Here is a 57671-nt window from a genome sequence, read left to right as displayed (position 1 = left end):
CTCCAGCCTGATAGTTGACCGCGCTATGTGCAGGCGTGCCTTTGGTGGTGAGAGCAAACAGCCGCTGTGGATTTTCGCTGGCAAGGAAGGCGGCATAGTCGGCATGGCGCTTGATGCAGGCAAACTCATGATAGTCCAACCCGGCACGACGCAGGCGTTTGTCGTCCCACGGGAAGCCCATAGGTTCGATCAGATGCAGTTGGAAACCGGTATTGGCGCACAGGCGAATGATGTTGCCGGTGTTCGGTGGAATTTCAGGTTCAAATAAAACGATATTCAACATGTAATAAGCCCCTCATGACGAGGGGCGCAGAATAGCAAAATCTTTGGGTGCTGGCGATTAACGCTGATGCAGCGGCAACCACAACACCAGGCGCAGGCCACCCAGCGGGCTGTCTTCCGCTTTCACCCAGCCACGATGCTGATTGACGGCGGATTCAACAATGGCCAAGCCCAGCCCGGTACCACCGGATTGGCGATCGCGTGCTTCATCGGTGCGATAGAACGGCCGGAAAATCTGTTCACGATCTTCTGGGCTGACGCCTGGGCCGTCATCGTCCACGACTATGGTGATACCCTGATTATCAGCGCTGAATGCCACCGCGATGCGCGTGTTGGAGTAGCGTAGGGCATTACGCACAATGTTCTCCAGCGCGCTGTCCAGGGCCCCTGCGTTGCCGTAAATCGTCCATGGGCCTGGGGGTGCGGTGACCTCCAACTGCTTGCCCATCTGTTCGGCTTCGAAACTGGCGTTGTTCAGCACGTCTGCCCACAGATCGTTGGCCTTCAGCAGTTCGCGCACCAGTTCACTTTGCTGTTGGCCACGGGAGAGTACCAGCAGATCGTTAATCATCGAGTCCAGCCGTTGGGCTTCGGTTTCGATACGTGCCAGTTCATGGCCTTCCCCATGCCGGCGGCGCATCAGGGCGGTTGCCAGTTGCAGGCGCGTTAACGGAGTACGCAGTTCGTGGGAGATATCGGAAATCAGCCGTTGCTGGGCCGTCATCATCCTTTCGAGTGCGCTGACCATCTGGTTGAAACTGGCACCGGTGGCGAGGAATTCCTGCGGCCCAGCCTCCAACTCAGGGTGCTGTTTGAGGTTGCCTCGCGCGACATCATCGGCGGCGTTTTTCAGCTTACGCGCCGGCTTGGCCAGGCTCCAGGCCAGCCACAGCAGCAGCGGGGCGCTAATCAGCATGGTGACGATCAGCAGCAGCAGCGGCCGGTCGAACATCAGGTTGATAAAATCGGATTGCGGGCTGTTGGCCGGGCGGATCAGGTACAACTGATAATTATCTTCGCCATCACGTACCGAGAATGGGCCAACCAGTTCGACGCGGCCATATTTTTTCTTTTTCGGCTGATCGGAGTTGTCCGATTGGCCGATAAAGTTGCGCACGATCTGCATTTCGTTGCGCTGTGCGCCGATCACCCGCCCTTCACTGGTCACCAGCAACAGGCGCTGACCCGGAGGTGCCCATTTTTCGATGGCGCGAAACAGGCGGCGCCACCACATCAGATCGTTGGCCGGATCGTTTTGCAGTTCGGCCTCGACGTGCTGTTCCAGCATCAACCCCTGCCGCTGCTCGCTGTCCAGCAGCGTGGTCATTTGGCGGGAGTCGAGTTTGGGCACCATCAGCACCAACATCAGCACCAGGGCCAATGTGAACCAGAAAATGGCGAAGATGCGTGCCGTCAAGCTGTTGATCATGTTGCAGACACCATCAGGTAGCCCCGTCCGCGCAGGGTTTTGAACCAAGGATGCCCATCTTTGCGGTCCGGCAGTTTGCGCCGCAGGTTGGAGATATGCATATCAATGGCGCGATCAAACGGCGTCAGACGTTTGCCCAGCACTTCCTGGCTGAGGAGTTCGCGAGAAACCACCTGGCCCAGATGCTGTGCCAGCAGATATAACAGGGTAAATTCGGTACCCGTCAGATCCAGCACCTGCCCATCGAAGCTGGCTTCCTGGCGGCCAGGGTTCAATTGCAGGCCGTCAACGTCCAGCGTCGGTGCGCTGGTATCCACGTTCTGCTGCTGCTCGCTCCAGTTGGAACGACGCAGGATGGCCCGAATGCGCGCAACCAGTTCGCGATCGTTAAAGGGTTTTGCCAGATAGTCATCCGCACCCAGTTCCAGACCAAGCACCCGGTCCAGTTCGCTGCCACGGGCAGTCAGCATGATCACCGGAGTCTGGTGGTGCTGGCGCAATTCTTTCAACGTGTCGATACCGTTCTTCTTCGGCATCATGATATCGAGCAATAGCAGATCGATGGAGCTGTCCAGTAACGACAACGCCTGTTCACCGTCGTGGGCCACAACGATGTTAAAGCCTTCCATTTCAAGCAGTTCTTTCAGCAGCGAGGTGAGCTCGCGGTCGTCGTCAACTAACAGAATTTTATTCATATGTGATTTACCTCCTGACGCAAAATACGTCATCAACTGTTGCCATTCCATGACTTTACGTAGTTTTACATGCACTGACGCATGTTTGCAGGTGCAGCGATACACTGCTCCTCGTTGATTCGCAAAGTGAGAAAGCTCGAGGAGTAAAAATGGTTAAGGTGGCCGCAGTAGTTATGGCATCAGTTTTGGCATTAGGTTCTACCGCTGCCTTTGCTGCTGATACTACACCGGAAACTGTCCAACCTCCTGCTAATGATGCACTGTTGAGAGCACTTGGTCAGAATCACATGTTCGACGGCGTTCGCTTGAGCGAACAGCAACGTCAGCAAATGCGCGATTTGATGCGCCAGGCTCGCTACGATCTGCCTGGTGTTAATGTAGACGAAGTGGAAACCATGCATAAACTGGTTACCGCAGATAAATTTGATGAAGCCGCCGTGCAGGCCCAGGCGGAAAAAATGGCTCAGGAACAGGTTAAGCGCCAGGTCGAAATGGCCCGGGTACGCAACCAAATGTATAACCTGCTGACGCCAGAGCAAAAAAGTGTTTTAGACCAGAAACATCAGCAGCGTGTGCAGCAGATGAAGCAACAGATTTCTGGTTTGCAGCAAACTTCTGCCCAGAAGTTGAGTATGACCGAGTAATTCCCTGTTTTTTCCTTGCCATAGACACCATCCCTGTCTTCCCCCTCATGATGAGGGGGTTTTTTTTGATCCCCATAAAAATAATTTAATTAAAAACAATAAGTTAATTTTAGCGCAAAAGATTTCTGTATTTTCAAAACAACGCGATCTCCCCTCACCCCAACCCTCTCCCACGGTACGATCTTGATACCCCATGAACACTTGCCTGGGGAGAGAGAGCCAGTCCAGAGCCGCAGTCAGGCGCAGGAGGTAATTTGTAGCACGGCCTGTCCCCTCTTCCCGTTGAAAGGGCTAGGATTAGGGGCGTCTCTGTACGTAATGTGGTGGTTCTTTTGTTTACCTGACCAGCCTCTTGCAATGAGGCCGGGGCTTTTTTACCTGACATTCCGTTATACTGAAGCCCTTAAACGTTGGTTGAGGTTTTTATGGAACAGCAATACGCGCGGTTGGTTCAGTCCGCGGCTTTCGCCGCCACCGGGATGGCCTCCGTTCTGCTGATAATCAAGATCGTTGCCTGGTATCTTACTGGCTCAGTCAGCCTGCTGGCGTCGTTGGTGGACTCGTTGGTGGATATTGCCGCTTCGCTGACCAACCTGCTGGTGGTGCGTTACTCGCTACAACCCGCTGATGAAGAACACACCTTTGGTCATGGCAAGGCCGAGTCGCTGGCGGCGCTGGCGCAAAGCATGTTTATTTCCGGTTCCGCTCTGTTCCTGTTCCTGACTGGCTTCCAGCATCTCTATTCCCCACAGCCCCTCAATGCCCCTGGCACCGGGATGATCGTTACGGTGATCGCCTTGATCAGTACAATGATCCTGGTGACCTATCAGCGCTGGGTGGTAAGAAAAACGGGCAGCCAGGCGGTGCGGGCCGATATGCTGCATTATCAGTCAGATGTGATGATGAATGGTGCTATTCTGGTGGCACTTGGGCTAAGCTGGTACGGCTTTCATCGTGCGGACGCGCTGTTTGCCCTGGGCATTGGGGTTTATATTCTTTATAGCGCGCTGCGTATGGGTTACGAGGCGGTGCAATCCCTGTTGGATCGCGCCTTGCCGGATGAAGAGCGTCAGGTAATTATTGATGTGGTATCGTCTTGGCCGGGGGTGAAAGGTGCTCACGATCTGCGTACGCGGCAGTCTGGACCCACTCGGTTTATCCAACTGCACCTGGAGATGGAAGACTCTCTGCCGTTGATGCAGGCGCATATTCTGGCGGAACAGGTGGAGCAGGCACTGTTGCACCGTTTCCCAGGGGCGGACGTGATTATTCACCAGGATCCTTGTTCAGTTGTTCCTCAAAGCCGACAGGGACATTGGGAACTATAATCAACTGGCATAGGTCAATGTTGGGTGGATTGAAACGCTTGAGTTAGCTCACGGTGCCATATGAGGTTTTTTCCTTGATGTTGCGTGACCTGAATCAATTCAGCTGGGTGTTTTTGTTATAATATCCAGCAATAAAAGCCGTAAAGCTGGTTTTCCGCCGTGGGAGAGATACCCGGTGAGTCGGCAAATACAGAATTCTTAAGAAATTGCATCTACAGTTCAGAGGTAGTCATGATCAAGAAAATCGGTGTACTGACGAGTGGCGGTGACGCCCCAGGTATGAACGCTGCCATTCGTGGCGTTGTGCGTGCTGCGCTCACAGAAGGTCTGGAAGTATTTGGTATTTACGATGGCTACCTTGGTTTGTACGAAGATCGCATGGAGCAGTTAGACCGCTATAGCGTGTCTGACATGATCAATCGCGGCGGCACCTTCCTGGGTTCTGCGCGTTTTCCAGAGTTCAGGGATGACAGCGTGCGCGCCAAGGCGATTGAAAACCTGAAAAACCGCGGCATTGATGCGCTGGTGGTTATCGGCGGTGACGGTTCCTATATGGGGGCGAAGCGCCTGACCGAAGAAGGTTTCCCTTGCATCGGCCTGCCTGGCACTATCGATAACGACGTTGCGGGCACCGACTACACCATCGGCTACTTCACCGCATTGGAAACCGTGGTTGAAGCGATTGACCGCCTGCGTGATACCTCTTCATCACACCAACGTATCTCTATCGTGGAAGTGATGGGGCGTTATTGTGGCGACCTGACCCTGGCTGCAGCCATTGCCGGTGGTTGTGAATTTATCGTGCTGCCGGAAATCGAATTCAGCCGTGACGATCTGGTTGAAGAAATCAAAGCCGGGATCGCCAAAGGTAAAAAGCACGCCATCGTCGCGATCACCGAGCATATCTGTGACATCGACGAGCTGGCGCGTCATATCGAGCAGGAAACCAAGCGTGAAACCCGTGCTACCGTATTGGGGCACATTCAGCGTGGTGGTTCACCGGTCGCTTATGACCGTATTCTGGCTTCCCGCATGGGCGCTTACTCTATCGACCTGCTGCTGCAAGGTTACGGTGGCCGCTGCGTAGGGATCCAGAACGAGAAGATGGTGCATCACGACATCGTTGACGCGATCGAGAACATGAAGCGTCCGTTCAAGGGTGACTGGTTGGAGACGGCGAAAAAGCTGTACTAATCCGTTTCTGAACAGATGCAAAAGAGCCTCCTTGGTTGGGGGCTTTTTTTTGTCTGTCATCGCTATATTCCAGAATGGTCTAGTACAACATTTTTTATTCTTTAATTGTGAGGAAAGTTTCTGGCAGGCTTTGATGCTAAATCAACCGCTTGAGGTTGCGTCATTTTCTGGGGGAACGGCAATGCAAAAATGGGGTGTGGGTCTGACTTTACTGCTGCTGGCATCGGGTGCCATGGCGAAAGATATTCAACTGCTGAACGTCTCATACGATCCAACGCGTGAGTTCTACCAGGAATACAACACGGCGTTTGGTAAGTATTGGCAGCAGCAGACCGGCGATCAGGTTACCGTGCGTCAGTCACACGGTGGCTCCGGCAAGCAGGCGACTTCGGTGATTAACGGTATCGAAGCAGATGTGGTGACGCTGGCGCTGGCATACGACGTAGATGCCATTGCCGAACGTGGCCGTATTGATAAAGCGTGGATCAAACGCCTGCCTGATAACTCGGCACCTTATACCTCAACCATCGTTTTCCTGGTACGCAAGGGCAACCCAAAACAGATCCACGATTGGGCCGACCTGGTGAAACCCGGTGTGTCGATTATTACCCCGAACCCGAAAACCTCTGGCGGAGCCCGTTGGAACTATCTGGCTGCCTGGGGCTACGCTTTGCACCAGAATGGTGGTGATAAAGCCAAGGCCCAAGAGTTCGTTAAACAGCTGTACCGTAATGTGGAAGTGCTGGATTCCGGCGCTCGCGGCGCGACCAATACCTTCGTTGAGCGCGGCATCGGTGATGTACTGATCGCCTGGGAAAATGAAGCCTTGTTGGCAGAAAAAGAGCTGGGCAAAGACAAGTTTGAAATTATCACCCCGAGCGAATCTATTTTGGCGGAGCCGACGGTATCGGTAGTCGACAAGGTGGTTGATAAGCGCGGGACCCGTGATGTGGCCACGGCGTACCTGAAGTATCTGTATTCACCGGAAGGCCAGACCATTGCGGCTCACAACTACTATCGCCCACGTGATGCGGCCGTCGCGGCCAAATTTGCCGAACAGTTCCCTAAGCTGAAGTTGTTCACCGTGGATGACACCTTTGGTGGCTGGACCGAGGCGCAGAAGGTGCACTTTGCCACCGGCGGGATATTTGACGAGATCAGCAAGCGCTGATCGCCAAACTGTGGCCATAAAAAACCCCGGAAAACCGGGGTTTTTTCATTTCAGGCCGGATTAAATCAGGCTTTTTTCGCCAGGGCAGCGGCTTTGACGATCACGGCGAAAGCGTCAGCTTTCAGTGATGCACCACCAACCAGCGCGCCGTCGATGTCTGGCTGAGCAAACAGCTCTGCGGCGTTCTTATCGTTAACGGAACCGCCGTACTGGATGATCACTTCGGCAGCAACTGCAGCGTCTTGCTTGGCGATATGGTCACGGATAAATTTGTGTACTGCCTGAGCTTGCGCTGGGGTAGCAGATTTACCGGTACCGATAGCCCACACTGGCTCATAAGCGATGACGGTGCCTTTGAACGCTTCAGCGCCCTGAGTTTTCAGCACGGCGTCGATCTGACGAGCACAAACTTCTTCGGTTTTACCCGCTTCGTTTTCTGCTTCGGTTTCACCGATGCACAGCACTGGGATCAGGCCAGCGGCTTTCAGCACGGCAAATTTCTCTGCGATGGCTGCGTCGGTTTCTTTGTGATAGGTGCGGCGCTCTGAGTGGCCGATGATGATGTATTCAGCACCGACGTCTTTGAGCATGGTGGCAGAAACTTCACCGGTGAAAGCGCCAGACAGGTTGATGTCGACGTTCTGTGCGCCCAGAGCGATGCGGCTGCCACCCAGTTCGTGCTTGGCCAGATCCAGATACATGACCGGAGGTGCGATGGCAACGCCGCAACCGTCAACGCTGCTCAGTTCTTTACGCAGGGCGGCGATCAGTTCGTTAACCATATGAACGCTGCCGTTAAGCTTCCAGTTACCCATTACTAATGGATGACGCATGTGTTTTCCTCCAAAAAGGGGACGCGAGAGTCTAAATGACAACTGCCGGACAGGCAGTTTACCTGCCCAACAGTATAGAGATGAATCAACGCAAAGGCTTTGCTTTTTGTCATTAATTGCTGGGGTATCAGGGTTCAGATAACGTCAGCTTAATCGGTTCAACGGCGAAAGTTACCCCCTTATCGCCGTTATCTGCCACCACATAGCGGATTGCCCCAACCTGTTGCTGGTAGAAGTAGGAGCCTTTGCCTTTTTCCAGCAGGTTATTCACCTTGATGATGCTTTCTTCCACGGTGAGTGCCGGTTCAAACTGACGGCTCAGGGCTGCCATATAGTTCACCGCGATGGCTTTGGCCGCTTTTTCTTCACTATCTTGCAACAGCAAATGGGTGATCTGCATGGTCTTGATTTTACCGGTGCCCTTTTCCAGCGCGGTAGAGGCGTACAGGTTTTCATTAATCTTGCTGGCTGCGCGGGTCAGTAAAGGCGAGTCATCCTCTCTTGACGGGACGACGCGAAATTCACCAATCGGCAACGTCGGGTTGTCGCGGTTGTACTTCTCGCGAAATTGTACCACCGTCAGATCGAAGGTCGGCGCGCCGGCCAGCAGATAGGGGGCATTCGCCGGGGCTTCGGTAGGCGCATCGGGTGGATCGGCCCAGGCACTGCCGATGGCAGAGTACAGACAGGCAATAACGATGATTTTCTTCAGCATGGTATACGGCATCGGTAACAAAGATGACTCCGATTAAAACGATAACCCGGGTGAATTGTCAAAAATTCCGCGTGATTGTCGTTTGCTGACGTAAGGCGGTGCGATGGTCTGCGCTTTACCTGGGCTAGCTCAACCCGGCATGGCCTATGTTACACTGCGGCGCAGAATATGGGCAGGCCAAGAGTGCATGAATCGATGACCTTACAGCAATGGTGTTTTTCATTTAATGGCCGTATCGGGCGGCGTGACTTCTGGATCTGGATGGCAGTCTGGGTAGTGTTGATGGCGGTGGCCTTCACGCTGGCCAACTACGATGTCGTTGCGATCCAGACCATCGCCTTTTGTATTGTGGCGCTGCTGTGGCCAACGTCGGCGGTGCTGGTCAAGCGTCTGCACGATCGGAATAAAAAGGGTTGGTGGGCCTTGCTGCTGATCCTGGCGTGGATATTGGCGGCCGGTAACTGGCAGATGCTGGCACCGATCTGGCAGTGGGGCGTAGGGCGTTTTATTCCGACGCTGATTGTGGTGATGATGGCGATCGATCTGGGGGCTTTTCTTGGCACCCCAGGGGATAACCGATTCGGGCCAGAGGCCGAACCGGTAAAATTCCGCTGAACTACCAGTAATGCTCGCTGGTGATATGGCCCGGCTTGCGGCGCAGGTGTTTGCGCATCTGGTACTTCTCTTTCAGCGTTTGCTGGGTATCGCGCACCATCTGCGGGTTGCCGCACAGCATCACATGGCTGGCTTCGGCATCCAGGGTTAAACCTACCGCCGCTTCCAGCCTCCCGTCCTCCAGCAGAGCGGGAACGCGCCCGGTCAATGAGCCAGCCACCTCTTCACGACTAACCACGGTCTGAATGCGCAATTTGCCATTAAAACGCTGTTGCAGCTGCTGCATTAGCGGCAGGTAGCTAAGATCGCGGGCAAAGCGTGCGGCGTGCACCAGTACCAGATTGTTGAAGCGCTCCAGATCTTTGCCTTCTTGCAGAATCGATAGATAAGGGCCAATGGCGGTACCGGTGGCCAGCATCCATAAGGTATCGCAGTCTGGCACCTCTTCGAGTATGAAGAACCCGGCGGCTTCTTTGGTGACCAATACTTCCGCACCGGGCTGCAACTGATGGAGCCTTGGGCTGAGTTTCCCTTCCGGTACCGTGACCAGATAAAACTCCAGGTTGGGATCGCTGGGGGCGTTAACGTAAGAATAAGCGCGCTGAACGCGTTCGCCGTCGATTTCCAGTGACAGCTTGGCAAACTGCCCGGCGGTGAAGCTGTCGATCGGGGCATCGATGGTGATGCTGAACAAGCCATCGGTCCAGTGTTGCACCCGTGTCACTTTGCCATTAACCCATTCAGCCATACTTTTAACGCTCCCGTGGTCGGATCAAATAAGCACAATGTCGTGAGCCGGAGATGGCATGCGCGGTGCGTTCTATCCGGTAGCCTTTACCAAACAGGCGATGGAACAGCTGTAGCTCGGAGTTGCACAGGTTGCTGCAAGTATGGGCAGCCACGCCGATCGGGCAGTGGTTTTCCACCAGCAACATACCTTGTGGGCTTTCCAACAGCTCCGCCATGTAGCCGTCGCGCTGGCGTAGGCTAACCAGGCGATTGAGCCTGCCGAGGTGATCGTCTTCCTCTGCCAGCTCATTGGCGTACCGGTGATAAAGTTTATCCTCCCGTGCGCGGATCAGCTTATCGATACCCTCGGCACCGAACAGTTCATGTGCCGACTCCAATAATATAGCCGAAAGCCGATCGTGTCCGTCGGCAAACTGGGCGTGGCCCTGCTGGGTCAATGACCAGTAACGCGTCGGGCGGCCTACTTTGGCGCGCGTTTCCTCGTAGCAAACCAGCTCACGTTGTTCAAGGGATTGCAGATGCTGGCGGATCCCCATCGGCGTGATATCCAGCCGCTCTGCCAGCATTTTGGCAGAATGAGGACCCAAGGTTTTTAACTGCAATAAAATCAGCTCTGGCGTTTTCATAAAACCCAAATCCCTGTGGCGGTATCTTATTTCAAGTTGATGGAAATAATTATCGATTAAGTGTTAAAGCTAATCTGTTGCAAGTTTATCATTTTTAACTCTTTCCTGTTATGCCTACCGATACGTACAGTTTCATTTACGAGACTGGTAGCGATAGATGCCAGTGTGACGGCGATCTATATTTGCCTGAAACTCGCTAAAAAAATCAGATTTGTTAGCTTATGCGGCGCTGAGAAGCTGCTCTGTGGTTCCCCCTGGATTATTGGGTGGGGTTGAGTGTCGCTGGACTGAACAAGCTAATGAAGATAATGAGAAAAACTGAGAACTTCCACCTGCTGGTGATGCTGATCCTGCTGGTTGCCGTCGGTCAGATGGCGCAAACCATTTATGTACCGATTATCGCCGATATCGCCCATGACCTTTCGGTGCCTTCCGGCTCCGTACAGCGCGTCATGGCGGCTTATCTGCTGACCTACGGCTTCTCGCAATTGATCTATGGGCCGCTTTCCGATCGCATTGGCCGTCGCCCGGTGATCCTGGCCGGTATGATGATTTTCCTGCTCGGTGCGTTGGGCGCTTTGCTGGCCAACAGCCTATCGATGCTGGTGGCTGCCAGCGCCATTCAGGGGATGGGAACCGGCGTGGCAGGCGTGATGGCCAGAACCATGCCGCGCGATTTGTACGCAGGCACTGCCTTGCGTTACGCCAATAGCCTGTTGAATATGGGGATTCTGGTCAGCCCGCTGTTGGCACCGGTGATTGGTGGGGCGTTGGCAATGGTGTTCGGCTGGCGGGCCTGTTATGCCTTCCTGCTGGTGCTTTGCGCCGGCGTGGCATTTGCCATGTTCCGCTGGCTGCCTGAAACCCGGCCACAGCAAACGGAAAAGCGCCGCATGTTTTCCAGCTTCCGCCAACTGCTGGCGGATGGCACCTTCAGTTGCTATCTGGTGATGCTGATCGGTGCCCTGGCCGGGATTGCCGTATTTGAAGCCAGCTGTGGTGTGTTGATGGGCGGGGTGCTGGGGCTGAGTGGTTTGACCGTCAGTATCCTGTTTATCTTGCCGATCCCGGCAGCGTTCTTTGGTGCCTGGTATGCCGGGCGTGACGGCAAGTCCTTCCACAACCTGATGTGGCATTCAGTGATCAGCTGTCTGTTGGCGGGGCTGATGATGTGGATCCCTGGCTGGTTCGGGGTGATGAACATCTGGACGCTGATCGTGCCTGCGGCGCTGTTCTTCTTTGGTGCCGGAATGTTGTTCCCCTTGGCGACCACTGGCGCGATGGAGCCGTTTCCTTATCTGGCTGGCGCAGCCGGTGCCCTGGTGGGCGGCATGCAGAATATGGGGTCTGGCCTGGCGACCTGGCTGTCGGCGATGCTGCCGCAAACCGGGCAGTTCAGCCTTGGGTTGCTGATGTTTGCCATGGCGTTGCTGATTTTGTTGTGTTGGTGGCCGCTATCTACCCGTATGCAGCATCAGGGGCATACCGCCTGACAAGGGGGGCGCAGCATGCTGCGCTCCTGTACGATCGAGATTTACAGCAGGAATTCGTGCAACGCCTCGTCCTTGCGATCCAGATAATGGGTCGAACGGATGCGGCGGATGGTGCGCGACTTACCGCGGATTAGCAGGGTTTCGGTGGTGGCCATATTGCCTTTGCGGCTGATGCCTTCCAACAGATCGCCCTTGGTGATCCCCGTCGCGGCAAAGATGACGTTGTCGTTGCGCGCCATATCATCCAGCAGCAGCACCTTACCGGCTTCAATCCCCATTTCTTTACAGCGGGCCAGTTCCTGCTCGCCGATGCGGCGGTTTTCTTCATTGTCCCCTTTGACCTGATGACGTGCCAACAGGCGGGCTTGCATATCGCCATCCAGCGCACGGATGACCGCAGCGGAGATCACGCCTTCCGGTGCACCACCGATGCCATACATCACATCCACTTCGCTTTCCGGCATACAGGTCAGGATCGACGCCGCGACATCCCCATCGGGAATGGCGAAAACCTTCACCCCAAGGTGCTGCATTTCTGCGATCACAGCGTCGTGGCGTGGTTTGGCCAGCGTAATCACGGTAAGTTCGCTCAACGGCTTACCCAGGCGAGTGGCGATGTTGATCAGGTTTTCAGTCAGTGGCAGGTTGAGATCGATAGCGCCATGAGCCTGCGGGCCGACGACCAGTTTTTCCATGTACATATCGGGGGCATGCAGGAAGGTGCCGCGATCGCCAACGGCCAGTACCGCCAGCGCATTAGACTGCCCCATAGCAGTCATGCGTGTGCCTTCGATCGGATCGACCGCGATATCTACTGCATCGCCCAGGCCGGTGCCGACGTTTTCGCCGATATACAGCATTGGCGCTTCATCAATCTCGCCTTCACCGATCACGATCCGGCCATCGATATCCACCCTGTTGAGCATAATGCGCATGGCATTGACGGCGGCACCGTCGGCGGCATTTTTATCGCCACGCCCCAACCATTTATAACCAGCAAGAGCAGCGGCTTCGGTGACGCGGGAAAATTCGATGGCTAATTCACGTTTCATGGCAGACCTGTCAGTGAGTAAAAGGAAGCAATTATCGACAAAGTTTACCACAGGGGGCAGGCGGCAGGGCGAGGCAAAAAAACGCTGCCCGTAGGCAGCGCTGTTACAGCGTAAAGCGATTTAGTCGTGATCTTCCCAGGCTTGCGCACGAGCTACGGCCTTTTTCCAGCCGCTGTAGCGGAAGTTACGCTCGGTGGTTTCGATACCTGGGCGGAATTCACGTTCGATGGTGGCTTTGCTCTTCACTTCATCCAGATCGTTCCAGTAGCCAATCGCCAGCCCGGCCAGGAATGCCGCGCCTAGCGCCGTCACTTCACGCACCTCAGGACGCTCGACACGGGTACCGAGGATATCGGACTGGAACTGCATCAGGAAGTTGTTGGATACCGCACCACCGTCTACACGCAGCGCTTGCAGGCGGGTATTGGCATCGGCCTGCATAGCATCCAGTACGTCGCGGGTCTGGTAGGCGATAGATTCCAGCGTAGCGCGGATGATGTGGTTGCTGTTCACGCCACGGGTCAGGCCGAAGATGGCACCACGGGCATACGGGTCCCAGTATGGCGCACCCAGGCCGGTAAAGGCGGGCACCACGTAGACGCCGTTGCTGTCTTTGACCTTGGTAGCGAAGTATTCGGAGTCAGCGGCATCGCTGATCAGTTTCAGTTCGTCGCGCAGCCACTGGATTGAGGCCCCGCCAATAAACACCGCACCTTCCAGCGCATAGTTCACTTCACCGCGTGGGCCGCAGGCGATAGTGGTCAGCAGGCCGTGGTTGGAACGCACGGCCTCTTTGCCGGTATTCATCAACAGGAAGCAGCCGGTGCCGTAGGTATTTTTCGCCATACCCGGTTGGACGCACAGCTGGCCATACAGCGCCGCCTGTTGGTCACCGGCGATCCCGGCGATAGGAATACGCGTACCGCCTTTACCCCCGATGTTGGTCTGGCCGTACACTTCTGAAGAAGGACGGACCGTTGGCAGCATGGCACGCGGGATATCCAGCGCTTCCAGCATGCGCTCGTCCCAATCCAGCTCATGGATGTTGAACATCATGGTACGCGAGGCGTTGGTGTAGTCGGTCACGTGGACCCGCCCTTGGGTCATCTTCCACACCAGCCAGGTGTCTACGGTACCGAACAGCAGTTCGCCACGCTTCGCACGCTCGCGAGAGCCTTCTACGTGGTCGAGGATCCATTTGACCTTGGTCCCCGAGAAGTAAGGGTCAACCACCAGGCCGGTGTTGTGGCGGATATACTCTTCGAGGCCGTCGCGCTTGAGCTTTTCACAGATGTCGGCGGTGCGGCGGCACTGCCAGACGATGGCGTTATAAATCGGTTTGCCGGTTTCTTTTTCCCAGACGATGGTGGTTTCACGCTGGTTGGTAATGCCGATCCCGGCAATTTGGTCGGAGCTGATGTCGGCCTTGGCCAGTACTTCAACCAGGGTGGAACTCTGTGAGGACCAGATTTCCATCGGGTCGTGTTCGACCCAGCCGGCTTTCGGGTAAATCTGGGTGAATTCCCGCTGTGAAACCGCAACGATATTGGCATCGTGATCGAGCACTACGGCACGTGAACTGGTGGTTCCCTGGTCGAGGGCGACAATGTATTTTTTTTCGGTTGTCATAAGTTTGAGTCCTGCTGTTGTTAACCGTTTAAAGCTGTGCCAATCACGCTTTACGTTGTTCTGATTTAGGAGCGGGTTGCTGTTCCTCGACGCAAACGTCACAAGGCAGATGGCGGCCGATCAGCGCGCGATAACCAAAGGCTCCCAGGCCAGCACCGACAATTGGGCCGAAGATCGGTACCAGGAAGTATGGAATATCACGAGCGCCGGTGAAGGCCACGTTGCCCCAGCCTGCCATGTAGGCGAACAGTTTCGGGCCGAAGTCACGCGCCGGGTTCAGTGCAAAGCCGGTCAATGGTCCCATAGAGGCGCCGATGACGGCAATCAGAATACCGATCAACAGCGGCGCCAGCGGGCCGCGTGGAATGCCGTTGCCGTCGTCGGTCAGCGCCAGGATCAGGCACATCAGAATGGCGGTGATCACGGTTTCTACCAGAAACGCCTGGCCGACGGAGATATGAGCATTGGGATAGGTAGAGAAGATACCGGCCAACTCGAGGCTTTCATTGCTGCCACGCACCATCTGGTGGGCTGCCTCAAAATCGAAGAACAGACTGTAATACAGCCCGTAGACCAGTGCTGCCGCGCAGAAGGCCCCTGCGATCTGCGCAACGATGTAGGGAAGTACTTTGCGTCCATCAAAGCAGGCGAACAGCCACAGCGCGAGCGTGACAGCCGGGTTCAGGTGAGCACCGGAAATGGCGGCGGTCAGATAGATGGCCATCGCCACCCCCAGGCCCCAAATGATGCTGATTTCCCACTGGCCGAAGCTGGCACCGGCCAGTTTCAGCGCTGCAACGCAGCCTACGCCAAAAAAGATCAACAGACCGGTGCCGAGGAATTCAGCGATGCACTGGCCTTTTAAGGTCGGACTGATGGTTTGGCTCATAATGTTTTGTCCTGCAGACGGCGGTTATAGGTATCTAGGCTTGGCGCGTTGGCGTTGCGGCCTTGGGCTACAGAGTTTTTCTTCACGTCCTCTTATCGGTTGAGGAGGTGATGTAAATTTATCGTTAACGAGCATAAACGAGAAATAGCGAAATCAAAATGTGTGTACTTCGTCATAAAATTGAGCGAATTCGCGTTGTTTAGTGTTCTTTCAGCGCCATAAAAAGGTGCTCTGACCAGTTATTGGGTCTCCATTTGTTAACAACCTTGCCGTTTGGCTGCGTTGACTTTCGGTTTTGACCGATAGCCACAGTAGGAAAATTGCAACAGAGTGCGCGTTGGGTCGGTATGTTGCTAGACACTGGGGGGCAGGCTACTTACAATCGTTTTTAATGCGGGAAAGGTTTTATCGAGACAGGCGCTGGGCCTGTTGGTTGTGCGAGCATGTTCGCAGTCGCTGCAACTGAGGTTGCGGCGCTACTTATGGATGTACGCCTTGCTATCATGAGGGGACTGAAGAATGACATTTGAAGTATTTGAAAAACTGGAAGCAAAAGTTCAGCAGGCGATCGATACCATCACGCTGTTGCAGATGGAAATTGAAGAGCTGAAAGAGAAGAATAATTCCCTGTCTCAGGAAGTTCAGAGCGCTGCGGGTAACCAGGAATCACTGGTGCGTGAAAACCAGCAACTGAAAGAAGAGCAGCACGTGTGGCAAGATCGCCTGCGCGCATTGCTGGGTAAAATGGAAGAAGTCTGATCCATTAGCACCATCGAAAAGGGCGCCTCAGGCGCCCTTTGTCATTTCTGCGGTTACTCGATATCGAGCGGGTCTTCAGAAAGAATGATGCCGGTGTTGTCGGCATACAGGTGATCGCCAGAGAAGAAAGTCACACCGCCGAAATTCACGCGAATATCACTTTCGCCGATCGCTTCGCTGGTGGCCCCGACCGGGATCGCTGCCATCGCCTGAATGCCGATGTCCAGTTCTTCCAGATCGTCTACCTGGCGTACCGCACCGTATACCACGATGCCTTCCCACTCGTTCTGAGTCGCCAGACGGGCCAGTTCCGCGTTGATCAGGGCACGGCGTACCGAGCCGCCACCGTCGATCACCAATACGCGACCAAGGCCGTTTTCCTCGAGCAGTTCAAACAGCAGGCCGTTATCCTCGAAGCATTTCACCGTAGTGATTTGCCCGCCAAATGAAGTACGCCCGCCAAAGTTGGAGAACAGAGGCTCAACTACGTTGACCTCTTCCTGATAGATATCGCAAAGTTCGGAAGTATCGTATTTCATAGGATTTTACGTCTGTTTGCCGCTGGAATAATCAGTATATCCCTTTATTCGCCCTGTTGGCAAAATCATCAGTGCCAGGATGTGTTCTGGCACCTGAGTCGCACTTAGCTGAGTACGACGCCGACGGCAAACAACACGTTGGCGAGCAGGGCAGCCTTGACCATATGTTCCAGCATCGGGCGCATACCGACGGCCGTAGGGTCGCGTAATACGCGCATACCGTGACGGTAGAGCAGCGGGATAGCCAGCACAAACAGCCAGCCCCAGAGACTGTGCAGGTTAAGCAGGGTAAATAGGGCAAAGCACAGCACGGCAGCGATCAACAGCCCCGCGTGGTAATAGCGCGCATTCTGTGGGCCAAGGCGCACGGCCAGGGTATTTTTGCCGTTTTCACGGTCGCTTTCGATATCGCGCAGATTATTGATGTTCAACACCGCCGCCGCGAGCAGGCCACAGGCCGTTGCTGGCAGCATCACTACGCTGTCGAAGGAGTGAGTCTGTAGGTAGTAAGTGCCCGCCACGCTGAGCCAGCCGAAAAACACCAATACCGAAATATCGCCCAGCCCCAGATAGCCGTAAGGTTTGGTGCCCACGGTGTAGGTAATGGCCGCGACGATCGCTAATCCACCCAGTACCAGGAAGCCCACCACGTCGCTGGGTTTTTCACAGGCGACGGCGATCAGCCAGCAGCCGGAAATGGCGATCAGCACCACCGTCAGTATCAAGGCCCGTTTCATCTGGCTTTGGGTGATCATGCCTTTTTGCATGCCACGCAGCGGACCGATACGGTCTTCTTTATCGCTGCCTTTGATCGCATCGCCGTAATCGTTGGCCAGGTTGGAGAGGATCTGCAGCAGACCCGCGGTCAGCAGAGCCAACAGCGCTACGCCGGGCTTCAGGCTGCCCTGCCAGGCGGCGATCGCGGAACCGACAACGATGGAGGCAAAGGCCAATGGCAGTGTACGTGGTCGTAAACTTTCCAGCCAGGCTCTGGCCGGGGTGGTGGGGGTTGATAAGCTCATTTTTCGCTTCAGCAAGTCAAAAGGCGGTATCCGCCAGAAATAAATAGGGGAGGCAATGCCTCCCACAAAAATAACTGACAGGACAGTGATAGAGCGATTATAGGATAAAACGACTCAGATCTTCATCCGCTACCAGTTCATCCAGGTGATTGCGCACATATTCGGCGTCAATTGTAATGGATTGGCCGCCAATTTCACTCGCATCGTACGAAATATCTTCCATCAGACGCTCCAGCACGGTGTGCAAACGACGTGCCCCGATGTTTTCGGTGCTTTCGTTAACCTGCCAGGCGGCTTCGGCGATGCGGCGGATACCGTCAGCGGTGAAATCGATGGTGACGCCTTCGGTGGCCATCAATGCTTTGTACTGCTCGGTCAGCGATGCGCTTGGCTCGGTCAGGATACGTTCAAAATCTTCCGTGGTCAGCGCCTGCAACTCAACGCGGATTGGCAGACGGCCTTGCAATTCCGGGATCAGGTCGGAAGGGCTGGCGGTCTGGAACGCGCCGGAGGCGATAAACAGAATGTGATCGGTCTTCACCATGCCGTGTTTGGTCGAAACCGTACAGCCTTCCACCAGCGGCAGCAGGTCACGTTGGACGCCCTCGCGGGAGACGTCCGGGCCGGAGCTTTGGCCGCTGCGCTTACAGATTTTGTCGATCTCATCGATAAACACGATACCGTGCTGCTCAACCGCTTCCACCGCCTGCTCTTTCAGCTCTTCTGGGTTCACCAGCTTGGCGGCTTCTTCTTCGATCAGCAGCTTGAAAGCTTCCTTGATCTTCACCTTGCGGGGCTTCTGTTTTTGCCCGCCGAGGTTTTGGAACATCGATTGCAGCTGGTTGGTCATCTCTTCCATGCCAGGAGGAGCCATGATTTCCACACCCATCGGTGCCGCGGCCAGATCGATTTCGATTTCTTTATCGTCCAACTGGCCTTCACGCAGCTTCTTGCGGAATGCCTGGCGGGCGGCCGAAGGTTCTTGCTGCTCTTCCGCCTGGCCCCAGTTGTTTTTGGCCGGTGGGATCAGCACGTCGAGAATGCGTTCTTCTGCCATCTCTTCCGCACGGGTGCGGTTTTTCTCGATCGATTGCAGACGCACCATTTTCACGGCGGCATCGGTCAGATCGCGGATGATAGAGTCCACTTCCTTACCCACATAGCCCACTTCGGTGAACTTGGTGGCTTCAACCTTGATGAACGGCGCGTTGGCCAGTTTCGCCAGACGACGGGCGATCTCGGTTTTACCGACGCCGGTCGGGCCGATCATCAGAATATTTTTCGGGGTGACTTCGTGACGCAGCATCTCGTTGAGCTGCATCCGGCGCCAGCGGTTGCGCAGGGCAATGGCGACAGCACGTTTGGCTTTGTTTTGGCCAATGATGTAGCTGTCCAGTTCGCTGACGATCTCGCGCGGGGTCATTTCAGACATGGTATTCGATCCTTACGCTTTGGAAGGCAATTCTTCAATGGTGTGGAAATGGTTGGTGTAAATACAGATGTCACCGGCGATGGTCAGGGATCTCTCCACGATTTCGCGGGCGCTCAGTTCGGTATTTTCCAACAGCGCGCGGGCGGCAGACTGGGCATAAGGGCCACCGGAGCCGATCGCAATCAAATCATTTTCTGGCTGCACCACGTCACCGTTACCGGTGATGATCAGCGAGGCATTCTCATCGGCTACCGCCAGCAGGGCTTCCAGCTTGCGCAGCATGCGGTCGGTACGCCAGTCTTTCGCCAACTCAACGGCCGCTTTCACCAGATGGCCCTGGTGCATCTCCAGCTTGCGCTCGAACAGTTCGAACAGGGTGAAAGCGTCAGCCGTACCCCCGGCGAAACCGGCAATGACTTTATCGTTATACAGGCGACGGACTTTTTTGACGTTGCCCTTCATTACCGTGTTGCCCAGTGTGGCCTGGCCATCGCCACCGATCACTACCTGGCCGTTGCGGCGTACGCTTACAATTGTTGTCACGAGCAGACCCTCGTTGCAGACGGAAAGAAGTCCCCGCAGCCCCTGCGGTTGCAGAGACTACGAGGCATATTGAGAGTATAGATGGGGGGAGATTGACGCTTTTCAACCCCCAACGGACAGGGGAATGCAACTTGACATGCCAATGCCCTTCAGGCGCGACAGGGTTTTATCTGCAGCAGCGCGGCTGCTGTATGGGCCGAGCATCACGCGATTCCAGCCACCGCCTGAGGTGACACGGCTTTCAACGCCTTCAAACGCCAGCTGTGCCCGTACCGATTCGGCCTGATCGGCGGCGCGGAACGAACCACATTGCACCATCCATTTCTGCTTGGATTCCGGTTTGGTTTCCGGTTTGGCCGCTTCGGTTTTTACTTCTTGTTTCACTTCCGGCTGCCGGGTCTGCGCCGGTGGCGTCACGACCTGTGGCTTTGGTTGCTGTACCTGCGGCTTCGGCTGTTGTACCGGTTGCTGCTGGTGTTGCTGTTGCACTGGCGCGGCACCGTTGTTGAACGGATTGCGTGGCTGAGCAACCTGCTGTTGCTGAACCGGTGGCGCTATCTGCTGCTGTACCGGCGGTTGTACCGCTTGCTGATGTCCACCGCTACGCATCTGTGCAGGATCGTTGTAAGGCACTTCAGACAGCTGCGTTGGGCGCTGCTGCATATCGGCCTGCATCTGTTCCAGCAATTGGCGTTGTTCGTCGGTCAACTGGGTTTTGGAGTTGACCTCTCCCCCGGCCGTTGGCTCGGTAGGTGCCTTGACGCCAATCTGGCGGTTTTCCAGCTCTTTGATGTAGCGCCAACGCTCTTCCGGCTTGGGCGGCAGGCCGTTGCCTGGGCGGGTGCCATGCGTAGGCAGGATCGGCGTCTCGTCCGGCTTGTTGTGGGTAATGAAATAAAGACCACCGATAAAGACAACCAGAATGGCGACGGCAAGCGCCACCACGGTTTTGGATACCTTTGGAGAATTGCGTTTTTTACGGCTGGGGGTCTTGCGCCGCGCTGCTCCTGAGCGCCCGCGGCCTACATAGTCTCTCTGTGCCACTATAATTCCGCTGTGTCGTGATGAGGTTAAACCTATCCTCTAGGTATTTTATCGGCCATTCTGCGTCAGCTTACCACCCGGGTGCAATGCCCTGTAGGCAACTCTCCGGGGAACTGTTCTGGCAAAATGACCACAACAATAATCATTACGCCGGTGTGGCAGGCGCTGGGTCAGCCATGTTACTTAACCCAAAAATATTTGACTAGCGTTTAGGGGCCGCGGTGCTGCCTCTGATGATCAATTCCGTGTCCAAAAGCCGTGAGCCGCTGTTCACTACCTGCCCATGCAGTTGCTCCAACAACAGTAACATCACCTGTTGGCCAATCTCGAAGCGGGGCTGGGCCACGGTGGTCAGCGGCGGATCGCAATATTGTGCCAGCTTGATATCGTCAAAGCCGACAATCGACAGATCCTGCGGTACCCGCAAGCCCATCTTTTTAGCCTGGGACAAGACGCCGATCGCCATGACGTCGCTGTGGCAAAAGACCGCCGTTGGCGGTTTCGGCAGCGCCATCAGTGAGACCAATGCCTGCGCACCGGCTTCGTAAGTGAAATCACCCCGGGTAATATAGCTGCTTTCAACGGTAATGCCATTACGGCGTAGCGCCTGAATGTAGCCCTGTAGTCGATAATGGCTCAGTGGCATCTGCTCTGGCCCGGCGATACAGGCGATCTGTTTATGGCCCAGTTGGTGGAGATAGTGCACGGCTTCAAACGCGGCGGTCAGGTTGTCGATATGCACCGTTGGCAGTTCCAGCTCGGGTGCAAATTCGTTGGCCATCACCATCGGCGGCAGGTTGCGCTGCTCTTCCTTGCTGGCATCGAAAGGCAGATTGGAGCCGAGCAGCAGCATGCCATCGATTTGTTTGGTGATAATCAGATTGACGAAGGTCCGTTCCTGTTGGTGCTGCTGCGCGCAGTCACCTATCAGCACCAGATAGCCATGCTGTGCTGCCGTTTGCTCGATCCCCTGGATCACGTCGGCGAAAAACGGATCGCAGATGTCCGGGACGATCACCAGGATGGTGCGAGACTCATTGCGTTTGATATTGCGTGTCAAGGCATGGGGGGAGTAACCCACGGCCAGCACGGCCTGTTCCACTTTCTGGCGCGTTGGCGTTGACACCTTTTCCGGATTCATCAGCGCACGCGACACGGTTGCCGTGGAAACGCCGGCCATTTCGGCAACGTCTTTCATGGTCGCCATGGGTAATTCTTGCTTGTGTTCCAACGCCTTTCTCCTTGCGCCAGCACCCGGCTAACGCGGTTACTTCAGTTTGCTCACAAATTCTGGCATGCGGTGGAGGTGTTATTTTTAGTGTCATCCACGTGCAAGCATTCCATTGCCTGGCTGAAAAAATGCCTTCACCAACATTCTAAACAGATTACGTGCCGCTTTTGTTACCTAATTTGCATGAAAAGTGTGACGTAGGAAGGCTTTTTCGTGTTCGATCGCAAATTGTGGTGTAAACGTTTGCTTTTATCAGCGTGATTAAGATTTTTCTTACTCAGCTATCAATAGGATCAACGTCTAGCGTCCATTTCACTTTACGGGATTGTGGCAGGGTGCCAATCAACGGCAACGTGCTTTTTATCAGATGCTGCAACAGTTTTCTGGACGGGTGCTGCAACAGCAGTTGCCAGCGGAAACGCCCCCCGCGTTTGGGTTGCAGGGCCGGTACCGGACCCATCACCCACAGCGAATCATCTTTTAGCGGGCTGGCCTCCAACAGATTGCGTAATTGCTGTAAGAACAGCGGTGCCTGCTGATTGTCGTGATCTTCCGAACGCACGATGATGTGGCTGGTATACGGCGGCAGAAAGACGCTGTTACGCTCGGCCAGGGTTTGCTTGGCAAAGGCGTCGTAACCCTGTTGCAGCAGAATTTGCAGTAACGGATGTTCTGGGTGATGGGTTTGCAGCAGCACCTCGCCCTGCTTGCCCGCCCGCCCGGCGCGGCCAGAAACCTGGGTATAGAGCTGGGCGAAACGCTCAGCAGAACGGAAATCGGCAGAGAAGAGTGCGCCGTCCACGTCGAGCAACGCCACCAAGGTAACATCCGGGAAGTGGTGGCCTTTGGCGAGCATTTGTGTGCCGATCAGGATCCTGGGGTCGCCACGGTGAATATCGGCCAGATGCTGTTCCAGTGACCCTTTGCGGCTGGTGGTATCGCGATCGATACGGGTAATGGCGGTTTCCGGGAACAGGGGAGCCAGCTCGTTTTCCAACTGTTCGGTGCCGACGCCGACGGACACCAGGTTGGTCGTCCCGCATTGCGGACACTGGTGGGGCACTGGGCGTTGGCTGTCGCAGTGGTGGCAGCGTAGCTGGCGCTGATGCTGGTGGAACGTATAGTAATGGTCGCAGCGCTGGCATTCGGCGATCCAGCCACATTCGTGGCATAACAGCGCGGGAGCATAGCCACGCCGGTTCAGGAACAGGATCACCTGATTGCCGTTCTTCAGATGGTACTGCATGCTTTTCAGCAGGGGCTGAGAAAGCCCGACTTTCAGTGGCAGACCTTTCAAATCGATCAGGTGCTGGTTGGCCGGTTTGGCGTTACCCGCCCGCTGGGTCAGTTTGAGCTGACGGTATTTGCCTAATTGCACGTTGTGCAGCGTTTCCAGCGCTGGTGTCGCCGAGCCCATCACCAGCGGGATGTTTTCGGCGTGAGCGCGGAACACTGCCAGATCGCGAGCGTGATAGCGCCAGCCCTCTTGCTGTTTATAGGAGCTGTCGTGTTCTTCGTCGATGATGATCACCCCAAGGCGCGAGAAGGGGGTGAACAGCGCCGAGCGGGTGCCGATCACAATGGCGGCTTCACCACTGCGCGCACGCAGCCAAACGGCCAGCCGCTCGCTGTCGTTCAGGCCGGAGTGCAGGACTTCTACCGGTGCGTTGAAGCGTTCGCGAAAGCGGGCGATGGTCTGGGGAGTCAGGCCGATTTCCGGTACCAGCACCAGTGCCTGCTTGCCTTTCGCCAGAATGTTTTCCAGCACGCTGAGATAAACTTCGGTTTTGCCAGAGCCGGTGACCCCGGCCAACAGCCAGGCAGCAAACTGGTCGTCTTCACTGCGAATGGCGCCAACGGCGGTAGCCTGTTCGGTATTGAGGCGCAGCCGTTCACCGAGTACGGCAAAACCCGGCCGCCAATCCTGTGTGGCTACCGTTTGTGAGCGCAGATCGATCAAGCCTTTGGCACGCAGCGCCTGTAGCGCGCTTTCCGTCAGCTCCAATTCGCTGACCTGATGGCGATACACCGGGCGTTGCAGCAGTGCCGCCAGCGCCTGTTGCTGTTTTGGCGCTCGCTTGAGGCTTTCCGGTGGGGTCGCGCGCCCTTGTTCGGTCGCGAACCATTGCCATAGAGGAGCGGCCTCTGCGGGTTTGCCCTGGCGTAGCAGGATAGGCAAGGCGTGGAACAGCACTTCACCGATCGGGTAATGGTAGTATTCGCTGGCCCACAGCAGGATGCGCCACAGGCTGGGGGTGAATAACGAGTCGTTATCCAGCAGGCTGTCGATGGGCTTGAGCCTTTCCAGCGGCAGTTCACTGCTCTCACTGCTGCCGGTGATGATACCTATCGCCCGTTGCTTTCCCCAGGGCACACTGACGCGCGCGCCGATGACCGGCTGCAGGCCTGCGGGCAGCAGATAATCGAAGGTACGGGCAAGGGGAACCGGTAGAGCAACGTGTACAACGGGCATGTGGCTTTCCAGGTGGCAAAAAGTGTTGGCTAGTTTACACGGTAGGCTGGCAAATGTACGGATCCGATTGCGTGCTACATTTTATTCTGTATAATTTGCCGCCTTTGGTATAATTCCATATCAAAACCTATTATCAACCACGTGTGGTGTCTGGCGGAACAGGGCTGGATAGCGACACGGCCTTAACTGAGGTTTTCCCATGAAAAAAGGTATTCACCCTAAATACGACGAAGTTACTGCAAACTGCTCTTGCGGTAACGTGATCAAAATCCGCTCTACCGTGGGTCACGATCTGAACCTGGACGTGTGTGGCGAATGTCACCCGTTCTACACTGGCAAGCAGCGTGATGTTGCTACCGGTGGCCGCGTTGACCGCTTCAACAAGCGTTTCAGCGTACCAGGCGTTAAGAAATAAGTTTTCTTTTCGTCAGATGAAAAAGGCGCCTTTGGGCGCCTTTTTTCGTTTCTGCCTTCGGGTGCAGGCAGGATCAATATTCCCAGGTATCAGGGTCGACACCCAATTCTCTCATCAGTACTTTCGCGGCTTCCGGGATTTCGTCGCTGCGTTCTTTGCGCAGGTCTTCATCGTTCGGCAGCGGCTGGCCGGTAAAGGCGTGCAGGAATGCTTCACACAGCAGTTCGCTGTTGGTGGCGTGGCGCAGGTTGTTCACCTGGCGACGAGTGCGTTCATCCGTCAGGATTTTCAGCACCTTCAGCGGAATGGATACCGTGATTTTTTTGACTTGCTCGCTCTTTTTACCGTGTTCAGCGTAAGGGCTGACATACTCGCCGTTCCACTCAGCCATGGGACACCTTAAAATTATCTGAAAAAATACAAAATTCTAAAAACCGGCCGATTATGCCCGATCTTCGCTGTGCTCACTAAATAAATGTCTGTTTTGCGCGATGAGCGTCACTGATTCTGGTCGTTTAATAGGCTTTGCCTATGCATTTTGGGTTAACATCGCACCGTCATCACAAACTGCCATAATTTTAGCGGGTATTGTCCCTTTGCTCAATCTATACGCAAAGAAGTTTAGATGTCCAGATGTATTGACGTCTATATCCGCTGCGGTTAATCTTTAGGCCTCATTCCCCCACTTCCGAGAGCCGAGCCACCCTATGACGCGTAAACCAGCCACCATTGCCGTACGTAGCGGTCTGAATGATGACGAACAGTACGGCTGTGTCGTCCCGCCGATCCACCTTTCCAGCACCTATAACTTTACCGATTTCAATCAGCCGCGAGCTCATGATTACTCACGCCGTGGTAACCCGACGCGTGATGTCGTGCAACGTGCGTTGGCGGAGCTGGAAGGCGGTGCGGGCGCGGTAATGACCGGGAGCGGGATGTCGGCGATCCATCTGGTGACCACGGTATTTCTCAAGCCGGGCGATCTGCTGGTAGCCCCTCATGACTGCTACGGTGGCAGCTACCGCCTGTTCGATAGCCTGAGCAAACGTGGTGCGTATCGGGTGCTGTTTGTCGATCAAGGGAATGAAACCGCCTTGCGTGAGGCATTGGCACAACAGCCTAAATTGGTGCTGATCGAAAGCCCAAGCAACCCGCTATTACGCGTGGTGGATATTGCGGCCATCTGTAAAGCGGCTCACGAAGTAGGTGCGTTGACCGTGGTGGATAACACCTTCCTCAGCCCGGCGCTGCAACAACCGATCGAGCTGGGTGCCGATCTGGTGGTGCACTCCTGTACCAAATACCTCAACGGTCACTCCGACGTGGTCGCCGGCGCGGTGATCGCCAAAGATAAAGATCTGGCGGTCGAACTGGCCTGGTGGGCCAACAATATTGGCGTCACCGGTGCGGCATTCGATAGCTATTTGTTATTGCGAGGGATGCGTACCCTGTCGCCGCGTATCAAGGCTGCACAACATAATGCCGAGGCGATTGTCGGCTATTTACAGCAGCAACCCTTGGTCAAAAAGCTGTATCATCCTTCCTTGCCAGAAAACCCTGGCCATGAGATTGCGTGTCGCCAGCAACGTGGGTTCGGTGCCATGCTCAGCTTTGAACTGGACGGGGATGAAGCGCTGCTGCGCCGTTTCCTGTCTGCTCTGGAGCTGTTTACGCTGGCGGAATCCCTGGGCGGTGTAGAAAGCCTGATCTCACATGCGGCAACCATGACTCACGCCGGTATGGCGCCAGAAGCGCGTGCCGCAGCGGGGATTTCCGAAAGCCTGCTGCGTGTTTCCGTGGGTATTGAAGATAGCGAAGATTTGATTGCCGATCTGGAACAAGCCTTCCAGGCGGCGGCTACGAGGTAAGTCATGAATGCAATTGCGGTAGCAGGGCCGGTGAGCGGGCGTCAACTGCACAAATTTGGCGGCAGCAGCCTGGCAGATGTGAAGTGTTATCTGCGGGTGGCCGGGATCATGGCCGAATACAGCCAGCCGGGTGACATGATGGTGGTGTCGGCGGCGGGTAGCACCACCAACCAACTGATTAGCTGGCTGAAGCTCAGCCAGAGCGATCGTCTTTCCGCGCATCAGGTGCAGCAAACGCTGCGCCGATACCACAGTGAACTGATCGGCGGGTTATTGCCTGCTGAAACGGCGGAACCGCTGATTGCCGAATTTATCCACGATCTTGAACGTCTGGCGATCCTGCTGGATGGCAAGGTTGATGATGCGGTGTATGCCGAAGTGGTCGGGCACGGTGAGATCTGGTCAGCCCGCCTGATGGCTGCGGTGCTGAACAAGCAGGACATGCAGGCGGCATGGCTGGACGCGCGCGACTTCCTGCGTGCCGAGCGTGCGGCTCAGCCGCAGGTGGACGAAGGCCGTTCCTATCCGTTATTGCAGCAACTGCTGGCACAGCATCCGGGTAAGCGCCTGGTAGTGACCGGCTTTATTTCACGTAACGACAGCGGTGAAACCGTGCTGTTGGGGCGCAACGGCAGTGACTATTCTGCCACGCAGGTTGGCGCGTTGGCCGGTGTGGAGCGGGTGACCATCTGGAGCGACGTTGCCGGGGTTTACAGTGCCGACCCACGTAAAGTGAAAGATGCCTGCCTGCTGCCGCTGCTGCGCCTGGACGAAGCCAGCGAACTGGCTCGTTTGGCAGCCCCGGTACTGCATACCCGTACTTTGCAGCCAGTGTCTGGCAGCGATATCGATCTGCAACTGCGTTGCAGCTACCAGCCGGAGCAGGGGTCTACACGCATTGAGCGCGTGTTGGCTTCCGGTACCGGTGCCAAGATTGTCACCAGCCACGATGATGTCTGCCTGATCGAACTCAGCGTTGCGCCGCAACATGACTTCAAGCTGGCGCAAAAAGAGTTGGATCTGGTGCTCAAGCGCGCGCAGATCAAACCGTTGGCCGTAGGTATTCATCCTGACCGTAACCTGATCCAGCTGTGCTACACCTCGGAAGTGGTGGGCAGCGTACTGCGCATTTTGCAGGAGGCCAGCTTGCCTGGTGAGCTGCAATTGCGTGAAGGATTAGCGCTGGTCGCGTTGGTGGGGGCTGGCGTGTGCAAGAACCCGCTGCACAGCCATCGCTTCTATCAGCAGTTGCAGGATCAGCCGGTCGAGTTTATCTGGCAGGCCGAGGATGGCATCAGCCTGGTTGCCGTGCTGCGTCAGGGGCCAACCGGCCTGTTGATTCAGGGCTTGCACCAAACTCTGTTCCGCGCGGAAAAGCGTATTGGGCTGGTGCTGTTTGGCAAAGGCAATATCGGCTCGCGTTGGCTGGAGCTGTTTGCTCGTGAACAGAAGAACATCTCTGCGCGTAGCGGCTTTGAGTTTAGCCTGGCAGGAGTGGTAGACAGCCGCCGTAGCCTGCTCAATTACGACGGGCTGGATGCCAGCCGGGCGCTGGCGTTCTTTGAAGATGAAGCGCAGGAACTTGATGAAGAGTCGCTGTTCCTGTGGATGCGGGCGCATCCGTTCGACGATCTGGTGGTGCTCGACGTCACTGCCAGTGAAGAGTTGGCGGAGCAGTATCTGGACTTTGCCAGCTATGGCTTCCATGTGATCAGCGCCAATAAGCTGGCGGGGGCCTCGTCCAGTGCCAACTACCGGCAGATCCGCGATGCGTTTGCCAAAACGGGCCGCCACTGGCTGTATAATGCCACCGTAGGGGCCGGGTTACCGGTTAACCATACCGTGCGCGATCTGCGTGACAGCGGGGACAGCATCCTGGCGATCAGCGGTATCTTCTCTGGCACGTTGTCCTGGCTGTTCCTACAGTTTGACGGCACGGTGCCGTTCACCGAGCTGGTGGATCAGGCCTGGCAACAAGGGCTGACGGAACCGGATCCGCGTGTTGACCTGTCAGGGCAAGACGTGATGCGTAAGCTGGTGATCCTGGCGCGTGAGGCGGGTTATGACATTGAACCTAATCAGGTACGTGTCGAATCGCTGGTGCCTGCGGGGGCGGAACAGGGCTCAATCGATCAGTTCTTCGAGAATGGTGATGCCTTGAACCAGCAAATGCTACAGCGTTACGAAGCGGCCAGCGAAATGGGCCTGGTGCTGCGCCACGTGGCGCGTTTTGACGCCAATGGCAAAGCGCGTGTTGGCGTAGAGGCCGTGCGGCCGGAACATCCGCTGGCTTCGCTGTTGCCTTGTGACAACGTGTTTGCCATTGAAAGCCGCTGGTATCGTGACAACCCGCTGGTGATCCGTGGGCCAGGGGCCGGGCGCGACGTCACTGCCGGTGCCATCCAGTCTGACCTTAACCGCTTGGCACAACTGCTTTAAATCCTCGCTTTAGCCACGGGGGTGGCGCTGCGCTGCCCCCGCTCAATCCATGAACATGAAATTCTCTCATCCTGCGTGAGGATTAATCATCGTATCCCCCTCACTTTCCTGTTGACTCTTCAGGCAACATCCGGCATTTTCTATCTAGACGTCTAAACGTATAGACGCTTATTATAACAAAGCACAACAGTGATCGATAAGAGGCGGACAGGGTATGAGTTTTTATCACGCAAACCAGCGGGAAGCGCTGAATCAGAGTCTGGCAGAGTTAAACGGCCAGATTAACGTGTCGTTCGAGTTCTTCCCGCCGCGTACCAGCGAGATGGAAGACACCTTGTGGCAGTCGATCGATCGCCTGAGCAGCCTCAAACCCAAGTTTGTTTCTGTGACCTATGGTGCCAACTCGGGTGAGCGCGATCGCACTCACAGCATCATCAAGGGCATCAAAGAGAAAACCGGCCTGGATGCGGCTCCTCACCTGACCTGTATTGATGCCAGCCCGGCGCAGCTGCGTGATATCGCGACCGATTACTGGAACAGCGGCATACGCCATATCGTCGCGCTGCGTGGTGATTTACCGCCAGGCGGTGGCAAGCCGGATATGTATGCGACCGATCTGGTCACGTTGCTTAAAGACGTCGGCGATTTTGATATTTCCGTCGCGGCCTACCCGGAAGTGCATCCGGAAGCCAAAAGCGCCCAGGCAGACCTGATCAACCTGAAACGTAAAATCGATGCCGGTGCCAACCGTGCCATCACCCAGTTCTTCTTCGACGTAGAAAGCTATCTGCGTTTCCGCGACCGCTGTGTGACCGCTGGCATCGACGTAGAAATCGTCCCGGGGATTCTGCCGGTGTCCAACTTCAAGCAGCTCCAGCGCTTTGCCACCATGACCAACGTGCGGGTGCCAAGCTGGATGACCAGCATGTTTGCCGGGCTGGATGACGATGCGGAAACCCGCAAGATGGTCGGTGCCAATATCGCCATGGATATGGTGAAGATCCTGAGCCGCGAAGGGGTCAAGGATTTCCACTTCTATACGCTCAACCGTGCAGAAATGAGTTACGCCATCTGCCATACCCTGGGCGTGCGCCCTGCTGTGATCGCAGGCTGATAGATGGCGGTTGCCGTTGCGGCAACCGCACCATCATCAAGGTACGGCGGGGTGCGTCAGCATTTCCAGGAACCACTGCCGGAACCCTTCGACATCGATTTCCAGACAGACTTCGGCATTGGCCGGCAGTTTCAGACGATTGGCAAGATCGACGCAGGTCGTTCCCCTGGTCAGTTCCCCTTGCGTTTCTACTGCCACATGGCAGGCCTGAGTGGTAAATAACTGCGGTTTTGCCAGATAGGCCAGGGCGCACAAATCATGCATTTTCAGCCCACGGCTCATACTGCCCCCCCGATAGTGTTGGAACAGGCTATGCAGCATGGCCCCGGTACGGTTCAGCGTCGGTAAACTGGCGATCATCTCTGCGGTGAGCGTGGCCCGGTTGGTAACGTCCAGACCACACATCACAATCGGGATACCGCTGGCAAACACCACGCTGGCGGCCTCGGGATCGACGTAGATATTAAACTCTGCGTTTGGCGTATGGTTACCCCGCCCGGCAGAACCTCCCATCATGACGATCCGCTCGATAGACGGCTTACATTCCGGGTAGAGCGTGAGCAACAAGGCAATGTTGGTTAATGGGCCAATCGGCACCAGGACCAGCGGTTCCTTGCTGGCCAGCAGCAAATCCCGGATCACTTCAACGGCATGGCCGTCAACGATCTGCTGTGTCGGCTCCTCGAACGCGTACCCATCCAGCCCTGAGTGGCCGTGAATATGGCTGGCATCCTCCAGGCTACGTACCAGCGGAGCCGCCGCCCCGCGAGCTACGGGCGTTGATGCGCCCAGGAAATGCAGCAGACGCAGCGCGTTGTTGGTGGTTTTATCCACGCTGACGTTACCCGCCACCGTGCTCACCAGGCGCAGGTCGATTTTGGGATGGAACAGCGCGGCAACCAGCGCGACCGCGTCGTCAATGCCGGGATCGGTATCCAGGATCATGGCAATCGGTGAATGGCTTGAGGACATAATATCTCCCATATCAGGCGTTAGCGCTGATGGTCAAAGTAAGTGGCGATCTGCGGCAGGTCTGCGCCACTCGCCAGGGCTAATTGCAGTAGAACTCGAGACTTCTGCGGATTCAGGAAGCCTGAGCCGATGGCGAATGATTTGGTGCTGACATAGCCGGTACCGGTTCGCGTGGACATCACTACCGGGATACCTTGCTTATGCAGTGCGCCGATGGCGGTCTCCATAGTGGAGGAGACGTTACCGTTGCCGTTACCGGCGATGATAATGCCTTTGGCGCCGTTCTTCAGGGCCGCGTCGAGCATGGCGGTGTCCTGAGCCTGGTAGGAATAGAGTATCTCCACCTTCGGCAGGCTGGTCAGTTTACTGACGTCAAAAAATGTCTTATCGATCGGCTGGGCGGCGGTGTAATAGAACTTGGGTTGCCCGCTGACGAATAGCCCCAAATAGCCGGGTTCCGTGGCCTTAAAGGTGTCTAGCGTGGTGGAGTTGGTTTTGCTGGTATAGAAGGCGGAGCCGATGCGGTCATTTAATACCACCAACGTGCCCCGGTTTTCTGCCTGCTTGGCCGTGGCTAACGTCACCGCTTCCAGCAGGTTCATCGGGCCGTCCGCGCTGATGGCCGTTGCCGGGCGCATCGATCCAACCATCACTACCGGTTGCTTGCTGTTGACGGTTAAATCCAGGAAGAAGGCAGTTTCTTCCAGCGTATCGGTGCCATGCGTGATGACGACGCCCTGCTGTCCCTGCTGGTTCAACAGCTGATTGACCCGTTTGCTCAGGGTAAGCAGCACCTGATCGTTGACGTCACCGCTGATGGTATTGGAAATTTGCTCGCCTTTAACCTCCGCGACCTGGGCCATTTCAGGTACGGCGGCGATCAGGGTATCGATGCCGACAGAGCCAGCTTTATAGTCGGTGGTATCTGTCTTGGAAGCCGAACTGCCTGCAATGGTGCCGCCGGTTGCCAGGATGGTCACCTGAGGTTTGCCAGCCTGCGCAGCCACTGGCAAGAGCAGTGCGCTGGTCAGCAGGGCGGCCAGTATCGATTTATTCATGTTCTCTCTCCTTAGGTTAGGCTGGCTGCAACAGACGTGTGAGCAACTGGGTGAAAAGGGTATAGCCGGTGAACAGCTGGTCTTCGTCGATATCAAACTCGGACTGGTGATGGCCTGCCTTCAGATCGGAGCCAATCACAAAATAGGCCGCCTTGCCGCCATGAGACTGTACCCGCTTGATGAGCACGGTGGCGTCATCGCTGCCGTTAAAATTCATGCTGCGCTGCACGTGCTGCACCGAGGGGATGTCCCTGGCGATAGCCATAACCAGTTCCGTCATTTCATCATCGGGCACGAAGTTGACTGCTTCCCCCATGATTTGGGTGTCGAGCTGGACGTCAAAGCTGAGCGCGGCCCCTTGGGCGCGGCGCATCGCTTCTTCATACATGAAGTTATTGATTTTTTCGTTCTCGCCCCGCACTTCAACCTGCATTTGCGCGTGGCTAGGGATGACGTTGCGCCCTTCGCCGCCGCGTAACACCCCGACGTTAACGCGCGTCATGCCTTCGCCGTGTGTCGGCAGACTCAGGAGTTGCAGCGTGGTGTGGCAGGCCGCCGCCAGGGCATTTTTCCCCAGATGAGGCTCCATACCGGCATGGGCGGCTTTGCCTTGAAAACTCATGTCGATCTTCAGCGTCGAGAGGAATTTCTCTGGGGCGGCGACGATGGTGTTGCTGGGGATATCACAGCCCAGGTGGCCACAGGCAAAAAAGTCCACATCGTCCAGAATGCCGCTTTCGGCCATTGGGCGCGCACCACGCACACCTTCTTCCGCCGGTTGGAACAGCAGTTTTACGCTGCCACACAGGCTGTCGCGATGTTCCATCAGCCATTGCGCCACGCCAAGCCCGATAGCCATGTGGCCGTCGTGGCCGCAGGCGTGCATAAAACCGGGTTGGCTGGAGGCGAAATTTTCCTGCTGTGGCGTATGCGACGCACAGGCAGACTCCTGCACGTTGACGCAGTCCAGCTCAAAGCGCAGTGCTACCACCGGGCCGGGCCTGCCGGTCTCGAAAATCGCGGCGCAGCCGGTGTAATCCCCCAATCTTTGCAGGATGGCTTCATCAATGCCCGCAGTTCTGGCTGCGGCCTGCGCTTTTTTTACCGCCTGCGGATCATAACCACGGACGAAGTCGGGGTTGATCACCTGGGTACCGGTCAACACCTGATGCCCCATTGCCTCCAACGTTTGGATAACGCGGGTGGTGGTGGCAAATTCGGTCCAGCCGGTTTCAGGATAGGCGTGAAATTGACGCCGCCAGTTAATCAGGGTGCGGGGATCGATAGTTTTCATCTTCAACTCCTCAGAACGAATAGCGGATCAGCGTGAAAATCAGGGTGGCGACAAACCCGACCAACAACGGCACCGATGTTCTTTTGACCACCTCAATCGGGCTGACTTTGACCACCGATGCTACGATGATCACCACCGCAGAAACTGGCGATATTGCCCGGATCAGGTTCGAGGTCAGCTGCATCGGCAGGGCAATCATCACCGGGTCGACATGAGCCTGGTTGGCTATCGAAGGAATAAGCTCGATAAAGGAGTAGAACACCGCGTTACCGCTGCCGCTAATCAGCGTGATCAGCGCGGTCAGGCCGGAGAAGATAAACATCAGGCCGATCCCGGCGTTGTTGACCTCTTTCACCACCGAGGCCACGGTGCTGATGGCGCCGATGGCGGTCAAGCCGGCCACCAGTGTGCTGGCGGCAACGATCAACACCACTACCTGTGAAAAGCCTTGCCCCATGCCGGTAAAGAACAGCGACGAGTTTTTCATTTGCTCGCGCAGATCACCTTTACGGATCAGCTCCACAATAAAGGCCAGGGCAAATGAGAACAGGGTGATTTCCACCAGGCCGATTTTGATCTGGCGGAAGAACAGGCCAAATAACACGATCAGGAATAACGGGATCAGCGGGAACAGGGCGTAGTAGGCCGGAGGGAGCTGACTATTGGTGGTTAACTTACTTTCATCAACGTCGGTAAATGCGGCCGCGCCCTGGCGCTTATCCATGTACTTTTGCCAGAAATAGTGCGCGATGCCGATAATCACCAGTACCGGTAATGAGATAACGGCATGGTGCATAGTGACGTAGTCCACCACGTGCTCGAAGCCGAGGATTTTGGCTGCGACCACGTTATCACCACCCAGCGGCGTAGGTACGATGGTGGCGGTGGTGGCAATCACCCCAGCGGCGCTGAGCGAGGACATATTTGCCACGCGCAGAATAGGATACAGCGTGGCCATTAAAATCACGGCGAGGGAGGCCGCGCTGGGAATAATCAATGACAGCAGTGACCCTATCCAGAACACGATCGGCACCAGAATATAGGGGGAGCGGATCTTGGCGATGGGCTTAGACATGATTTTAACTGCGACATCGTTTGCGCCAATGTGCGACATATAAGCGGAAAAGCCGAACAGCACCATGATGATGATACCTGCCCGACTGAACTGCTTCACGAAATCCAACTCGATTTGTTTTAACGGATCCAGCCAGACGGTGCCCGTTCCCGCGCCGGCACTCAAAATCGGCAAGCCCAAGGTGGCTGCCGCCAACATGAGTACGATCCCTGAGCTAAACAACACCAGTTTGGTGTCGTAGTTCTTGGCAATGGCGTAACCGGCCACCACGAGCACTGCCAAGCTGATTACTAGTGCTATGTCCATTTGCTTCCCCTGTCAGCATCAATCTTCATAATAAATATCTTTCTGTGAAGATACTTTCAAGAAGGTAAGATCTTTGTTTATCACCTGCAACGAATAGTGCCGGTAATTTTGATCTTAATTGCATTTATTGCGAATTCCCTACGGGGTGGTGAAATGGGTATTTACTATGCAATTAAAGTATCTTAACGTGAAGATAAATTCTCTATGGATGTTTTGCCTACGGATAAGCCACCAGTATGAAAAAATTCTCTTTAATTGGCGTTTTGTTAACATTATCTGCTGCTTTCTTGTGGGGCACGGTGGGAACGGCACAAAGCCTGGCTCCCGGCTCGGCGTCGCCTTATTGGCTCGGGGCGCTGAGGCTGGTACTGGCCTGCCTGTTCTTTCAACTGCTGTTTACTTACCGTCAGGCCAGAAATGCCGGGACCATCAACCCTGAAGGGCAGCAGCTCGCGACGCAACGCCATTTGTATTGGGGATTGGTGGTGGGGGCAGGGGTGTGTATGGGGTTGTATAACCTGGCCTTCTTTGCCGGGGTAAAAGCCACCGGGATCGCAGTAGGGACAGCCACGACGATTGGCAGCGCGCCAATCTGGGCTGGTTTATTGGAAGCCGTCTGGTTAAGAAAGTCTCCGAGCGGATTATGGTGGGGGGGCGTGCTGTGCGCCACCAGTGGTGGGATTTGGATGGTGCTTTCGCAATCGGCTTCGTGGGTCATTAATCCGGTCGGATTGATGACCTGTTTGGGGGCCGGCTTTTGCTATGCGCTGTATACCTTGCTCAGCAAGCGGCTGGTGGCCATTGCATCACCGTTGACCATCACCAAACACACCTTTGCCATCGCCATGCTGATTGCCGTACCGGTTGCCTGGGGGATGGCGGGGACGCCGTCTCTGACCCTGCCAACCTGGCTGATCGTCGCCTATCTGGGGATTTGTACTACGGGGATCGCCTACCTGCTGTTTACCCTGGCGCTGAAACATATGAGTGCAGCTACCTGCGTTGCCTTGGGGCTATTTGAACCGATCGTGGCCTTTGCGCTGGCGATTATGGTGGCCAGAGAGCCGATCAGCATGCTGGCCTTTGGCGGGTTATGCCTGATTTTGGCCGGGTTGTGGTTGGTACTACGCGGTGAGAGAGCCTCCGAACAATAAACGCCGACGCCCTCACCCTAACCCCCAGGAGAGGGGACCGACCGAGTTTGTTGATATTTCAATGACTTAAGAAGCTGCACGGACTAATCAAGTGCTCCGGCTAGCTCCCTCGCCCTTTGGGAGAGGGACGATTCGTTAGGCGGATTGGCTTTTTTCGTTCAGCTGCGATTTTTGCGAGAGGATCAATTTTTTCAGCAGCTGCGCCAGCTGTTGTTGATCTTCTTCGCCCAGCCCCTGGATCAGGGCTTTTTCGATCGCCACGTGGGTTTCCACCGTTTCCAGAGTTAATTTGCGGCCTGCCGGCGTGATCTTGACGATCACGCCACGCCGGTCCGAAGGATCGGGCATGCGAACGATATACTGTTTTTTTTCCAGGCGATTAATCCGGTTGGATAAGCCACCGGAAGAAATCAGGATTTTCTCTTGCAGATCTTTGGGGGAAAGCTGGCGGTCGGGGTTGCGGGCCAGGGCGGCCAGCACTTCGAATTCACCAATCGTCAGGTTATAGCGTGCGAAGTTGGCATCGACAAACTGCGAGATATAGTGGCTCATGCGCACGATCCTGGCGATCACCGGCAGACCAGACAAATCTAAACTAGGCACCGTGTCTAACCATTCCTGGATTAAACGATCAACGAAATCTGTTTCAGTGATATTGGTTTTATCGCCCATCTATTAATCTCTTCCTGACTGAATTCAACGCGTATACCCGTCGTCTTTCAAGCTGCAGCGTTGTTACCTGCACTTACCCACCCCAGTCACTTACAATAGTAAGCTCCTGGGGATGGGTAAGCTTGTCGCCTAGCTGCAACTTGAAATCCATAGGGTATAACCAAGGCAAAAGATGCGGCCAAACGGAGCCTGGACTCAAATGAGTGTCAGCAATAATAGCATTGATAGCCCGCCGAGAGTGACGGCTGGGACAAAAATCCGCAGATTGTGAACGGGGACAGCCGAGGAGAGAATAAGCACCGACGCCGATCGCATCGGTGCTTGCAGCAAATGATGAGGCAATATTAACCGGTGTTGCGCATCCCGGCAGCCACACCAGCGATGGTGACCATCAGTGCTTGTTCAACTCGAGCATCGGGTTGTTCCTGCTGGCGCGAACGGTGCAGCAGCTCGGCCTGCAACACGTTGAGCGGGTCGGTGTAGACGTTGCGCAACGCGATGGATTCGGCGATCCACGGCAGGTCTGCCATCAGGTGATCGTCGTTGGCGATGGTCAGCACGACTTTGATATCGTTCTCCAACTGTTCACGCAGCTGCTTGCCCAGCGGCCACAGGGACTTGTCCACCAGACGCTGGTCATAGTATTCCGCCAGCCACAGGTCGGCTTTGGCAAACACCATCTCCAGCATCGCGATACGGGTAGAGAAGAACGGCCAGTTGTGGCACATGGCTTCCAACTGATCCTGTTTACCTGCCTTCACGGCCTCTTGCAGGCCTGCACCGGCACCCAGCCAGGCTGGCAGCATCAGGCGGTTCTGCGTCCAGGCGAAGATCCACGGAATGGCACGCAGGCTTTCAACACCACCGTTCGGGCGACGTTTGGCCGGGCGTGAACCCAATGGCAATTTACCCAGTTCCTGCTCTGGCGTAGCCGCGCGGAAGTAAGGCACAAACTCTGGGTTTTCGCGCACGTAGCCGCGATACATATTGCACGAGGTCTCGGACAGCTCATCCATCAGCGTGCGCCATTCAGGCTTCGGCTCCGGCGGTGGCAGCAGGTTGGCTTCCAACACTGCACCGGCGTACAGCGCCAGGCTGCTGATGGTGACTTCTGGCAGGCCGAATTTGAAGCGGATCATCTCGCCCTGTTCGGTCACGCGCAGACCACCTTTCAGGCTGCCTGGTGGTTGTGACAGCAGCGCTGCATGTGCTGGTGCGCCGCCACGGCCAATCGAACCGCCACGGCCATGGAACAGCGTCAGCGCGACCCCGGCCTTCTCACAGGTTTTGATCAGCGCATCTTGAGCACGATATTGCGCCCAGGAGGCGGCCATTACGCCAGCATCTTTCGCCGAGTCGGAATAGCCAATCATCACCATCTGTTTGCCCTGGATAAAGCCGCGATACCAGTCGATGTTCAGTAACTGGGTCATCACGTCTTCGGCATTGTTCAGGTCGTCCAGGGTTTCGAACAGTGGAGCCACCGGTAGAGCGAATGGACAACCGGTCTCTTTCAACAGCAGGTGCACGGCCAAGACGTCGGACGGTGTACGGGCCATGGAAATGACGTAAGCGGCGATCGAACCTTGCGGCGCTTCGGCAATGACCTGGCAGGTTTCCAGCACTTCCTGAGTTTCCGCGCTGGGTTCCCACTTCAGTGGCACCAGCGGACGCTTGGAGTTCAGTTCGCGGATCAGGAACGCCTGTTTGTCGGCTTCTGACCAGCTTTCGTAGTCTCCCAGCCCCAGATAGCGGGTCAGTTCGGCAATGGCTTCGGTATGGCGGGTGCTTTCCTGACGCACGTCGATGCGTACCAGCGGTACGCCAAAGCAGCGTACGCGGCGCAGGGTGTCCAGCAGTTGGCCGTTGGCGATAATGCTCATGCCACAGGCCACTAAAGATTGATAACAGGCGTACAGCGGTTCCCACAGCTGCTCGTTATTTTCCAGCAGGTCGTGTGGGCGCAGCACGCGCTCGCCTTTCAGGCGGCCTTCAAGATAGGCCTGGGAGCTCATCAGTTGGCTGCGAAGTTGCTTCATCAGCTCGCGATAAGGTTCCTGTACTTCGTCACCGCCAGCCAGTTCGCGCAGCTCCGGGGTACATTCGGTCATCGACAGTTCGGAAACCAGCACCTGAATATCACGGGTGAACAGGTCGCAGGCTTTCCAGCGGCTCAGCAACAGTACGTGACGGGTGATTTCGGCGGTGACGTTCGGGTTGCCGTCGCGATCGCCGCCCATCCAGGAGGTAAAACGGATTGGCACGGCTTCCACCGGCAGGCGGTAATCGATGGAGTTTTCCAACTGTTCGTTGAACTCGCGCAGGAAGGCCGGTACGCCTTCCCACAGGCTGTTTTCCACCACGGCAAAGCCCCACTTGGCTTCGTCGACCGGTGATGGGCGATTTTTGCGGATCTCATCGGTATGCCAGGATTGCGCGACCAGTTGGCGCAGGCGGCGCATGATTTTATTGCGCTCGTAGTCCGCCAGATCGTTATGGTCCAACTGGCTCAGGCAGGTATTCACCTCAACCAGCTTATGGATCAGGGTGCGGCGGGTAATTTCCGTTGGGTGCGCGGTCAGAACCAGCTCGATGGAGAGTTCGTCCACCGCTTTTTGCAGCTGTTTGTTGTCGAGTTTGTTGTCTTTCAACCTGGTGAACAGTTGCGCCAGGGCTTCCGGGTTGCTGGCCGCTTCGCCGTGTGGCGAGATACTATGATATTGCTCGGCAACGTTGGTCAGGTTGAGGAATTGGCTGAAGGCACGGGCAACGGGCAGCAACTCATCGTTGGACAGGTTCTGCAGCGTAGACAGCAGCTCCTGACGATGCGCCTCGTTACCGGCACGTGAGGATTTGGAAAGCTTACGGATAGTTTCAACGCGATCGAGAATATGCTCGCCCAGCGCTTCTTTAATGGTATCGCCTAGCAGTTTGCCGAGCATACTGACATTACTTCGCATTGCCGAATATTGTTCGTTCATATAATCCCTGACCCAGTTCTTTGCATACTTATCGTCCCCCGATAGCGGTATTTTTCACCACTACCTGAACACGACGAGTACGTGATTTTTCATCTTGTAAGTAAATTTCACGTGCTGGCGAAGACCGCCGGTTTTATCCGATCACGTGCCTGTCCAACCTTCAATTGACACTATTTTTAGCAAAAAAACATCAAATTCGGCGTATTTTCTGAAATTTAATTACGCGCCGCCGGTTATCAGTCTGGCTTATCGGCTTAAATTTCTACGTCTTAAGGGGTAGGGAATGGTAACCCATTCCCCGGTTGTTTCTAAGGTTTATTGCTGGCAGAAATGGTCGACCAACTGGCCCAGCAGCTTGCGCGTCGGTTCGATAAACGCGGTGTCCAGATACTCATCAGGTTGGTGTGCCTGATTGATCGAACCTGGGCCAAGTACCAGCGTTGGGCACACTTCCTGTACAAACGGTGCTTCGGTACAGTAGTTGACCACTTCGGTGCGTGAACCCAGCAGCTTTTCAATCACCGCCACCATGTGATGGTCGGTTGGGCATTCGTAACCCGGGATCGGCGGGTGCAGCTCATCGATCGTCAAACGACCCGGCCAACGTTCGCTCACCGGTGCCAGCGCTTCGTGCAGGAGTTCGTTGATGTTATCCAGCGTCATGCCCGGCAGTGGGCGGATATCCATATGCAGTTCACAGCAGGCACAGATACGGTTGGCCGCATCGCCGCCGCTGATATGGCCAAAGTTCATGGTTGGATATGGCACTGCGAACGCCGGGTTGTTGTAGCGTTCTTGCAACGTTTTGCGCAATGTCATCAGGTGGCCGATGGAGTCATGCATCAGATCGATGGCATTGACGCCCCGGGCCGGATCGCTCGAATGGCCCGACTGGCCGACGATGCGGATCGCACTGGAGATGTGGCCTTTATGCGCGCGCACCGGTTGCAATGAGGTTGGCTCGCCGATGATGGCAAAGTCCGGGCGGATTTTGCTGGAGGCGGCGAAATAACGTGCGCCGGCCATCGTCGTTTCTTCATCGGCGGTGGCCAGAATGTACAGTGGCTTGGTCAGTTTGCTGGCATCGATATCGCGCACGGCATCCAGAATAAAGGCGAAGAAGCCCTTCATGTCGGCGGTGCCCAACCCGTAAAGCTTGTTGTCGTGTTCGGTCAGGGTAAAGGGATCTCGTGTCCAGCGCCCCTGATCGTAAGGCACCGTATCGGTATGACCCGCCAGCAGCAGGCCACCGCTGCCTTCGCCAAGGCTGGCCAGCAGGTTGAATTTGTGGCGGGTGTCCGGCACGGGCTGTACGTCGACCCGGAAGCCTAAATCGCTAAACCAGCCGGCCAGCAAGTTGATTAATGCTTCATTACTCTGATCGAGGGCGCCATCGGTGGCACTGATCGACGGAGTGGCGATCAACGCCCGGTACAGCTCAATAAATGGAGGTAATTTCATCTTCACTGTTGACAGCCTTTGGTTAGGATAGTATCAATATTCATGCATTTATTTTGAATAAAAATACAGTAAGCTAGAGCGTAAGGGAACCCGTTACCCGGATGTTTATAAAAGCATCAACGCTCAACCACGTGGGTGAACCGCGCAACAACGCGCCCAAGCCCGCCAGTGACTCTTAGATTGCTAGCCAAGAAGGTGAAAGGCCACATGTTGAATACGCTGATTGTTGGTGCCAGCGGTTATGCCGGAGCAGAGCTCACGGCTTACCTGAATCGCCACCCACACATGAACATAACCGCTTTAGCGGTTTCAGCGCAAAGTGCAGATGCAGGAAAATTGCTTTCCGAGCTGCACCCTCAATTAAAAGGTATCGTCGATCTGCCATTACAGCCACTGGTTGACGTTGCCGCAGCGGCAAAAGGTATCGATGTCGTGTTCCTCGCGACCGCCCATGAGGTGAGCCACGACATCGCGCCAGCCTTCCTGGCCGCCGGTTGTGTGGTGTTCGACCTCTCCGGTGCGTTCCGCGTACAGGATGTCGAATTCTATAAAAAGTATTATGGCTTTACCCACCAGCATGCAGACCTGTTGGCAGAGGCGGTGTACGGCCTGGCAGAGTGGCAGAGTGAGAAACTCAAACAGGCACAGCTGATCGCCGTACCGGGCTGCTACCCAACGGCGGCGCAGTTGGCGCTGAAACCGTTGCTCGACCAGCAGTTGCTGAACCCGGATCAATGGCCGGTGATCAACGCTGTCAGCGGCGTCAGCGGTGCAGGGCGTAAGGCCAGCGTTACGACCAGTTTCTGTGAGGTCAGCCTGCAACCCTACGGCCTGTTCAATCATCGCCATGAGCCAGAAATTTCTACTCATCTCGGGGTGCCTGTCATCTTTACACCACACCTGGGTAACTTCCCGCGGGGTATTCTGGAAACCATCACCTGCCGCCTGAACAAGGGCGTCACCGCGCAGGATGTGGCGGCGGCTTACCATGCGGCTTACGACGATAAACCGCTGGTGCGTCTGTATGACAAGGGCGTGCCAGCTCTGAAGTCCGTGGTGGGCCTGCCATTCTGCGATATCGGCTTTGCCGTGCAGGGTGAGCATCTGATCGTCGTGGCGGCAGAAGACAACCTGTTGAAAGGCGCGGCGGCCCAGGCGGTGCAGTGTCTGAATATTCGTTTCGGTTTCCCGGAAACCCAATCATTACTTTAAATCAGCGTGAGTAAACAGCAATGAATCCATTGATTATCAAATTAGGTGGCGTGCTACTGGACAGCGAAGAAGCGCTGGAGCGTTTGTTTACCGCGCTGGATGTCTATCGTCAGGAGCATCAGCGCCCGCTGGTGATCGTTCACGGTGGCGGTTGCGTGGTGGATGAGCTGATGAAGCAGCTTTCCCTGCCGGTGGTGAAGAAGAACGGCCTGCGTGTCACGCCAGCCGATCAGATCGACATCATCACCGGCGCGCTGGCAGGCACGGCCAACAAAACCCTGCTGGCCTGGGCGGTGAAGCACAAAATCAATGCGGTTGGCCTGAGTCTGGCAGACGGCGGCAGCGTGGCGGTCACGCAACTGGACCCGGCGTTGGGCCATGTCGGCCATGCGCTGCCGGGTTCGCCAGAGCTGCTTAATACTCTATTGAATGCTGGCTATCTGCCCGTGGTCAGTTCGATCGGCATCACCGCCGAAGGGCAACTGATGAATGTGAACGCCGATCAGGCTGCGACGGCACTGGCCGCCACCCTGGGGGCGGATTTAATCCTGCTGTCGGACGTTAGCGGTATTCTCGACGGCAAAGGGCAGCGCATCGCGGAAATGACAGCACAAAAAGCCGAGCAACTGATCGCTCAAGGCATCATTACCGATGGTATGGTGGTAAAGGTGAATGCGGCACTCGATGCAGCACGTACCCTTGGCCGCCCGGTGGATATCGCCAGCTGGCGTAATGCCGAAAAGCTGCCTGCTCTGTTTAATGGTGTGTCGATTGGCACCCGGATCCTCGCTTAAATTTAGAATTAACAAGGAATAACACAATGCAAAACAAAGGCATCAAGAAAATCGTTCTGGCGTACTCCGGCGGTCTGGATACTTCGGCCATCATTCCATGGCTGAAAGAGAACTACGGCGGCTGTGAAGTGGTAGCCTTCGTGGCGGATATCGGCCAGGAGCGCAGCGATCTGGAAGGCGTTGAGCAGAAAGCTCTGCAATCCGGTGCCTCTGAGTGTCATGTTGTCGATCTGCGTGAAGAGTTTATCCGTGACTACGTTTATCCGGTACTGCAGACCGGTGCACTGTACGAAGGCAGCTACCTGCTGGGTACCTCCATGGCGCGTCCAATCATTGCCAAAGCCCAGGTTGAGCTGGCATTGAAAGTCGGTGCCGATGCGTTGTGCCACGGTGCAACCGGTAAAGGTAACGATCAGGTGCGTTTCGAAACCACCTACACCGCTTTGGCCCCACATCTGAAAGTAGTCGCGCCGTGGCGTGAGTGGAACCTGCGTTCCCGTGAAGCCCTGCTGGATTACCTGAAAGAACGTAATATCCCAACGACCGCTTCGCTGGAGAAGATCTACAGCCGTGACGAAAACGCCTGGCACATCTCTACCGAAGGCGGCGTGCTGGAAAGCCCGTGGAATGCGCCAAACAAAGATTGCTGGGTCTGGACTGTCGATCCATTGGAAGCGCCGGACCAGCCGGAACAGCTGACCGTCACCGTAGAGAAAGGCTGCGTGGTTGCCGTTAACGGTGAAGCGATGAGCCCGTACAAATGCCTGGAAGCCCTGAACGTGCTGGGTGCCAAACATGGCGTGGGCCGTATCGATATCGTGGAAAACCGCCTGGTGGGGATCAAATCCCGTGGTTGCTATGAAACCCCAGGGGGCACCATTATGGTTGCTGCACTGCGTGGGATCGAGCAGTTGGTGCTGGATCGTGATAGCTTTAAATGGCGTGAGCAGTTGGGCCTGGAAATGTCCTATGTGGTCTACGATGGCCGCTGGTTTGCTCCGCTGCGTCGTTCTATTCAGGCTTCCGCGCAGGCGCTGGCAGAAGAAGTTAACGGCGAAGTGGTGCTGCAACTGTATAAAGGCCAGGTCACGGCGATCCAGAAGAAATCGGCCAACAGCCTGTACTCAGAAGAATTTGCGACCTTTGGCGAAGACGAAGTTTACGATCACAGCCATGCGGGTGGCTTTATCCGTCTGTTCTCGCTCTCTTCCCGTATCCGCGCGTTGAACGAGAAGAAAAAATAACGTCGTTGGTTTAGCGTCAATTTGAGGGGCGCAGCATGCTGCGCCCTTTCGCATACTTATTCAGGAGCAAGATTATGGCACTTTGGGGCGGACGGTTTAGTCAGGCAGCGGATCAGCGGTTCAAACAATTAAATGACTCCCTGCGTTTCGACTATCGCCTGGCGGAACAGGATATTGTGGGCTCCGTCGCCTGGTCAAAAGCGCTGGTGACCGTCAACGTACTGACGTCAGCAGAGCAACAGCAACTCGAGCAGGCACTGAATGTACTGCTGGAGGAAGTGCAGGCCGATCCTCTGGCGATCGTCAACAGCGATGCGGAAGATATTCACAGTTGGGTTGAGCAGAAGCTGATCGACAAAGTCGGCGATCTGGGCAAAAAGCTGCATACCGGCCGCAGCCGTAACGATCAGGTGGCTACCGATCTGAAACTGTGGTGCAAACACCAGGTCAGCGAGCTGCATCAGGCGTTGGTACAGCTGCAACAGGCGCTGGTAGAAACTGCCGAAGCCAATCAGGACGCGGTGATGCCGGGTTACACTCACCTGCAACGTGCCCAGCCGGTCACTTTTGCCCACTGGTGCCTTGCTTATGTAGAGATGCTGGCGCGTGATGAAAGCCGCCTGCAAGATACGCTGAAACGTCTGGATGTCAGCCCATTGGGCAGTGGCGCTTTGGCTGGCACGGCTTATCCGATCGACCGTGAACAACTGGCTGGCTGGTTGGGCTTTGCCTCTGCCACGCGTAACAGCTTAGATAGCGTTTCCGACCGCGACCACGTGCTGGAACTGCTGTCCAATGCCGCCATCAGCATGGTGCACCTGTCGCGCTTTGCCGAAGACCTGATCTTCTTCAACAGCGGCGAAGCGGCGTTTGTCGAGCTTTCGGATCGCGTGACCTCCGGTTCATCCCTGATGCCACAGAAGAAAAACCCGGATGCGTTAGAGCTGATCCGTGGCAAGTCTGGCCGTGTGCAAGGGGCGTTGACCGGCATGATGATGACGTTGAAAGGCCTGCCGTTGGCCTACAACAAAGACATGCAGGAAGATAAGGAAGGGCTGTTCGACGCGCTCGATACCTGGATGGATTGCTTGCAGATGGCCGCGTTGGTGCTGGACGGCATTCAGGTGAAACGTCCGCGTTGCCAGGAAGCGGCACAGCAAGGTTATGCCAACGCCACCGAACTGGCCGACTATCTGGTTGCCAAAGGCGTACCGTTCCGCGAAGCGCACCACATTGTAGGTGAAGCGGTGGTGGAAGCGATCCGCCAGGGTAAACCGTTGGAAGACCTGCCGCTGAGCGATTTGCAGAAATTCAACAGCGTGATTGGCGATGACGTTTATCCGATCCTGTCGCTGCAATCTTGCCTGGATAAGCGTGCGGCCAAAGGCGGCGTTTCTCCTCAGCAGGTCGCCAGTGCGATAGCCGAAGCGAAAAAACGCCTGTACTAAGCTTTTTCCAAGGGCAGCGCCATGCTGCCCTTATCCAGCCAACCGTGCGCACAGATAACGGTTCAGGCTAACGCCTTCATCCATGGCACTAATCGCCAGGCGGCGATGCTGTTCCGGGGTCATCCGCAGCACCAGTTTCCCACTGAAGTTTTTCTCTGCCAGCGCCTCTGGTGGTGTTTCGCCTTGGGCGAGCATATCGGCAATCACCTCGCAGACCAACTTTTCAATACCGTCCAGCGCAGCCGTGCGGGTCGCTGCCAGCCATGACAAAGAGGGAAACTCCGTACAGAGGCCGACATACTCGCCGTCTTCCGCTGACCAGGTAATACGGTAGGTATAGTGTTCATGTTTTGCCATGTTCTTCCTCCAGTTTGATCAATGCAGAGATGACGTGTTTAACCTGATATACCTTTGCCATGCCGCTGTCTGCACGCTGGATATTGACCCGTGGGTCTCCTGGCCAGGGCATTTTGTACACCTTGTGGCTGCCACCGTTCAGGCGAGGTGGGCCAAACCAGTAAGTGCAGATCTTTACCAATGCGTTGAATTTGATGCTGGCTTGCCGCTGTTGCAGATCGTCAATGGTCTCTCTGAGTCCTTTCATTTAATTTCCTCTATATTAGTATCAATATTGATATCATTTCAAGCTAAAGGCGTATAAAAATGAAGCTGGAAGCAAAATTCGGCAAGCAGGAGGGTTCAAGGCTGGAATGCCATACGCAAAAAACCGGGCGCAAGGCCCGGTTGTATGACTGACTGCATCGTGAAAGATTTATTCGCCAGGGCAACGCTGGCAGCGTTCCGCCTCGGATTCACCCAGCTTCAGCTTGGCTTGCAGATCGCGTAGCGCGGTACGCAGGCCTTCTTCGATCACCGGGTGGTAGAACGGCATATCCAGCATTTGGTCGATGGTCATCTGCTGTTGATGCGCCCAGGCCAGCAGGTGAGCAATGTGCTCCACGTCCGGGCCCATCATTTCCGCACCCAGGAAGCGGCCAGTCCCTTGCTCGCCATAGACGTGCAGAATGCCTTTATTGCGTAGCATCACCCGGGAGCGGCCCTGATTTTCAAACGATACTGCACCAACTTCAAAGCAGCCACAGGCGCTGAATTTCTGGTTCAGTTCACGGAAGGCCGAGCCCACCATGGCGATTTGCGGGTCAGAGAACACCACGGAAATGGCACTGCGGCGCAGGCCTGGCGTCACTTCTGGGAAGCTGCCCGCGTTATGTCCGGCAATACGCGCCTGATCGCTTGCTTCGTGCAGCAGTGGCAATTGGTTGCTGGCATCCCCGGCGATGAAAATATGCGGTACGCTGGTTTGCATGGTTAACCGGTCGGCCTGTGGAACGCCTTTGGCATCCAGCGTCAGGGAGGTATTTTCCAGCCCCAGCTTGTCGACGTTTGGCCTGCGGCCGGTAGCGGCCAGCACGTAATCCACCATCATTTCCTGCGTTTGGCCGTGCAGGTCCTGGTAGCGGATAAACACTTGGTCACCTTCGCGCTGCATGATATCCACTTTGACATCTGGGTCGAGGTAGAACTCTTCGCCCAGCGTTTTAGCGGCATAGTCGCGCACTACACTGTCGGTCAGTGGGCCGACTGCGCCACCAACCCCGAATACTTTGGTTTTTACGCCAAGGCGGTGCAGCGCCTGGCCCAGCTCCAACCCGATAACCCCTGGGCCAAACACCGCGACGGACTGCGGCAAATCATCCCAGTTGAAGACATCGTCATTGACGATCAGGCGATCGCCCAGGTCGTTCCACGGCGCAGGCCAGGTTGGGCGCGAGCCGGTAGCGATCACGATGCGTTGTGCGACGATGCGTGTATGTTCGTCCACCTGCAAGGTGTTGTCGTCAATGAAGCGGGCATAGCCCTGGATTTTGTCGGCGGCCGGGATGCTATCGACCCCTTCCAGCACGAAGCCGACAAAGCGATCGCGCTCGCGTTTGACGCGATCCATCACTTCCCGACCATTGACGGTGGTTTTCCCCGCAGGGTAGACGCCAAAGCCTGGAGCACGTTCGATCTGATGCACCGCTTCTGCCGCAGCAATCAGCAATTTGGAAGGCATACAGCCCACGCGGGCACAGGTGGTGCCAAAAGGCCCACCCTCAATCATCACTACGCTGGGGGTAGAAAGTTTGGCTGCTCGATAAGCACCCAGTCCGGCAGTGCCCCCGCCAATAACGGCGACGTCGACATTCAACAGTTTCATATCCGCTCCTGAGGGAATAAAAAAGGCGGGTAAGCACCCGCCAAAAGTTCACGTTGGCTTTATCCCTTTGGTGACTCAGGCGGCAGATTGTTGAACTGCGCCCGAGGCCCATCGGGTTTTTTTATCATTCAGGCTGTCAGGAAGTATTCCAGATCGTCGCTACCACCGATGTGGCGACCACCGATAAACACCTGAGGGACGGTGGCGCGGCCAGTGACGGCGCGCAGGCTGACGGTGGTCGCGTCTTGACCCAATACGATTTCTTCATATTGCATACCACGCTCCTGCAGCATTTGTTTGGCTTTGGCGCAGAACGGGCAGCCCGGTTTGGTGAACAGGGAAACCGATTCCTGCACTTTGAATTCCGGTGCCAGGTACTTCAGCATGGTGTCAGCGTCAGACACTTCAAACGGGTCGCCCGGTTTGTTTGGCTCGACGAACATTTTTTCCACCACGCCGTTACGTACCAGCATGGAGTAGCGCCATGAGCGTGGGCCAAAGCCTAGGTCGGCTTTCTCAACCAGCATGTTCATGCCTTTGGTGAATTCACCGTTACCGTCTGGCACGAAGGTAATATTTTCTGCGTGCTGGTCTGCTTTCCAGGCGTTCATCACAAAAGTGTCGTTCACCGAGACGCACAGGATGCTGTCAACGCCGTGTTGTTTAAACACGCTGGACAGTTCGTTATAGCGCGGCAGATGGCTGGATGAGCAGGTTGGGGTGAACGCGCCCGGCAAGGAGAACAGGATCACGGTTTTATCTTTGAACAGGTCATCCGTGGTGACATCAATCCATTGGTCGCCCTGGCGAGTATGGAAGGTAACCTGAGGGACTTTTTTGCCTTCTTGACTGGTAAACATGGATTAACCCCTTAATTAGAAAAATGAATTTTTTATATTGGCGCCGTTGCGCTTCGTTGGGGGACATTATTCACTGCGGGGCTTGATAGTTCTAATCACTCGTTGCTATCTTATCTATCGCCATGAGCTATCATGGCCAGGAGGGAAACAACAATGAATATTCGTGATTTAGAGTATCTGGTCGCCTTGGCCGAGCACCGCCATTTTCGGCGCGCTGCCGACTCATGCCATGTCAGTCAACCCACGTTGAGTGGGCAGATCCGCAAGCTGGAAGACGAATTAGGCGTGATGCTGCTCGAACGGACCAGTCGCAAGGTGTTATTCACCCAGGCAGGTTTACTGCTGGTGGAGCAGGCGCGCACCGTGCTACGCGAAGTCAAGGTGCTGAAGGAGATGGCGAGCCAGCAGGGTGAGGCGATGTCCGGGCCGCTGCATATCGGCCTGATCCCTACCGTGGGGCCTTATCTGCTGCCGCAGATTATCCCGACGCTGCATAAATCCTTTCCCAAGTTGGAAATGTACCTGCACGAAGCACAAACCCATCAACTGCTGGCACAGCTGGACAGCGGCAAGCTGGACTGCGCCATTCTGGCGCTGGTGAAAGAGACCGAAGCCTTTATCGAAGTGCCTTTGTTTGATGAGCCGATGCAGTTGGCGGTTTATTCCGACCATCCGTGGGCACAGCGCGAACGTGTGGCAATGGCCGATTTGGCGGGTGAAAAACTGCTGATGCTGGAGGATGGCCACTGTTTACGCGATCAGGCGCTGGGCTTTTGCTTCCAGGCCGGTGCGGATGAGGATACCCACTTCCGCGCGACCAGTCTGGAAACGCTACGAAACATGGTTGCTGCAGGCAGTGGAATTACGCTGTTGCCTGCGTTGGCGGTGCCGCGTGAACGTGAGCGTGACGGCGTCTGCTACCTGGAGTGCTACAAACCGGAACCGAAGCGCACCATTGCTCTGGTGTATCGCCCCGGCTCCCCGCTGCGTAGCCGCTATGAGCAGTTGGCCGAGGCAATTCGCGAACACATGCAAAACTACCTGGACGCGAACTTAAAACAGGCGGTTTAAGCCGTTTAGCGCTGCCACGCGGTAGGCTTCGGCCATGGTCGGATAGTTGAAGGTAGTATTAACAAAATACTCGATGGTATTACCTTCACCTTTCTGTTCCATGATCGCCTGGCCGATGTGAATGATCTCTGCCGCACGCTCACCAAAGCAGTGGATCCCCAGGATCTGCAAGGTTTCACGGTGGAACAGGATCTTCAGGCTACCCACGTTCATCCCGGCAATCTGTGCCCGAGCCAGGTGCTTGAACTGGGCGCGGCCCACTTCGTACGGCACCTTCATCGCCGTCAGTTCCTGCTCGGTTTTGCCGACGGAGCTGATTTCCGGAATGGTATAAATGCCCGTTGGAATATCTTCGATCAGATGCCCGCTGGCTTCCCCAGAGGAAATGGCCTGAGCGGCAATGCGGCCCTGGTCGTAAGCGGCTGAAGCCAGGCTCGGGTAGCCGATCACGTCACCCACCGCATAAATATGGGACACAGCGGTCTGATACATGCTGTTGACCTTCAACAGGCCACGGCTGTCTGATTCCAGACCGACGTTTTCCAGGCCAAGCGCATCGGTGTTACCGGTACGGCCATTGGCGTACAGCAGGCAATCGGCCTTCACTTTCTTGCCGGATTTCAGATGAATAATTACGCCGTCATCGGTGCCTTCTATCTGCTCGAACTCTTCGTTGTGGCGGATCACCACACCGTTATTCCACAGGTGATAAGACAGAGAATCTGACATCTCCTGATCGAGGAACGCCAGCAGCCGATCGCGGGTGTTGATCAAATCCACCTTCACGTTCAGCCCACGGAAGATCGAAGCATATTCGCAGCCAATCACCCCAGCACCGTAGATAATCACGTGGCGCGGTTCGTGATTCAGCTCGAGGATCGAGTCGCTGTCATAAATGCGCGAATGGTTGAAATCAACGTTGTTCGGATGATAGGGGCGTGAACCGCAGGCGATCACGATATGGTCGGCGCGGATGGTATCCTGAGTGCCGTCCATGTAGCTTACGCTGACCGTGTTGGCGTCGATAAACTTGGCATTACCGGCGAACAGTTTGCACTGGTTGCGCTCGTAAAATCCTTGGCGCATGCGGGTTTGCTGGTTAATGACGCTATCGGCGTGGCGTAAAATATCAGGGAAGGTGGCGCTGAGGGTTCGGGAGTTATTGTAAAGCGGGTTCTGGTTGAATTCGATAATGCGGCTGACGGCGTGGCGGAGGGCTTTGGAGGGGATGGTTCCCCAGTGAGTACATCCGCCGCCCACGTTATTGTACCGTTCGATCACGGCCACGCGGGCACCTTGTTTCACCAGACCCATGGCTGCGCCTTCACCACCAGGGCCGGAGCCGATGATAATGGCATCAAATTGATAGTGTTGTTGCATGTAGGAGAGACCTGTTCTTATACAAATTTACAACGGTATCTTAACATCATAGCGCTGCGTGCCCAATTACCATTAGCCTTTTTGTGGCAAAGCACAATCGATGTGGCCCGGAACTGTGACAAAGCGCGTTTGTATAAATGCTGTTGCATTAAATTTGCTATATTGCCAGTTCTGCGGCGTTAGACTGAAAGAAGGGAAGTTATCCGGATATGCAAATGGGCGTCAGAGCACAACAAAAAGAACGGACGCGTCGTTCCCTCATTGAGGCGGCTTTCAGCCAACTGAGTGCCGAGCGCAGTTTCGCCAGCCTGAGCCTGCGTGAAGTCTCACGAGAGGCGGGCATCGCGCCTACGTCGTTTTATCGCCATTTCCGCGATGTGGATGAGCTTGGGCTCACGATGGTTGACGAGAGCGGCCTGATGCTGCGCCAGTTGATGCGCCAGGCACGCCAGCGTATTGCCAAAGGCGGCAGCGTGATCCGCACGTCGGTATCGACCTTTATGGAGTTTATCGGCAATAATCCCAACGCCTTTCGGCTATTGCTGCGGGAACGTTCCGGGACTTCGGCCGCGTTTCGTGCGGCGGTAGCACGGGAAATCCAACATTTTATCGCTGAACTGGCAGATTACCTGGAGCTGGAAAACCATATGCCGCGCAGTTTTACCGAGGCGCAGGCGGAAGCTATGGTGACAATTGTGTTCAGTGCCGGTGCGGAAGCATTGGATATTGATATTGAACAACGGCGGCAGCTTGAAGAAAGGTTAGTGTTGCAACTGCGGATGATCTCCAAAGGAGCGTATTACTGGTATCGCCGCGAGCAAGAAAAAGCCTCTGTAACCCACGAATAACAAGGTGAAAGTAATGGAAAAACTAAGCCGTGAAAATGGTACTTTACTGCTGGCGTTGATTGCCGGCCTGTCCGTAAATGGTTCCTTTGCCGCGCTGTTCAGCTCGGTGGTGTCGTTTTCAGCCTTCCCGTTGATTGCTTTGGTGTTGGCGGTGTATTGCCTGCATCAGCGTTACCTGAACCAGCCAATGTCGGATGGTACGCCAAAACTGGCGGCTGGCTGTTTCCTGTTGGGCATCCTGGGATATAGTGCGATCGTGCGTGCGGAATATCCGCAGATCGGCTCGAACTTCCTGCCTTCGATTGTTTGCGTGGTGCTGGTGTTCTGGATTGGCTTCCAGTTAAAGAAACGCAATACCACGGCCGTTCAGCAGTAAAAAGGCATCCTGCTATTCCCCTCACCCCAGCCCTCTCCCAATTTATGGTAAGGGTAGGCAATAAGCACTTGTTGGGGGGAGAGGGAGCGAGTCCTGAGCCGCAGTCAGGTGCGGGGTTCAACTGTCGCACATTCGGTCCCCTCTCCCTTTGGGGTTAGGGTGAGGGGCACCGCGATCAGCGACGTTCGAGCAGTACGCCGCACTCCATATGATGGGTGTAAGGGAACTGATCGAACAGCGCCAGGCGGGTAATGCTATGCGTGGCCTGCAAGGTGCTTAAATTGGCGCACAGGGTTTCCGGGTTACAGGAAATATAAAGGATGCGCGGGTAGCTCTGCACCATCTTCACCGTTTCATCATCCAGCCCGCTGCGTGGCGGATCGACGAAAATCGTCTCACAGTTATAGCTGCTCAGATCGATCCCTTTTAATCGGTTGAACTCGCGAGCGCCGTTCATCGCCTGAGTAAAATCTTCTGCCGCCATGCGGATAATCTGCACGTTGTCGATATGGTTGGCCGCGATGTTGTACTGCGCCGCCGCTACCGAAGGCTTGGCGATTTCTGTGGCCAACACTCGTTCGAAGTTGCGGGCCAGGGCCAGCGAGAAGTTACCGTTACCGCAGTACAGCTCCAGCAAATCCCCTTTTGAACCTTGGGTGACATCCAGCGCCCACTCCAGCATTTGCACGTTCATGGCCGCATTGGGCTGGGTGAAGCTGTTTTCGACCTGGCGATAAATCATCTCACGGCCAGCGACCGGTAACACCTCGTCGACGTAATCCTGATCCAGCATGATTTTCATCTTCGAGGCGCGGCCAATCAGCTGCACATCGAACCCATCGGCACGCAACGCATCACGCAGCGCAGTGGCATCTTGCTGCCACCGTTCGTCCAGCTTGCGGTGATACAGCAGCGAGGCAATGATTTTACCGCTCTGCGTGGACAGATAATCGATCTGGAACAGCTTGTGGCGCAGCACCGGATTAGGCTTGAGGGCCGTCATCAGCGCGCTCATCAGGCGGTTAATCAGCTCGCTGGCCGCCGGGAAGCTATCGACACGGATACGCTGTTTGGTCTGCTGATCGAACATGATGTGGTACATATCGTCCTCATCATGCCAGATACGAAACTCCGCGCGCATCCGGTAGTGGCTGACTGGCGAGCGAAACACTTGCGGCTCAGGCGCCGTGAACGGTGACATCATGGTCTTCAGGCGGGCAGTTTTCTCCGCCAGTTGGTCGTCATAGCGTTCAATGGGCAAATTCTCAGGCGTCATGGTTTCTCTCGTCAGGCAAATTGGATCAGCGGGGATTGTAGGGAATCAGCCCGTGAAGTCCAGTTTTGTTGTGGTGTCAATTTGAAACACTGTTGGCAATCTAGACATCCATTTTCATTGATTGTAGCATTGCCGTCCGGTCTCAAGCAGCGAGTGAAAAGGGAATCCAGTGCAAATCTGGAGCTGACGCGCAGCGGTATGGGGAAGTCACGGCGATAGCGTTTAATGACGCAGACACTGTCCACTGCAGGATGGGAAGTCATCGCCCGGTGCGGGTTGCCATTGGCAATCGGCAAATCCCAAGCCCGAAAACCTACCGGTGTACGTCGCAATATCCATAGCCGTCGCGAACTACCGGCCGTGGCCCTGCGGCATCCCCCATGAAGTTTGGATGCTTTTTATAATGACAATGATAAAAAATACACTGCTGGCGGTGGTCTCCTCCGTGACGGCATTTTCTGGATGGGCGCAAGATAACACCACGGCTAAAAACGGCGACGATCTGGTGGTCACCGCCAACCGCTTCCCTCAGCCGGTCTCCTCCGTGCTGGCCCCTGCTGACGTAGTTACCCGCGAAGATATTGACCGTTGGCAGGCCAAAAACCTCAATGATGTGATGCGCCGTTTGCCTGGGGTGGATATTTCGCAGTACGGTGGCATGGGGCAGGGGTCATCCCTCTCGGTACGCGGTACCGAAGCTCGCCATGTCTTGGTGCTGATCGACGGTGTGCCCTTGGCTCGTCTGGGGATCACTAATGGCGTCGACTTTAACCAGGTCCCGCTGGCGTTGGTGCAGCGTGTAGAGTTTATCCGTGGGCCACGCTCGGCCATTTACGGTTCTGGTGCCATCGGCGGAGTTATCAACATCATTACCCAGACGGACAAAGAAGGCGGTAAAGTCCAGGCGGGTATCGGTTCGAACGGCTACCAGCAGTATGACGGCGCCGTACGCCAGCGTTTCGACAATACCGTTGCTACCGTTGCAGGCAGCTATCAGATGACCAATGGCTTCAATGTGCAGCCAGGTTCGCCTTATTCGGTCGACAGCGACCGTGACGGATTCCGTAATAAAAGCTTTTGGGGTGGTTTGGAGCAGCAGTTCAATCAGAACTTCTCTGGCTTTGTGCGCGGCTATGGTTACACCAACAACGCCGACTATGACGTTGGCAGCGTCCCTTACAGCCCGCAGTACAGTAATGATGAAGACCGCCTGTATAGCCATACCTATGATATGGGGCTGCGCTTCCTGTCCGGTGCCTTCTCTTCACAATTGATCGGCAGCTACCAGAAGCAGAAAGATTATAACTACAGCAGCCAGAATGGCCGTTATGGTGTCAGCACCACGCTGGATGATATGGATCAGCGTAATCTGCAATGGGGCAATACCTATGCCTTCGAGCACGGTAGCGTCACCGCCGGGGCTGATTTCCAGCAACAGCGCCTGACCTCTTCCGACAATTTCTTCGCTGATACCTATAAAAGAGACAACACGGGTCTGTACCTGAGTGGCCAGCAGCAGTTTGGCAGCGTGACGCTGGAGGCCTCTGGGCGTGAAGACAAGGCCGGTGACTTTGGCTGGCATGGTACCTGGCAGACTGCGGCGGGTTGGGAGTTTGTTGATGGTTACCGGGCAACCTTGTCTTATGGTACGGGCTTCCTGACGCCGTCTTTAGGCCAGCAGTATGGTTCAAAACGCTTTGGTATTGATTCCAACAGCAACCTCAAGCCGGAAGAGTCCAAACAGTGGGAGATCGGTCTGGAAGGGTTGACCGGGCCGCTGGATTGGCGTCTGTCGGCTTATCACTACAAAATCCAGAACCTGATCAATTATGATTCTGACCCGGTGACCTATCAGGGGCAGTATTACAACGTGGATAAGGCAACGATTAAAGGTGTGGAATGGACCGGCAGCTTTGATACCTGGATCTTCACCCACCGGTTGACGCTGCAATATATCGATCCACGCAACGACCAGACCGATGAGGTGTTGGCGCGCCGTTCGAAGCGTCAGGCCAAGTATCAGCTGGATTGGACGATGTTCAATCTGGATATGGATATCTCGTATCAGTACTACGGTAAGCGTTACAATAATATCTCTTCTACTTATAACCCTGAGCAGACGGTATTGCCGAGTTACAGCACGGTCGACGTCAGCGCCTCATATCCAATAACCTCTCAGCTGACAGTTCGTGGTAGAATTGCCAACCTGTTTGATAAAGATTATGAGACGGCTTATGGCTACGCTACTCCAGGAAGAGAGTACTACCTCACTGGCAGCTATACCTTCTAACGCCACGGCGGCACCTCGCCCGACGGCGCTGGTTTTTGACTCCGGCGTCGGCGGGTTGTCAGTGTATCAGGAGGTTCGGCAGTTGCTGCCGGATCTCCACTATATCTATGCCTTCGATAACGTGGCATTCCCCTACGGCGAGAAATCCGAAGAATTTATTATTGAGCGCGTGCTGGAAATTGTCAGCGCGGTTCAGCAGCGCCATCCTCTGGCCATCGTCATCATCGCTTGTAATACCGCCAGCACCGTTTCCTTACCTGCCCTGCGTGAACGTTTTGCTTTCCCGGTGGTGGGGGTGGTGCCGGCAATCAAGCCTGCGGCCAAACTTACGGCTAACGGCATTGTCGGCCTATTGGCAACGCGCGGTACCGTTCAGCGTACTTATACTCATGAGCTGATTGAGCGTTTCGCCACGGATTGCAAAATCGAACTGCTGGGTTCGTCTGAGCTGGTGGAACTGGCAGAAGCCAAGCTGCACGGCGAACCTGTACCGCTGGCAACGCTGAAGAAAATACTGCAACCCTGGTTGAGCATGCGCGAACCCCCGGACACGGTCGTATTAGGTTGTACGCACTTCCCTCTGTTATCTGAAGAACTGATGCAAGTGCTGCCAGAAGGGACGCGTCTGGTGGATTCCGGTGCGGCAATTGCCCGCAGAGCTGCCTGGCTTATCGCGAATCAAGAAAATCTGGTCTCGACTCAGGAAGAGAACCTGGCGTATTGCATGGCGTTGAATGAAGATACCGATGCTTTATTGCCCGTATTGCAGGGTTATGGCTTTAAATCGTTGAAAAAACTGCCGCTTTAACAGGTTTTTGCTTAAACATTCGACGGTCGGTAAAAAAAGTGAAATTAGGGGTTGCGGCCTTCTGAGAACTCCCTATAATGCGCCTCCACTGACCGGGAACAACGACTCCTCTAACGAGAACCAAGTCGCCCAGCCAGGAAGAGGTAACCCGGTGAAAACGCCGAAATAAAGGTTGACTCTTCAGAGGAATCGCGTAGTATACGCCTCCTCGAGTTAGCAAGCGAAAGCACGCAACTCACTGCTCTTTAACAATTTATCAGACAATCTGTGTGGGCACTCACAAGACGATATCCAGCTACTTCGGTAGCAAAAAAAATATCAAGTCTTGAAGAGTGACCAAGCAGTAATTCATGCGAATGAATTATTACGAAAGTTATTTTCGAGCATCGCTACACAAGTTGTAGCAAATCAAGCTTTTAATTGAAGAGTTTGATCATGGCTCAGATTGAACGCTGGCGGCAGGCCTAACACATGCAAGTCGAGCGGTAGCACAAGAGAGCTTGCTCTCTGGGTGACGAGCGGCGGACGGGTGAGTAATGTCTGGGAAACTGCCCGATGGAGGGGGATAACTACTGGAAACGGTGGCTAATACCGCATAACGTCTTCGGACCAAAGTGGGGGACCTTCGGGCCTCACACCATCGGAT

General features: G+C 55.5%; 52 protein-coding genes, 1 rRNA gene and 1 riboswitch (1 of these 54 running past the window's edge). Of the genes, 22 read left to right on the top strand and 31 right to left on the bottom strand.

All coding sequences use genetic code 11. From position 1 onward, the window contains the following. The 3 genes in view from trmL to cpxR are tightly spaced (at most 57 nt apart) and all read right to left on the bottom strand, a layout consistent with a single transcriptional unit that may run on beyond the window. Positions 1 to 283, bottom strand: partial view of a tRNA (uridine(34)/cytosine(34)/5-carboxymethylaminomethyluridine(34)-2'-O)-methyltransferase TrmL gene (gene trmL / locus ACRDCA_RS04905; RefSeq protein WP_438688533.1) — the 5' portion only. 191 nt of this gene lie to the left of the window's left edge; only the first 283 of its 474 coding nucleotides appear in the window; the start codon lies at positions 281 to 283; the stop codon falls past the left edge of the window. A gap of 57 nt (positions 284 to 340) precedes the next feature. Next, the gene (gene cpxA, locus ACRDCA_RS04900) at positions 341 to 1711 is read right to left on the bottom strand and encodes an envelope stress sensor histidine kinase CpxA (protein WP_438688532.1); all 1371 of its coding nucleotides are present in this window, start codon (positions 1709 to 1711) and stop codon (positions 341 to 343) included. Continuing rightward, the gene (gene cpxR / locus ACRDCA_RS04895) at positions 1708 to 2406 is read right to left on the bottom strand and encodes an envelope stress response regulator transcription factor CpxR (protein WP_025121366.1); all 699 of its coding nucleotides are present in this window, start codon (positions 2404 to 2406) and stop codon (positions 1708 to 1710) included. Before cpxR ends, cpxA begins: the two co-directional genes overlap by 4 nt. Positions 2407 to 2555: 149 nt before the next feature. Between cpxR and cpxP the strand changes: the two genes are divergently transcribed. From cpxP to ACRDCA_RS04875, 4 genes are all read left to right on the top strand, one after another. Continuing rightward, complete coding sequence (cpxP, locus tag ACRDCA_RS04890) at positions 2556 to 3050, top strand: cell-envelope stress modulator CpxP (RefSeq protein WP_438688531.1); 495 nt, start codon at positions 2556 to 2558, stop codon at positions 3048 to 3050. Between the two features lie 425 nt (positions 3051 to 3475). After that, positions 3476 to 4378 carry a CDF family cation-efflux transporter FieF gene (fieF, locus tag ACRDCA_RS04885; RefSeq protein ID WP_438688530.1) on the top strand — a complete coding sequence of 301 codons (903 nt, stop codon included), beginning with the start codon at positions 3476 to 3478 and terminating at the stop codon, positions 4376 to 4378. A gap of 231 nt (positions 4379 to 4609) precedes the next feature. After that, entirely contained in the window at positions 4610 to 5572 is a 963-nt protein-coding gene (gene pfkA, locus ACRDCA_RS04880; protein ID WP_025121369.1) for a 6-phosphofructokinase, read from the top strand. 181 nt (positions 5573 to 5753) lie between these two features. Next, positions 5754 to 6743, top strand: a complete 990-nt coding sequence (locus ACRDCA_RS04875) for a sulfate ABC transporter substrate-binding protein (protein WP_438688529.1) — start codon at positions 5754 to 5756, stop codon at positions 6741 to 6743. A gap of 65 nt (positions 6744 to 6808) precedes the next feature. Here ACRDCA_RS04875 and tpiA read toward each other — a convergent pair whose 3' ends face one another. Then, positions 6809 to 7576, bottom strand: coding sequence for a triose-phosphate isomerase (gene tpiA / locus ACRDCA_RS04870; protein ID WP_411752452.1), 768 nt, complete (start codon positions 7574 to 7576; stop codon positions 6809 to 6811). A gap of 127 nt (positions 7577 to 7703) precedes the next feature. Next, complete coding sequence (locus tag ACRDCA_RS04865) at positions 7704 to 8291, bottom strand: DUF1454 family protein (protein WP_438688614.1); 588 nt, start codon at positions 8289 to 8291, stop codon at positions 7704 to 7706. Positions 8292 to 8486: 195 nt separating this feature from the next. Here ACRDCA_RS04865 and ACRDCA_RS04860 point away from each other — a divergent pair, with 195 nt between their 5' ends. After that, complete coding sequence (locus tag ACRDCA_RS04860; protein ID WP_438688613.1) at positions 8487 to 8906, top strand: DUF805 domain-containing protein; 420 nt, start codon at positions 8487 to 8489, stop codon at positions 8904 to 8906. Position 8907: 1 nt separating this feature from the next. On the opposite strand, the gene fpr is transcribed toward ACRDCA_RS04860, so the two are convergent. Together fpr and ACRDCA_RS04850 are read right to left on the bottom strand one after the other, a co-directional pair. Next, positions 8908 to 9654 (bottom strand): ferredoxin--NADP(+) reductase, encoded by a 747-nt coding sequence (fpr, locus tag ACRDCA_RS04855; RefSeq protein ID WP_438688528.1) that lies wholly within the window; start codon positions 9652 to 9654, stop codon positions 8908 to 8910. 4 nt (positions 9655 to 9658) lie between these two features. Next, positions 9659 to 10282: a helix-turn-helix transcriptional regulator gene (locus ACRDCA_RS04850; protein WP_438688527.1), complete on the bottom strand. Its 624-nt coding sequence runs from the start codon at positions 10280 to 10282 to the stop codon at positions 9659 to 9661. Between the two features lie 308 nt (positions 10283 to 10590). Between ACRDCA_RS04850 and emrD the strand changes: the two genes are divergently transcribed. Next, positions 10591 to 11775, top strand: coding sequence for a multidrug efflux MFS transporter EmrD (gene emrD / locus ACRDCA_RS04845; protein WP_438688526.1), 1185 nt, complete (start codon positions 10591 to 10593; stop codon positions 11773 to 11775). A 41-nt stretch (positions 11776 to 11816) separates the two neighbouring features. Here emrD and glpX read toward each other — a convergent pair whose 3' ends face one another. From glpX to ACRDCA_RS04830, 3 genes are all read right to left on the bottom strand, one after another. Then, positions 11817 to 12827: a class II fructose-bisphosphatase gene (gene glpX, locus ACRDCA_RS04840; protein ID WP_438688525.1), complete on the bottom strand. Its 1011-nt coding sequence runs from the start codon at positions 12825 to 12827 to the stop codon at positions 11817 to 11819. A gap of 120 nt (positions 12828 to 12947) precedes the next feature. Further along, positions 12948 to 14456, bottom strand: coding sequence for a glycerol kinase GlpK (gene glpK, locus ACRDCA_RS04835; RefSeq protein ID WP_438688524.1), 1509 nt, complete (start codon positions 14454 to 14456; stop codon positions 12948 to 12950). 43 nt (positions 14457 to 14499) lie between these two features. Beyond that, positions 14500 to 15345, bottom strand: coding sequence for an MIP/aquaporin family protein (locus tag ACRDCA_RS04830; RefSeq protein ID WP_438688523.1), 846 nt, complete (start codon positions 15343 to 15345; stop codon positions 14500 to 14502). Positions 15346 to 15864: 519 nt separating this feature from the next. Here ACRDCA_RS04830 and zapB point away from each other — a divergent pair. After that, positions 15865 to 16104, top strand: a complete 240-nt coding sequence (gene zapB / locus ACRDCA_RS04825) for a septal ring assembly protein ZapB (RefSeq protein WP_438688522.1) — start codon at positions 15865 to 15867, stop codon at positions 16102 to 16104. 53 nt (positions 16105 to 16157) lie between these two features. Here the strand turns inward: zapB and rraA are convergent, their stop codons facing one another. From rraA to priA, 7 genes are all read right to left on the bottom strand, one after another. After that, entirely contained in the window at positions 16158 to 16643 is a 486-nt protein-coding gene (gene rraA, locus ACRDCA_RS04820; RefSeq protein WP_025121381.1) for a ribonuclease E activity regulator RraA, read from the bottom strand. 104 nt (positions 16644 to 16747) lie between these two features. Next, positions 16748 to 17665 carry a 1,4-dihydroxy-2-naphthoate polyprenyltransferase gene (locus ACRDCA_RS04815; RefSeq protein ID WP_438688521.1) on the bottom strand — a complete coding sequence of 306 codons (918 nt, stop codon included), beginning with the start codon at positions 17663 to 17665 and terminating at the stop codon, positions 16748 to 16750. A gap of 97 nt (positions 17666 to 17762) precedes the next feature. After that, entirely contained in the window at positions 17763 to 19097 is a 1335-nt protein-coding gene (gene hslU / locus ACRDCA_RS04810) for an HslU--HslV peptidase ATPase subunit (RefSeq protein ID WP_021807223.1), read from the bottom strand. Between the two features lie 12 nt (positions 19098 to 19109). Further along, positions 19110 to 19640 (bottom strand): ATP-dependent protease subunit HslV, encoded by a 531-nt coding sequence (gene hslV, locus ACRDCA_RS04805; RefSeq protein WP_025121384.1) that lies wholly within the window; start codon positions 19638 to 19640, stop codon positions 19110 to 19112. A 102-nt stretch (positions 19641 to 19742) separates the two neighbouring features. Continuing rightward, on the bottom strand, positions 19743 to 20684 hold the full coding sequence (gene ftsN, locus ACRDCA_RS04800) for a cell division protein FtsN (protein WP_438688520.1): 942 nt from the start codon (positions 20682 to 20684) through the stop codon (positions 19743 to 19745). Between the two features lie 202 nt (positions 20685 to 20886). Next, positions 20887 to 21915 carry a DNA-binding transcriptional regulator CytR gene (cytR, locus tag ACRDCA_RS04795; protein WP_438688519.1) on the bottom strand — a complete coding sequence of 343 codons (1029 nt, stop codon included), beginning with the start codon at positions 21913 to 21915 and terminating at the stop codon, positions 20887 to 20889. 277 nt (positions 21916 to 22192) lie between these two features. Beyond that, positions 22193 to 24388, bottom strand: a complete 2196-nt coding sequence (gene priA, locus ACRDCA_RS04790; protein WP_438688518.1) for a primosomal protein N' — start codon at positions 24386 to 24388, stop codon at positions 22193 to 22195. A 199-nt stretch (positions 24389 to 24587) separates the two neighbouring features. On the opposite strand from priA, the gene rpmE reads away from it, so the two are divergent. After that, positions 24588 to 24803 carry a 50S ribosomal protein L31 gene (gene rpmE, locus ACRDCA_RS04785; protein WP_024482871.1) on the top strand — a complete coding sequence of 72 codons (216 nt, stop codon included), beginning with the start codon at positions 24588 to 24590 and terminating at the stop codon, positions 24801 to 24803. Between the two features lie 73 nt (positions 24804 to 24876). Here rpmE and metJ read toward each other — a convergent pair whose 3' ends face one another. Then, positions 24877 to 25194, bottom strand: a complete 318-nt coding sequence (gene metJ / locus ACRDCA_RS04780; protein ID WP_006317756.1) for a met regulon transcriptional regulator MetJ — start codon at positions 25192 to 25194, stop codon at positions 24877 to 24879. Positions 25195 to 25510: 316 nt separating this feature from the next. Here metJ and metB point away from each other — a divergent pair, with 316 nt between their 5' ends. The 3 genes from metB (at position 25511) to metF (ending at position 30224) form a co-directional block, all read left to right on the top strand. After that, on the top strand, positions 25511 to 26671 hold the full coding sequence (gene metB / locus ACRDCA_RS04775) for a cystathionine gamma-synthase (RefSeq protein WP_438688517.1): 1161 nt from the start codon (positions 25511 to 25513) through the stop codon (positions 26669 to 26671). A gap of 3 nt (positions 26672 to 26674) precedes the next feature. Next, positions 26675 to 29110, top strand: coding sequence for a bifunctional aspartate kinase/homoserine dehydrogenase II (locus ACRDCA_RS04770; protein WP_438688516.1), 2436 nt, complete (start codon positions 26675 to 26677; stop codon positions 29108 to 29110). Positions 29111 to 29324: 214 nt separating this feature from the next. Continuing rightward, positions 29325 to 30224: a methylenetetrahydrofolate reductase gene (gene metF, locus ACRDCA_RS04765; protein WP_438688515.1), complete on the top strand. Its 900-nt coding sequence runs from the start codon at positions 29325 to 29327 to the stop codon at positions 30222 to 30224. Between the two features lie 36 nt (positions 30225 to 30260). Here the strand turns inward: metF and rihC are convergent, their stop codons facing one another. From rihC to dcuC, 4 genes are read right to left on the bottom strand one after another with little or no spacing between them, the layout of a single operon-like run. Then, the gene (gene rihC, locus ACRDCA_RS04760) at positions 30261 to 31196 is read right to left on the bottom strand and encodes a ribonucleoside hydrolase RihC (RefSeq protein ID WP_438688514.1); all 936 of its coding nucleotides are present in this window, start codon (positions 31194 to 31196) and stop codon (positions 30261 to 30263) included. A 20-nt stretch (positions 31197 to 31216) separates the two neighbouring features. Then, positions 31217 to 32254, bottom strand: coding sequence for a type II asparaginase (locus ACRDCA_RS04755; protein WP_438688513.1), 1038 nt, complete (start codon positions 32252 to 32254; stop codon positions 31217 to 31219). Between the two features lie 16 nt (positions 32255 to 32270). Next, positions 32271 to 33548 (bottom strand): amidohydrolase, encoded by a 1278-nt coding sequence (locus ACRDCA_RS04750; protein ID WP_438688512.1) that lies wholly within the window; start codon positions 33546 to 33548, stop codon positions 32271 to 32273. A 10-nt stretch (positions 33549 to 33558) separates the two neighbouring features. After that, on the bottom strand, positions 33559 to 34929 hold the full coding sequence (gene dcuC / locus ACRDCA_RS04745; RefSeq protein WP_438688511.1) for a C4-dicarboxylate transporter DcuC: 1371 nt from the start codon (positions 34927 to 34929) through the stop codon (positions 33559 to 33561). Between the two features lie 236 nt (positions 34930 to 35165). Between dcuC and ACRDCA_RS04740 the strand changes: the two genes are divergently transcribed. After that, positions 35166 to 36083 (top strand): DMT family transporter, encoded by a 918-nt coding sequence (locus ACRDCA_RS04740; RefSeq protein WP_438688510.1) that lies wholly within the window; start codon positions 35166 to 35168, stop codon positions 36081 to 36083. A 135-nt stretch (positions 36084 to 36218) separates the two neighbouring features. On the opposite strand, the gene ACRDCA_RS04735 is transcribed toward ACRDCA_RS04740, so the two are convergent. The 3 genes from ACRDCA_RS04735 to argE form a co-directional block, all read right to left on the bottom strand. Then, complete coding sequence (locus ACRDCA_RS04735; protein ID WP_438688509.1) at positions 36219 to 36686, bottom strand: MarR family winged helix-turn-helix transcriptional regulator; 468 nt, start codon at positions 36684 to 36686, stop codon at positions 36219 to 36221. Between the two features lie 413 nt (positions 36687 to 37099). After that, positions 37100 to 39736: a phosphoenolpyruvate carboxylase gene (gene ppc / locus ACRDCA_RS04730; protein ID WP_025121396.1), complete on the bottom strand. Its 2637-nt coding sequence runs from the start codon at positions 39734 to 39736 to the stop codon at positions 37100 to 37102. A gap of 315 nt (positions 39737 to 40051) precedes the next feature. Further along, positions 40052 to 41197: an acetylornithine deacetylase gene (argE, locus tag ACRDCA_RS04725; protein ID WP_438688508.1), complete on the bottom strand. Its 1146-nt coding sequence runs from the start codon at positions 41195 to 41197 to the stop codon at positions 40052 to 40054. A gap of 207 nt (positions 41198 to 41404) precedes the next feature. Between argE and argC the strand changes: the two genes are divergently transcribed. The 4 genes from argC to argH all read left to right on the top strand — a co-directional run bounded on the left by argC (position 41405) and on the right by argH (position 45895). Continuing rightward, on the top strand, positions 41405 to 42409 hold the full coding sequence (gene argC / locus ACRDCA_RS04720) for an N-acetyl-gamma-glutamyl-phosphate reductase (protein ID WP_438688507.1): 1005 nt from the start codon (positions 41405 to 41407) through the stop codon (positions 42407 to 42409). Positions 42410 to 42429: 20 nt separating this feature from the next. Continuing rightward, the gene (gene argB, locus ACRDCA_RS04715) at positions 42430 to 43203 is read left to right on the top strand and encodes an acetylglutamate kinase (protein ID WP_438688506.1); all 774 of its coding nucleotides are present in this window, start codon (positions 42430 to 42432) and stop codon (positions 43201 to 43203) included. Between the two features lie 26 nt (positions 43204 to 43229). Next, on the top strand, positions 43230 to 44447 hold the full coding sequence (locus ACRDCA_RS04710; RefSeq protein ID WP_025121400.1) for an argininosuccinate synthase: 1218 nt from the start codon (positions 43230 to 43232) through the stop codon (positions 44445 to 44447). A gap of 74 nt (positions 44448 to 44521) precedes the next feature. Next, the gene (gene argH, locus ACRDCA_RS04705) at positions 44522 to 45895 is read left to right on the top strand and encodes an argininosuccinate lyase (RefSeq protein ID WP_438688505.1); all 1374 of its coding nucleotides are present in this window, start codon (positions 44522 to 44524) and stop codon (positions 45893 to 45895) included. 30 nt (positions 45896 to 45925) lie between these two features. Here argH and ACRDCA_RS04700 read toward each other — a convergent pair whose 3' ends face one another. The 4 genes from ACRDCA_RS04700 to ACRDCA_RS04685 all read right to left on the bottom strand — a co-directional run bounded on the left by ACRDCA_RS04700 (position 45926) and on the right by ACRDCA_RS04685 (position 48976). Continuing rightward, positions 45926 to 46252 (bottom strand): type II toxin-antitoxin system HicB family antitoxin, encoded by a 327-nt coding sequence (locus ACRDCA_RS04700; protein ID WP_438688504.1) that lies wholly within the window; start codon positions 46250 to 46252, stop codon positions 45926 to 45928. Continuing rightward, the gene (locus ACRDCA_RS04695) at positions 46239 to 46499 is read right to left on the bottom strand and encodes a toxin HicA (RefSeq protein WP_438688503.1); all 261 of its coding nucleotides are present in this window, start codon (positions 46497 to 46499) and stop codon (positions 46239 to 46241) included. The genes ACRDCA_RS04700 and ACRDCA_RS04695 overlap by 14 nt, the downstream gene beginning before the upstream one ends. A 168-nt stretch (positions 46500 to 46667) precedes the next feature. Next, positions 46668 to 48116, bottom strand: coding sequence for a dihydrolipoyl dehydrogenase (locus tag ACRDCA_RS04690; protein ID WP_438688502.1), 1449 nt, complete (start codon positions 48114 to 48116; stop codon positions 46668 to 46670). A gap of 128 nt (positions 48117 to 48244) precedes the next feature. Beyond that, a complete protein-coding gene (locus ACRDCA_RS04685) occupies positions 48245 to 48976 on the bottom strand; it encodes a glutathione peroxidase (RefSeq protein ID WP_438688501.1) in 732 nt (243 codons plus the stop codon). Positions 48977 to 49129: 153 nt separating this feature from the next. On the opposite strand from ACRDCA_RS04685, the gene oxyR reads away from it, so the two are divergent. Beyond that, positions 49130 to 50047, top strand: coding sequence for a DNA-binding transcriptional regulator OxyR (oxyR, locus tag ACRDCA_RS04680; protein ID WP_021181915.1), 918 nt, complete (start codon positions 49130 to 49132; stop codon positions 50045 to 50047). On the opposite strand, the gene sthA is transcribed toward oxyR, so the two are convergent. Next, positions 50030 to 51427 carry a Si-specific NAD(P)(+) transhydrogenase gene (sthA, locus tag ACRDCA_RS04675; RefSeq protein ID WP_438688500.1) on the bottom strand — a complete coding sequence of 466 codons (1398 nt, stop codon included), beginning with the start codon at positions 51425 to 51427 and terminating at the stop codon, positions 50030 to 50032. The two genes, oxyR and sthA, sit on opposite strands and share 18 nt — an antisense overlap. Positions 51428 to 51642: 215 nt before the next feature. Here sthA and fabR point away from each other — a divergent pair, with 215 nt between their 5' ends. Both fabR and ACRDCA_RS04665 read left to right on the top strand, forming a co-directional pair. Further along, the gene (gene fabR / locus ACRDCA_RS04670; protein WP_025121406.1) at positions 51643 to 52275 is read left to right on the top strand and encodes an HTH-type transcriptional repressor FabR; all 633 of its coding nucleotides are present in this window, start codon (positions 51643 to 51645) and stop codon (positions 52273 to 52275) included. 13 nt (positions 52276 to 52288) lie between these two features. Further along, positions 52289 to 52651 carry a YijD family membrane protein gene (locus ACRDCA_RS04665; RefSeq protein ID WP_438688499.1) on the top strand — a complete coding sequence of 121 codons (363 nt, stop codon included), beginning with the start codon at positions 52289 to 52291 and terminating at the stop codon, positions 52649 to 52651. Positions 52652 to 52826: 175 nt separating this feature from the next. On the opposite strand, the gene trmA is transcribed toward ACRDCA_RS04665, so the two are convergent. Beyond that, a complete protein-coding gene (gene trmA / locus ACRDCA_RS04660) occupies positions 52827 to 53927 on the bottom strand; it encodes a tRNA (uridine(54)-C5)-methyltransferase TrmA (protein ID WP_438688498.1) in 1101 nt (366 codons plus the stop codon). A gap of 123 nt (positions 53928 to 54050) precedes the next feature. Then, positions 54051 to 54262: riboswitch (cobalamin riboswitch) on the top strand. A gap of 74 nt (positions 54263 to 54336) precedes the next feature. On the opposite strand from trmA, the gene btuB reads away from it, so the two are divergent. The 3 genes from btuB to ACRDCA_RS04645 all read left to right on the top strand — a co-directional run. Continuing rightward, positions 54337 to 56217, top strand: coding sequence for a TonB-dependent vitamin B12 receptor BtuB (btuB, locus tag ACRDCA_RS04655; protein WP_438688612.1), 1881 nt, complete (start codon positions 54337 to 54339; stop codon positions 56215 to 56217). After that, the gene (gene murI, locus ACRDCA_RS04650; protein ID WP_025121410.1) at positions 56162 to 57025 is read left to right on the top strand and encodes a glutamate racemase; all 864 of its coding nucleotides are present in this window, start codon (positions 56162 to 56164) and stop codon (positions 57023 to 57025) included. The genes btuB and murI overlap by 56 nt, the downstream gene beginning before the upstream one ends. Positions 57026 to 57442: 417 nt before the next feature. Next, positions 57443 to 57671, top strand: a 16S ribosomal RNA gene (locus tag ACRDCA_RS04645); the annotation flags it as partial.

It is taken from the genome of Serratia sp. (in: enterobacteria), from assembly GCF_051654945.1.
Lineage (GTDB): Bacteria > Pseudomonadota > Gammaproteobacteria > Enterobacterales > Enterobacteriaceae > Chania.
This window is presented reverse-complemented; position numbering and strand designations above follow the sequence as displayed.

Coding starts and splice junctions, on each gene's coding strand:
- metF (WP_438688515.1), top strand. CDS start 29,325: ATGAGTTTTTATCACGCAAACCAGCGGGAAGCGCTGAATCAGAGTCTG.
- rraA (WP_025121381.1), bottom strand. CDS start 16,643: ATGAAATACGATACTTCCGAACTTTGCGATATCTATCAGGAAGAGGTC.
- hslU (WP_021807223.1), bottom strand. CDS start 19,097: ATGTCTGAAATGACCCCGCGCGAGATCGTCAGCGAACTGGACAGCTAC.
- rpmE (WP_024482871.1), top strand. CDS start 24,588: ATGAAAAAAGGTATTCACCCTAAATACGACGAAGTTACTGCAAACTGC.
- ACRDCA_RS04830 (WP_438688523.1), bottom strand. CDS start 15,345: ATGAGCCAAACCATCAGTCCGACCTTAAAAGGCCAGTGCATCGCTGAA.
- emrD (WP_438688526.1), top strand. CDS start 10,591: ATGAGAAAAACTGAGAACTTCCACCTGCTGGTGATGCTGATCCTGCTG.
- btuB (WP_438688612.1), top strand. CDS start 54,337: ATGATAAAAAATACACTGCTGGCGGTGGTCTCCTCCGTGACGGCATTT.
- ACRDCA_RS04665 (WP_438688499.1), top strand. CDS start 52,289: ATGGAAAAACTAAGCCGTGAAAATGGTACTTTACTGCTGGCGTTGATT.
- priA (WP_438688518.1), bottom strand. CDS start 24,388: ATGCCCGTTGTACACGTTGCTCTACCGGTTCCCCTTGCCCGTACCTTC.
- ACRDCA_RS04850 (WP_438688527.1), bottom strand. CDS start 10,282: ATGAAAACGCCAGAGCTGATTTTATTGCAGTTAAAAACCTTGGGTCCT.
- ACRDCA_RS04690 (WP_438688502.1), bottom strand. CDS start 48,116: ATGAAACTGTTGAATGTCGACGTCGCCGTTATTGGCGGGGGCACTGCC.
- murI (WP_025121410.1), top strand. CDS start 56,162: ATGGCTACGCTACTCCAGGAAGAGAGTACTACCTCACTGGCAGCTATA.
- ACRDCA_RS04740 (WP_438688510.1), top strand. CDS start 35,166: ATGAAAAAATTCTCTTTAATTGGCGTTTTGTTAACATTATCTGCTGCT.
- tpiA (WP_411752452.1), bottom strand. CDS start 7,576: ATGCGTCATCCATTAGTAATGGGTAACTGGAAGCTTAACGGCAGCGTT.
- argC (WP_438688507.1), top strand. CDS start 41,405: ATGTTGAATACGCTGATTGTTGGTGCCAGCGGTTATGCCGGAGCAGAG.
- ppc (WP_025121396.1), bottom strand. CDS start 39,736: ATGAACGAACAATATTCGGCAATGCGAAGTAATGTCAGTATGCTCGGC.
- glpK (WP_438688524.1), bottom strand. CDS start 14,456: ATGACAACCGAAAAAAAATACATTGTCGCCCTCGACCAGGGAACCACC.
- argH (WP_438688505.1), top strand. CDS start 44,522: ATGGCACTTTGGGGCGGACGGTTTAGTCAGGCAGCGGATCAGCGGTTC.
- fieF (WP_438688530.1), top strand. CDS start 3,476: ATGGAACAGCAATACGCGCGGTTGGTTCAGTCCGCGGCTTTCGCCGCC.
- pfkA (WP_025121369.1), top strand. CDS start 4,610: ATGATCAAGAAAATCGGTGTACTGACGAGTGGCGGTGACGCCCCAGGT.
- ACRDCA_RS04860 (WP_438688613.1), top strand. CDS start 8,487: ATGACCTTACAGCAATGGTGTTTTTCATTTAATGGCCGTATCGGGCGG.
- metJ (WP_006317756.1), bottom strand. CDS start 25,194: ATGGCTGAGTGGAACGGCGAGTATGTCAGCCCTTACGCTGAACACGGT.
- cpxP (WP_438688531.1), top strand. CDS start 2,556: ATGGTTAAGGTGGCCGCAGTAGTTATGGCATCAGTTTTGGCATTAGGT.
- argE (WP_438688508.1), bottom strand. CDS start 41,197: ATGAAATTACCTCCATTTATTGAGCTGTACCGGGCGTTGATCGCCACT.
- fpr (WP_438688528.1), bottom strand. CDS start 9,654: ATGGCTGAATGGGTTAATGGCAAAGTGACACGGGTGCAACACTGGACC.
- sthA (WP_438688500.1), bottom strand. CDS start 51,427: ATGCAACAACACTATCAATTTGATGCCATTATCATCGGCTCCGGCCCT.
- metB (WP_438688517.1), top strand. CDS start 25,511: ATGACGCGTAAACCAGCCACCATTGCCGTACGTAGCGGTCTGAATGAT.
- ACRDCA_RS04875 (WP_438688529.1), top strand. CDS start 5,754: ATGCAAAAATGGGGTGTGGGTCTGACTTTACTGCTGCTGGCATCGGGT.
- argB (WP_438688506.1), top strand. CDS start 42,430: ATGAATCCATTGATTATCAAATTAGGTGGCGTGCTACTGGACAGCGAA.
- oxyR (WP_021181915.1), top strand. CDS start 49,130: ATGAATATTCGTGATTTAGAGTATCTGGTCGCCTTGGCCGAGCACCGC.
- fabR (WP_025121406.1), top strand. CDS start 51,643: ATGGGCGTCAGAGCACAACAAAAAGAACGGACGCGTCGTTCCCTCATT.
- ACRDCA_RS04750 (WP_438688512.1), bottom strand. CDS start 33,548: ATGAAAACTATCGATCCCCGCACCCTGATTAACTGGCGGCGTCAATTT.
- ACRDCA_RS04815 (WP_438688521.1), bottom strand. CDS start 17,665: ATGAGCTTATCAACCCCCACCACCCCGGCCAGAGCCTGGCTGGAAAGT.
- ACRDCA_RS04695 (WP_438688503.1), bottom strand. CDS start 46,499: ATGAAAGGACTCAGAGAGACCATTGACGATCTGCAACAGCGGCAAGCC.
- ACRDCA_RS04755 (WP_438688513.1), bottom strand. CDS start 32,254: ATGAATAAATCGATACTGGCCGCCCTGCTGACCAGCGCACTGCTCTTG.
- zapB (WP_438688522.1), top strand. CDS start 15,865: ATGACATTTGAAGTATTTGAAAAACTGGAAGCAAAAGTTCAGCAGGCG.
- dcuC (WP_438688511.1), bottom strand. CDS start 34,929: ATGGACATAGCACTAGTAATCAGCTTGGCAGTGCTCGTGGTGGCCGGT.
- cpxA (WP_438688532.1), bottom strand. CDS start 1,711: ATGATCAACAGCTTGACGGCACGCATCTTCGCCATTTTCTGGTTCACA.
- rihC (WP_438688514.1), bottom strand. CDS start 31,196: ATGTCCTCAAGCCATTCACCGATTGCCATGATCCTGGATACCGATCCC.
- ACRDCA_RS04865 (WP_438688614.1), bottom strand. CDS start 8,291: ATGCTGAAGAAAATCATCGTTATTGCCTGTCTGTACTCTGCCATCGGC.
- ACRDCA_RS04700 (WP_438688504.1), bottom strand. CDS start 46,252: ATGGCAAAACATGAACACTATACCTACCGTATTACCTGGTCAGCGGAA.
- ACRDCA_RS04770 (WP_438688516.1), top strand. CDS start 26,675: ATGAATGCAATTGCGGTAGCAGGGCCGGTGAGCGGGCGTCAACTGCAC.
- trmA (WP_438688498.1), bottom strand. CDS start 53,927: ATGACGCCTGAGAATTTGCCCATTGAACGCTATGACGACCAACTGGCG.
- cpxR (WP_025121366.1), bottom strand. CDS start 2,406: ATGAATAAAATTCTGTTAGTTGACGACGACCGCGAGCTCACCTCGCTG.
- ACRDCA_RS04685 (WP_438688501.1), bottom strand. CDS start 48,976: ATGTTTACCAGTCAAGAAGGCAAAAAAGTCCCTCAGGTTACCTTCCAT.
- ACRDCA_RS04710 (WP_025121400.1), top strand. CDS start 43,230: ATGCAAAACAAAGGCATCAAGAAAATCGTTCTGGCGTACTCCGGCGGT.
- glpX (WP_438688525.1), bottom strand. CDS start 12,827: ATGAAACGTGAATTAGCCATCGAATTTTCCCGCGTCACCGAAGCCGCT.